Genomic DNA, 57,671 nt, shown 5'->3' with positions numbered 1-57,671 from the left:
AATATATGTTGATATTCTTTTTTTATACTAGTTATAAAAGATTCAGAAAAGTGGCTAACTTTTTCTTTGCTTTCTAAATTATCAAAAAAATCATTTATTACTTCCTCTGTAATCTTATTAATAGCAGATTTATTTATTTTTGAATTTTCTGCACCAGCATTTTCAAAAGCATTTCTTACAGAATTTTTTATTTCTGCTCTAATATCTTCAAAAATATCATATACAATAGCTGCAACTGATCCTTTTTGTGAATCGTTAGGAAAAAAATTTATATTTTGGGTAATAAACTTTATAAAATCATCACAATAATCTTTTAGCTTCGGAAATGATGAGTCACCTAATTTTTTTCTATAAACCTTGATCAATGACTCCCAAGGTACTCCTGTCAGTTGAGCATTACCATATATCATAATACCTACAGGATGGAGCTTAGATAGAGCGAAAAGTTTGTTGGCTGAGTTATAAATTTTTGTGTCATCTGATATTTTTACCGTAACTGCACTGTCTGCGGCTAAAGCAATAGCTTCTTTATTAATTATGGCTACTTCAGTTGTCATAGGTATCTATCGTTCAACGTAATTTCAATTCAGTACATATAAACTAATCAATAGAGAAATTGATCAGTATTTTGTAAGGCTAATTAACACAGCATAAACTAAGTAAGTTAGTTAGTTAGTTTAGGTTAACTTCATGAGAGAATGTACTGCCAATCCGTACCTTATAGGATTGACTTACACTTTCGCTTCTTAAAAAAGGTTAATCATGGAAAATCGTAGGTAACTACAACTTGTCAAAGTGGTATTATATATCACAGCCTCTCTAATGAATCAAGTCTTCAAGACTCTTGCCAGATCAACAGAACTCACAAGACTGATGCAGGATGTGAGTAAAAACCTTATTCTTGCCTAGTGGTAATTCATTAGTTATCACCACTTTCGATAGATTTTGCGTAAGTGTTGATGCTGTTTCACCGAATGAGAAAACAAATAATTTCTCATTAAATTCTCTGCTGAATATTTTAATCAACCTTAAGGTGAAACACTACTCAATGTCGAGATAGAGGGTGATTAAACCAAAACTTTTAGAAACGAGTGACCTCTACGTATTTGAACTTGTACAAACTGAGCGATCGCATTTCTTAGCCATACTTCTGACGCTTCGCCATTGTTGCAAACAGCAGGAAACAGTGAGGACATTCGCCTTGTACCCAATCGACGGGAACGGGGAAAGGAGTTTCACAGTTAGTACACTTCGTTAACAAGCGTAAATTGTGGTGATCGCATTTCAGTTTATCCTTATACTGCCATTCAATGCGGTGACAAGGTACTTCTGCATAGCAAGCAGCACATAATCTAATTGGTCTGGGCTTCATCGTCACCCCCTTGGGTGGTAACATCTCAGCTAATCTATCCGCATTGACTCTTACCACAGATGCCAAAGCCTCCAACTCTTGTCTAGTAGGAAACGGATTAAAGTACAACTTTTCCCAACGCAAAACAACTGCACCGAGTCCAGTTAATTTACCTAACTGGTTAGAGGTTAAATAATTTTCTCGACGAAAGCGACCTAAGAAATGGCTTAAGCTTTCACCATCCAGGGGTTCTACTTCAAAAACACGAGGTTCTTCCGCACCGATTTCCATTATTCAAACCAATCCAAAACTTCAGCCAAAGTATCTTTATCAATGTTCTTCAATCCTTTTCTCAACGCTAAGATTGAAGCTCTTCTCAATACCCGATCCACCAAACCAATTTTGCCACCTGTTTTTTGATACAAAGGTAATAAAGTTTCATTCCTTATGAGATTAGATGGCAGGGGCAAACATAATACTTCTTCTTCCCAGATTTTTACTAATTCAGGAAATTTCTTCTCTGATACCAACGGTAATCTGTAACATTCGATAAATCGATCATGAATGTAAGGTTCTTTTTTAATGAGATTGTCTAAACCATCTGTGCCTACAAGAACAATTGAAATTCTCAATAGGTCATAAATTCGAGCAATTTCACTAAAAGTATTTAATTTCAGAAAATTTGCTTCATCAATAATCAGCATTTCAACCTTAGATTCCTTGAGTAGCCTTTGTACTCGCCTTCTGAGGTCAGTTAGTTTTCCTGAAGTTGCATCATATTTCAAACTTTCCAGGATCAGAACCAATAACTCGCCCGATGAGCAATCCCCTGGAACTTGCATATATAAAACAGGTACGATATCTCTTTTACCTCCTCTTTTTTGCGGCTTATTTAGTAGTCTATACACATCACAAGTAACAGATTTACCTGCTCGTGGAGGTGCAACAATTCGACCGCATTGTTTAGAAAGACGCAAACCATCTAACCAATCATGAATTTTTTGTATATGCTCTAATTCCACAACACTAGGACTAAGGAGACGTTCAATTTCTGGCTGTAATTCTTCTGGAATAGGTTCATCTCCCCATAAATTCTGTACCCATCTCTGCCAATAATCATCTTTCATTATTCTGATTGTTGCCGAAAATCAATAATGGTTTAACGCCTGAATATATTTACTAAAAGCCTGTAAATTCAATCAAATCTACTCATCATAATCTTGACGAAGTTGCTCATAGTTAAAAACTCTAGGTTTTCGAGTTACAGGTTTTGGTGTTTCTTGTAAATTTTCTAGTGGTTCTGTCTCGCTCAGATTGATGGGTTCATACACAGCATGAACTTGAGCTTGTTCTTCTTTCTTGCGTTCCTTTTGGCTCTTTTTCTTTTGCTTGATGAAAGTATCACGGTCGTGTATCTCTGCCAAAATGGATTTATTGCTGAGTGTTTTACCAACAGCGCGAACTTTTCGACTAGCCGCTTTAGCCTCTTCTAGAGATAATTGCTCAGTTTCCCAATCCAGCGCATGAGCAGCAGACAGAAACACTTCCTTGCCTTTATCTATTCGGTAAACCCAAACAGTTGTAATATCTCTAGGGTCATACCTGAGTACAATATTTTCCCCTGCGTAAGCTGCCAGGTAGTCACCACGATACATAATATTTTCAAAGCTGAGATATCCGCCTTTGTAAATGCTGCGCCGAGTCTTTTTCATCAAACAGATATCTAATTCCCGCTCCTTAACCATTTTTGGTAGGGCAGGTAGTCCCGCTTCCCATCGTTGAAACCTTGTTTGGTCTTTTGTCCGCGCATCAAGACGCTGATTGTAGTTGTCAACAATGTAGCGAACTAACAGTAGGTGCAATTCCCGTAAAGTTAAGCAAGCTTCTTCCTCTGCTGTCTTAGAACGTTCCTGAATATTGGAACCTAAATAACCATAGAAACCAGAGAGAAATTCTGTATTAATCGTACCGAAGCTACGTTCTTCAATACCACCCTCACTAGGGCGATCGCGTAAATGGCACTCAAAGCCTAATTGAAAACCAATCTGTTTTAAGTGTTCAGAGCGAAAGTCTTTACCACCATCAGTGAAAAGATTTTCGGGTACGCCATAAGTTCCCCATTCGCTAAGAAGTTTATATTCTGCACTATATTGTTTTGGCAAAATAGCATGACGTAAAGCTAGAGCGACAACTTGAGAGCTAGGTGCATCAAAGCCCACATTAATACCCATAATGCAGCGAGAATAACTGTCTGTAATTTTTGTGAACCAAGGTCTAGCCAATGGTTCACCATACTGATCAACCAACATGACATCTAACTTTGTATGGTCGCACTGCCAAACATGGTTGCTGTAACGCACATCTAATGTTTGCCCATCACGAGTTTTATGAGAGACTCGTGACCCTCGCCATCCAATATTCCTCTGTTTCTGTTTCCGCTCTTGACGCTCAATGATAGGGTTGAGAACCCTATAAACTGTCATGTGGCTAGGAAATTTCTGTAAGCCTAACTGTTCTGCTCTGACTTGGACTCTCATCGCCACCTGAGCAGGAGTCATTTTTTTGCTCCCCTTATTCCCTTCTTTAAAGGTGGAAACAATAAATTTTTGCCACTCAGGATCGATCCGATAACTACCTTTGTCATTTCTCTGAGTCTCAACAATTGCCGATAAACCGTCCTGTTGATATTTTTTGACTAGACGCTGGACTGTTCGTACAGTCTTGTCCAGTTTCTCTGCTGCTGCTCTTAACTTCTCACCATAGGTTTTGCGATCGCATGGCTCAAGTAGACCTTGGATCACATCCATTTTGAGTTTTGCCTCAGCCGATAATTCTGTGAAAATTACGTTTGTTTCTTCTAGTTCATCATCCTTAATTTCATCTACATCATCGTTGTTTTCAACAGGCAGAGATTCGTCGTCTTGCTTGACGATGGGCATGTCATCCATAGGAAAACTTGATTTATACTCAAAACAGTAATCACAATCTCGCTATTGTGCGAGAATATCCAAACTTCCTAAAGCAGTTGACCCCTCAATGGAAGCGGCAACTTTTCGGTATAAGGATGTATTATTTAGTACAATTGTACTAAATGAAATTATAATACCACTATTCGAGCTAAAAAGCGACAGCTAATTTGTTATGAAGCTAGAAAATTTTGGAAAACGTAAAATTGTAAAAGATGACTTTTATTTTGTTATTATTCAAATTGACGACAAGTAAAGTGTTAAATGAACTACTGACTGTTTACATACTAAAAAACGCTGCAAACACTTATTTAGCAACGTTTTGGATGGTTTTATGTTTGACGACATTATTTTGTTAGGACGACAAATAATTAGTTATTCGACACAAATCGTAGCCGTGCTGAATTGACAAAAATTATTCAAGGACAAGTGTAAGGCAAAGCTTGGTGGGAGTGCAGATATCCCAGTTGATTCTAGAAGATAAATATTAGTTATTTATGTGCGGTATCTAGCCAAATCTATGAACCCTCAAACTGTATATTTTTTACATCAATGGGCAAGATGATCAAGATATAGCCTTTCCTAGTCTGCTGAGGTACAAATTTATCTGCGTCCATCTTCGTCCATCTGCGGTTAATTATTCTTGCTTGTACTTCACTAGAATGAGAAACGCTATAAATTAATGGCTGAGTTGAGATTCAGCACTTAATATAAAAATATTTGCTTTGATTACCAGTTAATGTGTGATGGCAATTCCAAAAATTAAATTGGTAGAGTAATCACAAACTTTGTTCCTTGACCGGCGGTAGACAAGCAGTGGATGTTGCCATGATGTTTATCCACAATAATTTGATAGCTAATTGCTAATCCTAGTCCAGTTCCCTTACCCACAGGTTTAGTTGTAAAAGATGGTTCAAAAATTCTTGCTTGCACTTCTGGCGGCATCCCTAAAGCATTATCTTCCATACAAATTGTGACAGTTTCTTGCTGCTCATCAACAGATGTAGTAATTTTAATGGTGTATTGACAAGCTGCTATCTCTTGTTTTACAGCATTTTGATGTAAATCATCAAACGCATCAATAGCATTAGCAATAATATTCATAAAAACTTGATTGAGTTGCCCAGGATAGCAAGTAATTGGTGGTAGTTCACTGTATTGGGTGACAACTTCAATTTTCGGGCGATCGCCTTGGTCTTTGAGGCGATGCTTTAATAGCATAATAGTACTATCAAGTCCTTCGTGAATTTGAAACTTGACTTTAGAAGCAATATCAGCCCTAGCAAAAGTCCTTAAAGAAAGGCTGATATCTTTGAGACGCTCAATTCCCTGGTGCATTGATAACAGAAGTTTTGGTAAATCCTCATATAAATACTCCAAGTCAATTTCTTCGATGAGTTCTTCCACTTCTGGATCTGATTCTGGTAGCTTTTGCTGTTGTAAATCCACCAAACGAAACAAATCATTGACATATTGTTCAATATAAGAGCAGTTACCACTAATAAACCCAATTGGATTATTAATTTCATGACCAATACCTGCAACTAGTTGTCCTAAAGTGGACATTTTCTCACTTTGGATGAGTTGTAGTTGAGTTTGTTGTAGTTGTTGTAGAGAATGGGTTAATTCGGCGGTACGTTCTTGTACCCGTTGTTCTAAAGTTCTGGTGAGATGGGAGATTTTGAGGTGTAGTTTCAGTCTGGCAATCACTTCTTCCTGTTGAAAAGGCTTAGTAATATAATCAACTGCACCAATTTCTAGTCCTTTGACTTTATCTGTAGCATCAGATAAAGCCGTCATAAAAATTACTGGAATATTCTGAGTAATATTATTAGCTTTCAGCCTGCGGCAAGTTTCAAATCCGTCCAAACCTGGCATCATGACATCCAGTAAAATCAAATCAGGATGGGCGTATTCTGTTTGTTCAATTGCTGACTCGCCATCTGTTGCCATCAGTGCTTTCCAACCACATCCTTTAATCGCTTCTGATAGCACCTTGAGATTATTGGGATTATCGTCCACCAATAAAATGTGCATTGGTTTCAAAACAGCTTCAGTAATCATTGATGTGACTCCGTGGTAACAAATGTTTTCAAGAACTTACGGATTTTTGTGGTTTGGAAATTGGCAGTCATTTTACCCAAGGTAGTAGCAAAAACAGTAAATTGACTATCTTGCTTGATTAATTCGGCAATCATAGCCTCAATCGCGGGAATGTCTCCCATCATCGCCAAATGATATAGTTGTTGCAAAATCTCCTGAGATGGCAAAATCAGTTCATTATTATTGTCTGATGGCTCATTTTTAGCAGGTAACGACTGCGATATTGATTCCGCATAAATCCAGTCCACATTAAGTAGCGATCGCAGTGCATTTAATAGTTCATCAACTTGCAAAGGTTTAGGTAAAAATGCTGTTGCACCAGCCTCTAAACTTCGTTGCTGATTTTCTTCAAAAACTCTAGCACTAGAGACAATAATCGGAATCAAACTTGTTTGGGGATTTTCTTGTAATTGCACCATTAACTCAAAGCCATCCATATTTGGCATAGCTAAATCCAGCACAATCATATCCGGTTGAAGTTCAGTTGCCACCTGTAGCCCTTGTTTACCATCGGTTGCCTCTAAAGTGCGACAACCAATTTTTTGTAATAAACTACTCAAAATCGAGAGGTGGTTGCGATCATCATCAACAATCAAAATTTGTGGTATGCGTCCACGAATCCCAATGATTTTCTGATTGCTGGCATTCACCGTCAATGTATTCCAGTCATGGGAAACTGGTATTGGTACTGTGATATCAAACCAAAATAAACTACCTTCGCCTAAATTACTCTGCACTTGAATTTGACTACCCATCAATCCAGCAATTCTTTGACTGATAGCTAATCCCAAACCAGTACCTTCAGATTTCCTCCCCGCTTCACCTACTTGTTCAAAAGCCAAAAAGATTTTCTCTAATTGCTCTGGTGACATCCCAATACCTGTATCTTCTATTTGAAAGCGAATCTTCTGATCAGTGATTTCTGGATTTTCCTGGCTCTTTTGTGACAAATTTTGCTCGATCACATCGATTTTCAATGTGACGCTGCCGCTATCTGTGAATTTGATAGCATTACCCAGTAAGTTAATTAAAATTTGTCGTAGCCGCTTTTCATCGACTTGAATCACAGTCGCCAAAGAATCATCAGCTACGATGTTAAATCCAATTCCTTTTTGTTCGGCTCGAATATTACAAATCTCTGTCACGCCATGTAAAAAAGTTGCTAAATGTACATTAGTTGCTACCAATTCTAATTTACGAGCTTCAATTTTTGAGAGATCGAGAATATCATTAATCAGCATCAGTAAATGGGAACCACATTGATAGATAATGTTGACTCCTTCTCGATTTTTATCGGTCAAGTTTGGCGATAACTCTAGCACCTGAGCAAAACCCAGAATGCCATTTAATGGTGTGCGTAACTCATGACTCATGTTAGCTAAAAACTCACTTTTGGCTTCGTTAGCCGCATCAGCCGCTTGTTTGGCTTCCAGTAGTTCACGAGTGCGTTCTTCGACTTTAAACTCAAGAGTTTTAGAATAATCTAGAAGTTGAGAATTGGCAATTTCTAGTTGTCGGTTAGCTTCTTCTAACTTTTGTTGTTTATAGGCATTGGTTGTGGCAATCACACTACTAATAAAGGCAGCTAACCCTGGGGTGATGGGAATCAACAAACCCTGTAAAAATATTCCATAACCACCCACCAGAAAACCACCACTGATGCCTATTGTTGCCCAGAGAATTTTGCCACCGGGAATGTTGCGCTGGGTACGCCAACTTGCTAAACACCAGCTACCACCAGAACCAATCAAAGACCACAAAATAATCCAAAATGACGTGGTATTGCCAGAAAAACCATGTAGGTTTGCTTTACCTGTTTTTGCTCCTTGGACTATTTGATGGGCAATATTGGCATGAATCACGACTCCAGCTGTGGGTTTTTGAGCAGCAATCAAAGAGGAACTAAAAGGGGTGCTAAAGAAATCATTGGTACTAGAGGCCGTTGAGCCAATAAACACCATGCGATCGCGCATCATATTGGCGGGGATTGTTCCTGCCAACACATCCCGCATCGCCACTGTGCGAAACGACGTTTCAGCACCATGCCAGTTGAGCAGAATTTGATAACCACCCACATCAGTATCGGAATAACCTGCTTCTTGGTTTTGTAGGGGCAGATAAATTTGATTATTTAAGCGAAACTTCTGTTGCTCTGGATTTACTGGTTCTAAAGAAATTTTGTCTGCTTCCAGATACTTGAGGGCCACCATCGTAGCCAATCCGGCTTTAATTTTTCCGTCTTGTTTGGCATCAGCAGATGTGAGTAAAGCACGCCGTACATGGCGATCGCCATCTAATACCAAGTCTGCTAATCCAACTTGTTCTAGTTTTTGCAATTCTGGTGGGGGATTGACACGCTCCCCAGTAATTTTTTCCACCCCAATTAAATTAGGCATGCTGCGAAAAACCTCTACCAGTTGCTTATATCCTTTGCCTTCTGGTAAATCTCGGTAAAGATCCAAGCCAATGGCGCGGGGTTGCTGCGATCGGATTTTCTGGAGTAATTGTGCTAGTGACCAGTCTGGAATCGGCCATTTACCAACCGATTGAATATCTCGTTCATCAATTGTCACAATCACGATTTCGTCAGCTATGGTATTTTGCGAACGTTGTCGCATCCATTCATCACGAAGTTTCCACTCCGGCAAATTAAAAAGTCCCAATGACTGCCCAACAATAACTGTAAGAGCGACACTGGGAGTAATAATTAAAACGCTACGCGAGCGTTGCATCAAACCTTGGAATTTACGCCACATAATTTCGCCGGAGGCACATAACATTGATTAGGATTCGTCAGCGATGACTCCACTAACACTTGTCTGAGCAGAGCATAAGGAACAGGGAGCGAGGAGCAAGGGGGAGAATATTGACCCAATTTCCCCTAAACCCCTGCCCCCTGCCTCCCTGCTAGGTCTACACAGCATGTCGGGTTGGTGAACTACTAGTCCAGTCCCTAATTAGCTGATGCGACTAAGGGAGCAGTTGCAATATCCTTTAAGCTCACGGAAGAGAGAAGTTCTTGCCATTGCTTAACAATTGTAGGATTTTCGGGTTGGGTCGTTTGTAGCGTAGCCATTGTTGCTACACAGTCATACCACACCCCGCTTTTACCAAAGGCAACTGCCCGTTGAAGAGCATCTGACTGCTGCATTGCTGTTGTCAACTCAGCAGTTGGTTGGATACGTTCAATCCAGCCATCAACATAAGGCGTACTGGGGCTAAGTGTTCCATCCACTTTTAGCGCCAAGAACCACTGATAATTTTTACCAACAGCTAAAGCAGGTGCATCTGCTGGTAGTTTGATCGCCATGACTCCAGTTTTCCCAACCACCGGAATGGTCATTTGATATTGGGTATTACCAGCTTCATCCTTGAGGCTAAATACAGCTTCTTCGGCATTAGAAGCAGGCAGATAAACCAAAATGGTCGGGTGTGCTGAAGTTGTGGTGCCATAAAAGCTTTCAGGCAGAAGCGCAATTAAGGCGGCTGGCCCGGTTGCGGCTACAGTTCCAGGATTCAAGTAGTAAGTACCTAAACGGGAAGCTCCGCCGTATGCTTCTTGAGGGGCATTATTATCTTTTTTGGGGGTAAAGATATTCCCACGAGAAGCCCCACCTGACGCTTCTTGAGGGGCATTATTATCTTTTTTGGGGGTAAAGATATTCCCGCGAGAAGCCCCACCTGACGCTTCTTGAGGGGCATTATTATCTTTTTTGGGGGTAAAGATATTCCCGCGAGAAGCCCCACCAGTTGCTTGTCTGGGCGCACTATTACCTTGGTTTGGGGTAAAGATATTGCCACGAGAAGCTCCACCAGTTGCTTGTCTGGGCGCACTGTTACCTTTGTTGGGTACAAAGATACTGCCACGGGAAGCCCCACCGGTTGATTGTCTGGGTGCACTATTACCTTTGTTGGGTACAAAGATACTGCCACGGGAAGCCCCACCAGTGGAGTCTCTGGGCGCAGAATTTTTGACAGGCGGGGTAAATGTTACAGCATAGGCACTAGCCCATGTGCTACTAGCAATCAGAGCGATAATGCTCAATGTGCTAGTTAGATATCGTAGTTTTTTCATATTTGACCTCATCCCATTGATGCAGTAATGGAAAATACATTGAAGTCCATTGAGAGAACAATTTCTGGAAAACTGATAAACTCTGGTTAACCTGGGAACACTACTAGCATTTATATCTGAATCACTGTGAAAAAACCATAAAGCTAATGTTTTTCTTGATTCAAACAATCTAAGTAATATTACAAAATCAAGACCAGTTCCCTACCAAAACAAAGGCAGACCAAAAGAACGGATCACGGAAATCGGTTTGGCGAATCAGATTAATTTGGGCTTGCCTTAAAGCTTCAGCTTTGGTGATTTTGGGTTGTTTTAGCTGGTCATAAAAGCGAGTCATGAGCATTTGGGCAGCTTTATCTTTCACTGGCCAGAGTGTGGCAATGGTGGAACGTGCGCCAGATTTTACGGCTAAACCCGCTAATCCCAGAGCCGCGCGATCGTCACCACTGGCAGTATCACAGGCGCTCAAGACTAATAATTCGATCGCTTTGGTAGAATTACCACTACGATTTTTTAAGAGTTCAGACAGCTCTTTAACGTTGACTTCGCCATCCCATGTCAATAAAAAAGTATCTTCCAGACGAGAACTAAATTGTCCGTGGGTGGCGAGGTGAACAACATTCGCCTTACTAGATTTGACATAATCAGCGAGGGCTTCACTGGTGAATTGCTGGTTGAGCAATGTGGAAGAAGGAACTTTTTGAGAGATTTGCTTAACTTCTGATTCCACTGCTGGTAAAGCACTAAAACCAGAACGAGATTCGCTAATACCTCCGATAATGGCATCAATGCGGCTTTGTTGGAGCGATTGAGCAGCCATCAGTTGTAATCCGGGTGAGAGCGCCACAGCATACTTTTCAATCAGATATTGCTTACCGTCGTACAAAGCGGCCATGGGAATATTCCGCAACCGTCCATCTAAGACAAATACTAATGTTTTGGTATCTTTAAAGGCTTGCTCGGCTTCTGCGGGACGAATCAGCCAATCATAAATCTGTTGGGATAATTTCTCTCGCTCACTGGAGTCGGAAACTGGGTTAAGAGCCACCAGGAATTTATCTAGGGTTTCGTCAATTTCTGCTTGAGATTTAGGAGTGGCATAGTAACGCAGTGGTTTTCCTGCTTGGGAGAAAATTATACCCAGGCGATCGCTTAAAATAATCGGATAAACTACTGTTGCTGTCGGGTCAACCTTATCAATTTGCTGGGCTTTATCTAAACAAGCTTCCCGGAAAAAGTTATCTAGTTCAGCAACTTGTAATGATTCAATCAATTCTCGCGCTTGAGTTAATGCGGTCTGGCTGGGTTGGTCATCTAGCAATAAACTCACTAGTTCTCGATAAACAGGCTCAACACTTTCCCGGAAGGAAAACTGCACATCAGGATTCACCGCCACCATATCTCCGCGCAATGCCTTTAATGATTTCACGGCTTCGGTGTAAGCTGTAATTGCTTGGGGGCGGCTACCTTGTTTTCTATACAACTTCCCAACCTGCCAAGCTGATTGAGCAATCAAATCATCCGCTTGAATTTCACGGGCAATCTTCAGGGATTTATCGGCTAATTCCTGTGCTTGAGACCACTGTTTTTTACGACTGTAGAGTTCTGCCCATTCATGTAGTGCATAAGCTTGGGCGCTACTGTCCTGAATTTTTTCAGCAGATTTAACAGTGTCTGCCAATAGTTGGGCTAACTCTTGACTAGGTAAAATTCGCTCGGAATTTTCGACGCGATTCATGGTGGCAACAAAGTTAATTGCTGCACCTAAAGAACTATGACTAGGTGGTAATTCAGCCAACTGTTGACGCAATTGTGGTGCAAGGGGAATGGCGTATTCTAGTTTGTTGTAATCCACCAAGAGTTTGAAGCGAGCTAACCGCGCCTGTAAAGCTTCATTAGGGTTAGTAGCAGCTGTTTCTGCATCTTCAAAGTAATTTAAGGCGGCTTCTGGGTCTTGGAAATCAGAAGCTACTTTCCCCAAACTTGCCAGAATCGAACTTAACTGGGTTTTAGCTGCAATTTGGTTGGCTGCGGCTAAACTTTGTTCTAAGATTGACTTGCTATTACGATCGCCAATGGCATGTAAAGCTAAACCCAGCGATCGCAATCCACTGACTTTAATTTCCGAATCGGGCATAGCCGCCAACTTCTGCGCTAAAGCCTCTAACTGTTGCTTAGAACGACGGTAAAATCCTAAACTTTGTAGGGCTTGGGCTTGGTTAATTTGACTACCTAAACTGCCAATTTTGTCCCCCGCCTGCTCATAATATTTTTGGGCTTGTTGCCAAATATCTAAGGCTGTTTCTGCTTTACCAGTGCGGAGTTGTAAATTGGCTTGAGTATTCAGTATTTGCGCCCAGATAATAGCATCGGCAGTTGGTTGAGCCGTTTGCAAAATCTTTACACTTTGGGCGATAGATTTTTCTGCTGCTTCCCATTGATTGAGTTCTTGTTGTGCTAAAGACAAGTAACTTAAACTTAAGGCTTCGTTGGGGCGATCGCCTTGGTCATGGTAACTTTGTACTGCCATTTGCCATGCGTTCACTGCTTCTGTAAAGCTACCAGATTGATAAAGTTGTCGTCCTTGTTCCAGCCAATTGGTAGATTCTGTAGCCGATACATTGAGATTGAGACTAGCAACAGAATTGGTCGATACTGGTCGAGATGCTTGAGCGGGTGTGATGGTTACTGCCAAACACAAACTCATAATACTTAGACTGATATATAACCAACGACGTTGTTTGATGAGGAAATTCATAGGTAGTTATAGGTTAAAAGTAGAGAGAGAAAATTTAGGGAGTCAATGAACTCTGCAAAAGCGCACTACAGGTTAATTGCGGCTGTGTATTTGTGGGGAATGTCGCTGCGATTAACTCAACTTGGCCTTGGGCATTACGTCGCCAAGAAGTTGCTTGCACCATCACTTGTGGAAGAGGAGGTGCTTGTGCATTAATACTGCCTAGTTTGCGAAATGCAGAGATGTGGCGGACATCAGACCAAGTGCGATCGCTCCAAACTTGTTGAGTCGGATTTTGTGGTATTCCGCCCCTGCCAGTGGCAACAAAACTACTACCTTGATTGCGATCGCAAGCATTCGCTATTTGCTGCGATGGATCAGTTAAATTGGCTGGTAATTCCACTAAACCAGAATTGGGGTCAACACCAACGTTATTCACTTCCACTGTCCCATTCACCCCAAACTGTGAACTGGCAGTAATATCATTTTCTGGTGTCAATTGCGAACGATATTCTAAACCGATAATTCCCTGAGTGGTAATTTGAATATTACCGCCACGACCTTGAATTGCATTGGCAATAATATCGCTATTTTCTAACCCCACAATTATGGGTGCATTAATATTGATATTGCCTCCAGTAGAATTACCACTGGCATTAGCACTAATTTTGCTACCATGCCTTAGTAACAACACCTCATCTACTTGTAGTTGAATATTCCCCTGACTGCCGCCATTCACTTCTGAACGTAGACTAGCGCCATTATCCAAGAAAATCTGCCGAGCATTGAGATTGAGATTCCCGGCATCGCCTGTGCCTATATTGCTGACAGTGATTTGAGCATTATCACGTACACGTACTGTATCAGCTTGAATATTTACCGAACCTGCGGCAAAGTTAGTTGTTGAAGATGCGGTGATGCTACTGGGTAAAATCTGACCATTACTTAAGGGCTGAGATATACCCTGCACATCCAAATTTTTCACTTGTAAGTTAATACCGCCAGCATTTCCCTGACCTTGTGTCGAGGAAGTGATTTGACCACCATTGAATAATCGTAAGTTCTCTGCTGTTAAGTCAATAGTGCCACCTAGACCAACTACATTTTTACCGACGGAAGTATTGATGCCAGTCACTAAACCGCTAAAGGTTTCAATAACTGGGTCGCTGATGGTCACATCTGTAGCTTGGATAGTGATATTGCCAGCAGTACCATTTCCCGCTAAGGTGCTGCGAATTGAACCACCATTACTCACCGTTAATCTGCCAGTCTCAATGTCAATATTTCCGGCTTGACCTACTCCTGATGGCTGGACAGAAGTTGTCACTCCAGAAGCTAGGGAATTTTGACTTTTGGTTCCACCTGCAATTTCAAAACTCTCGGTTGCTCGAATATAAATATTTCCGGTTTTACCTGTAGCGGTTAATCGACCACCAAATAAATCAGAACTAATTAATCCACCATCAACTGTACGTAGTCGATTTGTTTCTATCGTGATGTTGCCACCGATATTATTTGTTCCGCTAGAAACAGTGTTAATGTCAGTAGACGAGATCATATTCCTATTAGGAATAGTATTAGTACCTATCAACTCTATATCGGTAGTATGGATATAAATATCACCTGTTCTAGAGTTGTTACCCCTAGTTGTAGATTGAAGCGATGCGCCATTAGTAATGCGTAAGCGTCCTGTTTTAATTACCACATCTCCTGCACGACCAGTACTTGAGGCACCAATAGAAGTGCCAAGGGAAGTCCTGGGTCTTCCTGAAGTAGATGCTCCCAATATTTCAACAAAATCTGTGGTGTTAACAATAATTCCTTTACCTTGACCACCGGAAGTACTAGATTGAATATTTGACCCATCTTGTAAAGTCAACCCCCGCCCACGAATATTGATAGCACCACCATTAGTTCCATTAGTGTTAATCGATGAGGCTGTTTGCAAAGTAATCGTACCCCAATCAGGTGTATTAGCTATGCTTGTTAATTGCCAGCCTGCTTGATTGTCAATTTTGATATCGGCATTTCGCACCGCCCATAACTCCACACGCCCATCGGGAACCCTCAGTCTGGCTTCTGTCAGATTAATTTGACTCCCAACTAACGCCAAAGTTTGGTTAGTCGGAACTTGTAATTGTCCTTGTACTTGGATAGCGCCGGCGTTAGTCCCCAGTTGTAAACCAACAGGTACGCTCATAGTTAACACAGGAGTTTGAGCGATGTCAGTGCTGAACTCTTTCCCATCCGCAAATGTAATAGTGTTGGCTGTTGTCCCAATAAAGGAACCAGCAATACTCAAACGGGCATTTTTACCAAAGATAATCCCGGCGGGGTTGAGTAAGAATAAATTGGCATTAGCGTTGATGGTTCCATCAATGTAGGAAATACTATTGCCAGTAACACGACTAAAAATGTTTTGAATACCGGAAGTAGTTTTGAAGAATACAGAAACGTTACTAGGTATGGAGAATTGGCTGAAGCTATGAAACAAATTATTACCAACAGCAGTGCCGTTTTTGATCTCAATCTCAATAGGGTTGCTGTCATCAATATGGGTTTTGAGAGTGCCATCAGGCTTTACTTGCGCCAGAGTAGGACGGTTGCACAATAAGATAACTCCTAATGGCAAGAGCGTCGAACTCAAAAGTACTTGATTCACCAAACCCATGAAAACTCCCTTGATAAACTAGTCGCAGTCTGTACTCTATGTTTAGTATTCCCACAATGACCTAGTTTTTAACTCCACTAGCAAAAAAAGGGAATGGGGAGTAGGGAGTAAGGAGTAAGGAGTATTTACTAGGACTTACGCAAGAACTCTCTCAAGCTCTTATGACTTAGTTTCCTAGCCTGCGGGTAGCCGAAGAGCAGTTTACTTTTTTTCATAATTTCGTCTAAGAGGATGTTTGAAAAGTCTAAATTATTACTCACCGGGCGATTGGAAATCGCGGCTACAAAGACGAAACCTACCTACATGGGTTTAAAAACCTTGATTTTGTGTAGTCCATGTAGGCGGTCACTGAGCTTGTCGAAGCGTGGACTTTGCTTGTGTAGTAGCGAATTCTATTCGCCCAATACTTTTCTCATTACTCATTACTCAAAGAAGTACAAAATCAACAGCCAACTTCTACACAGCTACTTCCTGCTCGCAACCTATCACCTACCATTAAATTTCCCTGTGTAAGTTAATGATGGGCGTTCAATCTCAGATTGCCAAATTGGTGGTTTATCCAGATAAATCAACCATTTGCCATCGGCGGCAGATTTATACAGCCATTTATTACCTGAGCAGATATTTGATGGCATTTCTGATAGCTCTCTGGGTAAGGCTTTTCCTTGATGGATAGCTGCTTTTACCTGTAAGACTTTTTGTAGCATTTCTGATTCCAACATCAGATCATGTGCCTTCAAAATCTGCTTGACATAGCTGGGACTAATTGTGGCATTTTGAGGAAAATACTGTTTTTCTAAAGCTTGTATATTCAGAGAACAAAGATTATTTTTTCTCTGTGCGATCGCGGCATAAAATTCTTGATTTATTTTAAAGTTATTCATTCCATACCAATCACGATATAACTGAGATAATTGTGTATCTTTTTCTGGAGGAATGATTTTATCTAACCCTTGCCACTGGGAAAAAGCTTCTATATTTAGTGCTTGAATCATGGCTTGGGTATAGTCTTGTTCTAGCAATCGCTGTTGCCAAACTACAGGTAGATTATCGATTTTCTCCAGTACGCGGAGTTGCGATCGCCTAATAATTATATTCACCAGTTGACCAATCAAAGACGGTTCATCTTTTAATGATTCACTGAGTTTCCAAGATGCTTCTAGCGATTTCAGCATCTCTTGGTTATTTCCTTGCTGTTGCTTATCTAAAATATCAATGATTAATAAACGTTGTAAATTCACTACCCCGATATAGCTAGGACTAGGAGCCTGAAAATCTCCTTCTTTAATCCACTTGTAATCTATACCCCAGCGTGGTACTTCATTATTTAATAGTAAGTTACGAATAGTAGCGATCGCAGTTTTATTTTTATTGACATAACTACGTAATTTCTTATCTAAGTTATGATTCAATACCTGTGATTTATCATTAAACTGTTTTTGCAACAAGTCCGCAACATCCACAAAAGCTAAGACTTTGTTTTCGGGTACTTTAAACTCTTGGCTAGGTACAGTTAAAAGATTAAATCCTAATTGCCAAGCTGCTATCTCTTGAATTTTTCTGGCTGGGCTGTTTGCTTTTACAGAAAAACTATCAAACACCCCAGACATTTCTGATTTGATTGCTTTTTTTTCTGCTAACAGAGAAGGTTTGGCTGCTTGTAAAACAGGTGTGATTTTCTTAAAAAAATTATCTACAATTGGATTAAAGCTAACTTCTTCAGTCATCACTGACAAAATATCATACTCATTAATTTCTAAAGCTCCTAATGCTAGATAATATTTTTGTAGAGCATCGAGATATTTACCTTCTTTGGCTAGTTGATCAGCAGTTTGTAAAATCTGTGTCTTTCGAGGTTGATTAATTTCGATAATTTTAGCCTGATAAGTTTTAAAGTTTTCTAGTTCTTGGTTGAGAGTGGTCGTTTCTTCTGGACTCAGACTGACTGGGGTAAAATTTTGAGGACAATCTAGGAAATTATTTAAGGGCAGATTTTTTAATTTTTCTAAATTTAGAGAGGCTTTTTCCGGCAGTTCACAAATAATTGCTTTGGGCTGTTCTATTTGAGATTGATTACGTCTAACTATCCCCAGATAACTTTTTTGTGCTTGACTAGGCAGCAATGCAATACTAATAATTCCATTTTGGAGATTATTGATTGGCAATAATTTAATTTTTAAATCTTGATTTGAGATAAATTTATTTACAGAAAAACCAAAAAGCTGATCAATATCATCTGTAAAGCCTTGATTCTGGGAATAATATTGCTGTTGTAGAGAATTAAGCAGACTCACGATGAATCTCTGCTCTTTTTCTTTTTCTAGCTGTTCAAATGTTTGATTTTCCCTATCACTCAGTTCTAATTTTCTAAACCCAGAGGGACATTCAATGCCTTGATTCTTGGGGAATTTAGTTGGTAATTTAGGAGTTATTAATTGATTTTTCTCACTTTCACACAGAGTTGAGAGTGTAAGATATTCATTTCCATCTGTTATGGTAAACATAACAAAGTTAACATAAGTCCGAGAGTTATTTTTCTGGGGTGATAATACAGTCATGGCAACTTTTTTAGCTTTTTTATCAGTAAATATTTGCCATTTATAACCGGGTATACTAGTTTCAAAATTGCTATCTAGTCCTAATTGTTTAATTTGAGTGGCAAAAACTTGCTGTTCTAGAAAATATGCTTGTTGGGCGCGACCTACTGAACCTAAACGGAATAAGATTTGCTTTTTCAGGTCTAATTCTTGAGCAGATATTTGTTGATTTTGTTTGTCAGTAACAGTATTAGCTATAACCTTTGATGTTGTAGTAAAACAAAAAATGAAACTGAGACTAGATAATAAACCAAGTACAGATAATTTCATTGGTGTTATGTGTTTATTTAGTTAACAATAATTAATTATTAATACTAAATTGAATATAGATAGTTTGTGTTTAAACTTCTAAATCTAAAATTCTCATACCAATTCTATGAGAAGCTGCAATTTATAAATCCTGTAGAAAATTTGTATACAAAATTTTTACAACAAGCGATTAATTACATCTTCATAAAGAAACGATATAACTTAGTATTATCACCTGTTATAGATTGTTTTAACGACAAACTACATCCCTAGCATTACTTAAAATGAGGGAGTAAGGGTGTGAGGGTGTAATACTATTTCACTTTAAAAATGATACCGATATGCAAGCAGCGCCTCGACTTCTCCTGACGGAGACGCTGCGCGAACGCTTGGCGAACAGAAGCATAGATACAAAGGAAGTAATTTATATCAGTAATTTCGTGAATTGGTATAAGGACTAGCTAAAGCGATCGCTAAATGATAATTCAGAGTTTCTGTGAGTAAATAAATGGCAGGTAGTTCGGCAATATTATGTTATCGGGAAATTCCAGCACAAGTTAATGATGGTTGCATTTGATTGGGAGAGTTATCTGCAACGAGTTCAATTTTGCCTTGGGCGTTACGTCGCCAGCCAGTTGCTTGGAAAAGCACTGCTTGGGGTTTTGGCATTTTTGCTTGTACTGGTTGTTTGGTGTTGAATGCAGAGATATCACGAGTATCTGACCAGGTGCGATCGCTACTCAATTCCTCTGTGGGGTTTTGCGGTATACCACCCCTTCCTGTAGCAACAAAACTACTACCACTCGTATCTGCACAACCACTAGCAATTTGCTGGGATGAGTCGATGAGATTTGCGGGTAATTCTACTAACCCAGAATTGGGATCAACGCCAATATTATTAATTTCTACATTGCCATTAATATTAAACTGAGAACTGGCGGTAATATCATTTGTGGTGTCAACTCTTGGAGTGAGAGTATCACGAAATTCTAGACCGATAATACCTTGAGTAGTGATGTCGATATTGCCACCATTTCCTTGCACTGCATTGGCAAGGATATCGCTGTTTTCTAAGCCCAAAATAATAGGAGCATTGATGGTGAGGTTGCCACCATTACCCTTACCCTTAGCTTCTGTAGAAATGTAACTGTTATTGCGTAAAATTAAGTCAGATTTGAGATTTAAGTTAATACTACCACCTTCCCCAGAAGCAGTATTAGCAATTACTTGACCCTGGTTTTTGAGTCGTAGGGAATTCGCATTTATACTTAAAACTCCTCCATTTCCCGAACCTTCATTATTCACTCTCACTCTTGCTCCATTCTCTATTTGCAATGTAGGAGTGTTAATGGTTATACTGCCAGCATTTCCACTAGGGCGATCGGGAATTCTCAATGTTTGACGCAAAAGTGTAGGAAGAATTGGAGCAGATGCGTTAATACTGCTATTTAGTTCACCGTTTGGACTTCTACCCCTGATTTCTACTGATTTAGCGGCATTAATGGTTATTGTGCCACCAGCACCAATATTTAAGGTTGCAGTACTAACAGTGCCTCCATTTTCTATAATCAGTTTGGATGTATTGATGTTCAAAGAACCACCATTACCTTGTCCAAATACAACCGAGCCAATATTGGTAGGAGATAAATTTCTTGACTCTATACCTTTAAGTTCTATAGTTCCAGAAACATTCACATTTATGTTTCCACTATCCCCCTTTGCCAGATTGACACTATTAATTACGCCACCGTTGGTAATGGTTATATTCGATGCAATGATGTTCATATTGCCCGATTTTCCAGAGCTATAGGTAGTTGTGGCAATTCCACTATAAATATTCGGAGTTAGCAATGCTGTACGATTAATTTGAATATCTCTAGCAATATTTACATTAATATTACCCCCAGAGTTGGGGCTAAAGTTTTGTGTCAGCAGCAGACCTCCGTCATTGAGGCGTAAATCTCCGGCAGAAACATCAATATCCGCACCTTTTCCTTGGCCTAGATTTTCAGATGTCAAGCGACTAGACATAACTCCTGTCACAATTCCTAAATCTGGTGCTGTCCTGACATCTCCAGAAAGGTCTAATACACCTGTTGCACGAACGCGAATAGTATTAGGTGCTTGGCTGCCCACAGTTTGAATCAAAGCCGCAGAACCATCTTGCAGACTAATATTTTTCCCTTGTAGTTGAATTCCACGACTGGTTAAACCACTGGCATCGACTAAAGACCGATTTGCAAATTGGATGTCTCCGAAACTCTCAACACTTGTATAGTTTAATTGCAGATTTGAAGATGTAGAATTAAGATTAACTGTACCTGCTTGGACTGCACCTAATTCAATTCTGCCATTTTCCGCAGTTAGAACACCACCTGATAAATTGATATTTTGTCCAATTAATGCGATCGCATTTCCTGATTTCACCTCTAAGGTCGATTTGTTATTACTCCTAATTACAGGGGTACGCACTCCTCCTGTTAATTGATGTCCATTACCCTGCACTTGAATATTTCCTGAATCCTTACCCATCTGCAACCCCATAGGTACAGTCATTGTCAGCAAAGGTTTATCCACACCTTGGACAGCACTAAATTCTGTCCCATCAGCAAATTTGATACTATTGGCTGTTGTCCCTATAAAAGAACCACCAATATTTAAGCTGGCATTTTTACCAAAAATCATCCCGGCTGGGTTGAGTAAGAATAAGTTAGCACTACCATTGGCATTTATGGCACCATCTATATTGGAAATATTACCACCAGTCACTCGACTAAAAATGTTTTGAATATCAGTGTCATTATTAAATGATGCCGAACCGCCACTAGGTATAGAAAATTGGCTGAAGCTATGAAATAGATTCTTGCCTACACGAGTACCATCTTTGATAGCGTAACTATTATTACTAGCTTCAACAACCGTTTTGAGAGTGTTGTCAGAAGTTACTTGTGCGTGAACACCATTGTTGTAAACAGCAGATATGCAAATGACACCCAGAACACTCAACCCAGCAAAATTTACTTTCATTAGTTTAGTTCTTGTTTAGATTAAATATATATTGTTCCCATTTGGGTAATCTTTGTAACAATAATTATTTTTCGGCTACAGCAGCACAAGTTAAGGCTGCTGGTATATGCGGAGGTGATTTGGCTGCAAAAAGCTCAATTTTACCTTGGGCGTTACGTCGCCAACTAGTTGCTTGCACAAGGATTTCGGGAGATTTTGGTATTTGCGCTTGTATTCGTTGTTTGGTGTTGAATGCAGAGATATCACGGACATCAGACCAAGTGCGATCGCTCCTCAATTCCTCTGTCGGATTTTGCGGCACACCACCCCTTCCTGTAGCAACAAAACTACTACCACTCGTATCAGCACAACCACTAGCAATTTGCTGGGATGAGTCGATGAGATTGGTTGGTAATTCTACTAACCCAGAATTGGGATCAACGCCAATATTATTAATTTCTACTGTGCCATTAATATTAAACTGAGAACTGGCGGTAATATCATTCGTGGTGTCAACTCTTGGGGTGAGAGTATCACGAAATTCTAGACCGATAATACCTTGAGTAGTGATGTCGATATTGCCACCATTTCCTTGCACTGCATTGGCAATGATATCGCTGTTTTCTAACCCCAAAATGATAGGAGCATTAATAGTGAGGTTACCACCATTACCCTTACCTTTAGCTTCTGTAGAGATAAAACTGTTGTTTCGTAGCAACAAGTCAGATTTGAGATTTAAATTGATGTTACCACCTTCTCCAGAAGCAGTATTAGCAATTACTTGACCCCGATTGTTGAGTCGCAAAGAATTGGCATTTATATTTAAAATTCCCCCATTTCCTAATCCTTCATTATTAACAGTAACTCTTGCTCCATTATTTATTTGCAATGTAGGAGTATTAATAGTTAAACTGCCAGCATTTCCACTAGGGAGTACGGGAAGTCCAAGTGCTAGACGAAAAGCTGTCGGGGAAATTGGAGCAGATGCGCTAATATTGCTTGGTCGTTCACCATTTGGACTACTACCCCTGACTTCTATTGATTTTGAAGCATTAATAGTTATTTTGCCACCAGCACCACTATTGAAGGTTGAAGTAGTAACACTTGCTCCATTCTCGACAATTAGTTTGGATGTATTAATATTCAAAGAACCACCATTACCTCTGCCAAATACAGTTGAGCCAATATTGCTAGAAGATAAATTTCTTGACTCTACGCCTTTGAGTTCTATAGTTCCAGAAACCTTCAAATTGATGTTGCCACTATCCCCTTGTGCAAGATTGTTAGTATTAATTAAGCCGCCATCTGTGATTTTTATATTCGATGCAGTAATATTCATATTTCCCGATGGACTAGAGCCAAAGGTAGTTGTGGCAATTCCACTGGCAATACCTGGATTGAGCAGTGCTGTGCGATTAATTTGAATGTCTCTGACAATATTTACATTAATATTACCCCCAGAGTTCAAGCCATAGGTTCTTGTCACCACAAGACTTCCGTCATTGAGGCGTAAATCTCCGGCAGAAACATCAATATCCGCACCCTTTCCTTGAACTAGATTTTCAGTCATCAAGCGACTAGAAATAACCCCTGTCACAGATCCTAAATCCGGTGCTGTCCTGACATCTCCAGAAAGTTCTAAAACACCTGTAGCACGAACACGAAGACTATTAGGTGCTTGGCTTCCCCGCGTTTGAATCAAGACGGCAGAACCATCTTGCAGATTAATATTTTTCCCTTGTAATTGAATTCCAAGACTGGTTAAACCACTGGCATCTACTAAAGACCGATTTGCAAATTGGATGTCTCCAAAACTCTCAATACTTGTGTAGTCTAATTGCAGATTTGAAGATGTAGAGTTAATATTCACTGTACCTGCTGGGACTGCACCTAATTCAATTCTGCCATTTTCCGCAGTTAAAACTCCACCTGATAAATTGATATTTTGTCCAATTAATGCGATCACATTTCCTGGCTTAACCCCTAAAGTTGATTCGGTATTGTTCCGAATGATGGGAGTAAATAGTCCTCCGGTTAGTTGATGTCCCTTTCCTTGTAATTGAATGTTTCCCGAATTCTGCCCCATTTGCAGTCCGATGGGTACACTCATCGTCAAGAGGGGTGTTGTTGAATTGACAGCACTAAACTCTGTCCCCTCAACGAACTTAATACTATTCGCCGTTGTCCCCACAAAGGAACCACCAATATTTAAGCTGGCATTTTTCCCAAAAATAATCCCGGCTGGGTTGAGTAAGAATAAGTTAGCACTACCACTAGCATTAATTCGACCATCAATATTGGAAATATTACCACCAGTCACCCGACTAAAAATGTTTTGAATGCCAGAAGTAGTATTGAAAGTGGCAGAACCGCCTGTGGGGATAGAGAATTGTTGAAAGCTATGAAATAAATTATTGCCAATAACCCTACCGCCATTAATGGTATAGTTATTCATACCAGACACATCAGTATTAAGAGTTCCATCTTGTATAACTTGTGCCTGAGCATGACTGTTACCCATAGCCAAGATGTAGACTGCACCAATTAAGCCTAAGTTAGCAAGATTTAATTTCATCAGCTTGTGTTAATTATCTACTTGCTGTCTAGTTTTCCCAAGATGTATTGATTAATTGGGCTATCTATGTAATTTTATGGTGAGATTTTTTCAGATTTTGTTAACAGCAGAACAAGTTAATGAGGGTGATAAATTCACAGAAGATTTATCGGCAATTAACTCAATTTTACCTTGGGCGTTAAGTCGCCAGCCAGTTGCTTGCACAAGGATTTCGGGAGATTTTGGTATTTGCGCTTGTATTCGTTGTTTGGTGTTGAATGCAGAGATATCACGAGTATCTGACCAAGTGCGATCGCTACTCAACCCTTGTATCGGATTTTGTGGTATCCCACCCCTACCAATGGCGACAAAACTACTACCAATATTAGCAGTACAACCATTAGCAATTTGTTGGGATGGGTCAGTCAGGTTCGCGGGTAATGTAACTAAACCAGAATTGGGGTCAACACCAACATTATCAATATCAACTGTACCATTCACCCCAAACTGTGAACTGGCAGTAATATCATTTTCTGGTGTCAGTTGCAAACGGTATTCTAAACCAATAATTCCCTGAGTGGTGATGTTAATATTGCCGCCTTTACCCTGAACAGCATTAGCCGTAATATCGCTGTTTTCTAAACCGACAATTATGGGTACATTAATGCTGATATTGCCACCTGTAGCTGTACCTGTGGCACTAGTATTAATTTTACTACCATAACGCATCAATAGAACATCAGCCACTAGACTAATATTACCTTGATCGCCAGCAGAAACTTCTGCAAGGAGACTGCCTCCTTCCTTCAGTTTGATCTGATTGGCATTGACTAACAAGTTACCTGAATTACCACCACCTGTATTACTGACGGAAATTTGCCCATCATCAAGAACATTGAGCCGATCTGCCACTAGGTTAATTGAACCAGCATTAAAGTTGGTAGTAGAAGTTGCTGAGATGCTACTGGGTAAAATCTGACCATTGCTTAAAGGTTGAGAAATACCCTGTACGTCAATATTTTTAACCTGCAAGTTGATATTACCAGCCGCACCCTTGCCATTTGTGGAGGAGGTAATTTGTCCACCATTGAAAACGCGCAAACTATCTGCGGTCAGGCGAATGTTGCCTCCCTGACCTATAGAATTCTGCCCTATTGCTACAGTGATGCCACTGGAGATGTTATTCACAATATCAAGCACAGGATCGCTAACTTGCACATCGGTGGCTTGAATAGTAATATTTCCGGCTATACCGCTACTCGCCTGTGCAGAGATTGGACTTCCTGAAATCGCACTAGAAATTTTTCCACCGTTAGCAAGGGCGAGTTGCCTGGTGTTAATCGTAATATTGCCCCCTTGTCCCTCTGCTGACATCTCCAGCGCACTGAGTACAGCACTCGTAACACCGCCAGGAGTTTTACCCCGAATATCTAAACTCTCAGTTGCCGTGATCAAAATATCCCCAGTCTTACCCGTTGTCGGATTGGGAAAACCGAACAGGCTAGTACTGATGCGTGCGCCGTCTAGCACTCGTACCCGTTCAGCGTTCACCGTAATTGTGCCACTGGTATTCTGTTGCCCGCCCGAAACTAGGGTTGTAATGGCGCTGATAGTAGGGAATCCTGAGATTGGGTTTGTAAATGGACTATAGCCGCTAACATCTACATCGGTAGCACGAATTGTAATGTTACCTGTTTTAGCATTGTCAATAGACGCAGAAGTCAAGAAGTTAACACCAAAGTTGAAGGAGTTGATCCATGCCCCATTAGCAAGGCGTAATCGTGGAGTATCTACCGTGATATTTCCAGATGTCGCTCTACTGCCAGTCACACTGGTACTTAACCCTGGCAACGCATAATTAGCGGGATGGGAGATACCCATTAAATCCACGAATTCGGTGGTCTTGACAGTAATACCCTGTCCTTGCCCATTCGCTCTAGTAGAGGATTCTATATTTGAGCCATCTTGCAAGGTTAACCCACGTCCCCGGATATTGATTGCCCCTCCCATGTCCCCACTGGTGTTGATATAGGAAGACTGTTGCAGAGTAATTTTGCCCCAGGTTGGTGATGTTGATAAACTCGCTAATTGCCAGTTGCCAGAGGTGGGTATATTCACTGTGCCATTTTTTATTGCCCATAATTCCACATGACCATCTGGTGCAGAGATACTGGCACTCTTGATATCGATTTGTCCCCCAATCATCGCCAGAGTTTGATTTGCTGCCATCGACAATGTTGGCATCCGAAATAAGAAATTGTTGGCAGGTGTACCTTGCACTTCGATTGCTCCGGCATTACGTCCCATTTGCAAGCCTACAGGTACATTCATCGTCAATAATGGTGTCCCCGTCGGATTCACTGCACTAAATTCAACCCCATCAGCAAATTTAATACTATTGGCAGTCGTAGCTACAAAGGAACCACCAATATTTAAGCTGGCATTTTTGCTAAAAATAATCCCGGCTGGGTTGAGTAAGAATAAGTTGGCGTTACCATTGGCTTTAATTAAACCATCAATGTGGGAAACATTGCCGCCTGTTACCCGACTAAATATATTTTGGATGTCTGCGGTATTGCTAAAGACTGCGGAACCATTGCTAGGCACTGAGAATTGGCTAAAGCTATGAAATAAATTGTTGCCGACACGAGTGCCGTTGGTAATTGCGTAATTCTTACCACTAATACTTACAGTCGTGTTAAGAGTCTCATCAGGAGTGACTTGTGCATTAACACCACGATCGCAAACAGTAGAGATGCAGATTGCACCAAGAAGGGCAAACCCAACAAAATTTAATTTCATGAAACAATATCTTAATCTTATATTTGATTATGTATATATAGTTCCCTTGTCAGTAGCTTATATAACATTTAATTTGTCAAGTTAATTAATTTTGAGGTGTAGCAGCACAGGTTAATGCTGTTTGTACCTGAGTGGGAGATTGATTGGCAATTAATTCAATTTTGCCTTGAGCGTTACGTCGCCAGCCAGTTGCTTGGACAAGAACTGCTTGGGGTTTTGGCATTTTTGCTTGTACTGGTTGTTTGGTGTTGAATGCAGAGATATCACGGACATCAGACCAAGTGCGATCGCTACTCAATTCCTCTGTGGGGTTTTGCGGTATGCCACCCCTTCCTGTAGCAACAAAACTACTATTACTAGTATCAGCACACCCTGTAGCAATTTTTTGAGATGGATCGCTGAAATTTACTGGTAATTCTATTAAACCCGAATTGGGGTCAACACCAACATTATTCACTTCCACCGTACCATTTACCCCAAATTGTGAACTAGCAGTGATATCGCTTTCTGCTGTCACTTGGGGACTATATTTTAATCCGAAAACTCCGTGAGTTGTAATGGCAATGTTCCCACCTCTGCCTTGCACCGCATTAGCTACAATATCACTGTTTTCTAAAGCAAAAATAATTGGTGCGTTAATCGTAATATTACCGCCATTACCTACACTACCTGATGTGGCGTTGATGGCACTATTATGGCGCATCAATAAAGTATTAGCATTGACAATGATATTACCACCTTCGCCAACTTGTGTAGTTGCAGTAATAGCACCCTGAGTATCTAACATCACAAAGTTAGCATCAATCCCAACTTTTCCTGCATTACCTGTACCATCATTCCTGACATTCACTAATCCACCATCAGCCACCCGCAACTGCTGGGTTGTAATATGCACATCTCCACTATTCCCAGTCAACACTCTTGAGGAACCAGCTTGCTGCACAGTTGATGAACCGATAAAACTTGGAATTAAGAAAGATTGTGCTGGCTTACCAGCAACTTCCACTGACTCGGAAGCATTGAGAATGACATTGCCAGCATTGCCACTAGCATAAGAAGAAGCTTCAACTCTTGCCCCATGATGAACCGACAATTTAGCTGTATTCACAGTTAAGTTACCAGAATTACCCGCACCCAAAGTTGAAGAACTCAAGGAACTAGGCGCAAAACTAGTTGAAGCAGTTTCAAAACCAGAGACGTGGATAGATTCGGCGGCGTTGACTGTCAAATTTCCCGCCGCACCCGTGAAAATTGTGGAAGTTGTCACCACAGCACCATCTAAAATCACTAATTTATTTGTAGAAACATTGACATTTCCACCTTTCCCAGAAAAAAAAGTCAAACCAGAAATGCCACTACGATTACTTGGTCTTTTGCCTACACCTGCTACTTGAATTGTTCCAGAGGCATTGACCGTAATATTACCTCCGCCTACAGAAGTACCAGAATTATTTGTCAAAATTATGCCGCCATTATTGGCAATCAAATCTTTAGTAAATATTTCAATATTGGCTACCATCCCAGTACCAAAAGCACTTGCTCTAATTGCACTGGTCGTATTGCCACTAGTATTATCACCAGTGACTGTAAGTAATTCCGATGTATGAACCGAAATCTTACCTGGTTTATTGACATTGGTATTATTCTGCACCGACACACGAGAACCACCACTCAAGGTTAAACTCGCACCCCAGATGTTAATTTCGCCATTTCCACCTGTAGAAAGTAAAGATTGCTGAGATAGAGTAATGTCCCGAAAATTCTGCACATCTTGATAACCAAGGCTCCAGCCTAGATTATTAGAAGTGAGGCTGACAGTTCCACCATCAACAGCACCGAGTTCAATTCTTCCTTGAGGAGTGGAAAGAGTACGGCCACTTATTGAAACATCTCCGCCAACTAATGCTAAGGTTTTGTTTGTCGGGACTTGCAGTGGGATTGTAGAAGCTTGAACTTGGATTGCGGCTGGATTCTGCCCCATCTGTAAACCAATGGGTACACTCATGGTTAACACAGGAGAAATTGTTGCGTTGGTGCTAAACTCATTGCCATCTGCAAATTTGATGCTATTTGCTGTTGTGCCGATAAACGAACCACCTACATTTAAACGAGCTTTGTCCCCAAAGATAATTCCTGCCGGGTTGAGCAAAAACAGATTCACACCGCTATTAGTTTTGATGGAACCGTTAATGTAGGAAACATCACCACCAGTCACCCGGCTAAAAATGTTTTGGATGCCAGAAGTAGTATTGAAAGTGGCAGAACCGCCTGTAGGGATAGAGAATTGCTGAAAGCTATGAAATAAATTATTGCCAACAGCCGTACCGCCAGTGATGTTGTAACTATTACTTCCAGACCCAGGAGACACAGCAGTGCCGAGAGTACCATCAGGTTTGACTTCTGCCTGAGCATGACTGTTACCCATAGCCAAGATGTAGACTGCACCAATTAAGCCTAAGTTAGCAAGATTTAATTTCATCAGCTTGTTTTAATTATCTACTTGCTGTCTAGTCTTCCCAAGATGTATTGATTAATTGGGCTATCTATGTAATTTTATGGTGAGGTTTTTTCAGCTTTTATTAACACCAGCACAAGTTAATGAGGGTGATAAATTCACAGAAGATTTATCAGCAATTAACTCAATTTTGCCTTGGGCATTGGGTCGCCAGCTAGTACAACAAGGCAAAAGTAAAAAGTAAGAATAACTATACCACAAGCCTTTTAGCAATTTCTTATGGTCTGTTGATTTCCGCCGACCTGTACTAGTTGCTTGGACAAGTGTTTCTGGTGATTTAGAAATTTGGGTTTGTACTGGTTTTGTGGTGTGGAATGCAGAGATATCACGGGTATCTGCCCAAGTGCGTAGACGCAGAGGGTCTTATCGCTAGACATCGCTCCTCAGCTTCACCCCTGAGAAATCCGGGTACTGCTATTGTTTTTCGTTCAATCTGGCTTTTGCTGCTGCTCTGACAACTCGATTTGCATCTTGCAAGAGAAATTGGAGAATTTCTATGGTGACTTGCGGATGTTGGCTAATCACATAACGTTCATACCAAGGAAATGAACGTAATTTTTGTAAATTTTGAGCTAAATATTCAATAGGTGCGGCGGGATGTTGGAGAAGTGCCAAACGAAATGGTATTGTATCCAGGGTATAAAACCTGGGTTCAATAAAATTAGCTAGATATTTACTCGCAATTATAGGAGAGATTTGAATTAATCTTTTAACTGCCGCTATAAAAACTTTATGCTCTTTCCGCTTATGACCACGAGAATAAACAATATATTCATAATGGTCATATTGATAATTATTAGCCAAATTTTCTAGTATATGAATCGGAGTATTGATATTATTAGCAACAGCTAGTTGTACAAGTTTATTTTTGTCTTGGGCGAGTTTTTCTAAGCAATTTTTACTTTTGGGACTGCTATAGGCTTCTATGATCCGAGGATTTTTGGCAACGGCTTCGCGGATCAGTACTGATTTATGCTTGGCTAGTTCAGCTAATTTTGGCAGTGGCGTATGCTCATCAATCGCTTCGTTGTATTGAAGGATAAAATTACTTGTATTTGCAAACTTTTCTTGGTAAATTTTTAAAGCATATTGACGAACTTCTGGATGTGTATCGTATAATGATTTCTCGATAAACTCTGATGATGTATTGGGATTTTGTAACATCAATAAACGTAATCGATATTCTTTAAATTTGGTTATTCTCTCGCAAACTACATCAGATATATGGGGATGAGAAGCTACTGCTGCATATACATCTACACTACGAATATCTAAAATTTCTAATAAGAGTTCTGAAGATAGCTCAGGATTACAAACCACCTGTTGACAAATATTCCGTACTGCTTCCCAATAAATATCAACTGGTGTAATTTTCAGCAGTTCTAATAATTGAGGAATTGGAGTCATTGCACTTGTGGCTAGTGCATATTGTTCTTGTTGATGTATTTCTTCAATTTGAGTTCCTTCATAGCTATATGGTTCGCTAAAAAGTCTCCAGTGTAGATAAATATTATGAGGTTTTGTCTGAGGAAAGTGTAACTGTAATTGCTGTTGTAATTCTTGTGGAAGAGCAGGATTATAGGCAAGCTTTTGCAGTATACGAATATCTTGGCTTTGATAAAGAAGCAGTAAAATCTCTAATGGAGTATGCGGATTTTTAGCTACATTAGCTTGAACAGATATATTGCGATCGCCTGATAATCTTGCCAAACATTCTGGCGGTGTTTGGCTATTTAAAGCCACTGCTTGACGAACACGAACGCTCTTATCTTGGGTTAGTCTTTGAAGTATATCTAAATCAGCACTAGGATGACCAGCAACACATTCTCGAATTCTCCAATCAGAGGATTGCGCTAACGATTTTAAGTCACTTAATTCTAAATTGGGATGTTTTGCAACTCGCCATCTAATCAATGACCATTTACTTTGACAAAGTTCCCGCAACTTTTCTACTTGTGTATGGGGATGGGTGGCTAAAAATCTTTCTTGAAAAAAATCATTAACGATTGACCTTGGTAAACTAGGATTTAGCATAGTAGCTTCCCTTATTACCCGACTACGATGATCGGCAAGTTCAATTAAACATTCAAGAGGTGTGTTTTTATTTTTAGCAACTTCAATCAGAGTGGTAATTTTAAATTTTTTATTTAAGAATTGACGTAAATATGCGGGTGGAGTATCGCTAGATTTAGCGATGGCTACTTGCACATATTCTGAAGTTTGCTTGAGTTGCAAATCAGGTGTAATTCCCAATTGCCACAAAATAAATTGATAATAATGTCCTTTAGAATGGTTAATGCTATTGCATCCAACTGCGGCAAAGTTAGAAAAGCTCGCTTCGACAATATGTGGTAATTTATTTTCTGCATATTCTTGCCAGCCTGAATCCATTTCTCCGGCAATATTGACGTGCATTTTGATTAATTCATGAATAAACGCATCGCCAGAGGGATTTTCTGCGGCTAATTCTAATACTTGTTTACTAACTTGAGGATTCTGCACAATTCCCACTAAATGATAATGATATCCAGAAATGGCGAATCTGTGTAACCATTCTTGAGGGGCATCGTCACAAGCTAATATTGCCTGTAGGGATGAACCGGGAATTACTGATTCTGGATTTTCTAAATCTAGTGTCGGGAAAATAGGATTGTGAAGAAAATCTTGGGGAAATTCTTCTGCCAAGAGAAATAAAGTATAAGTTGGAGTATGCGGATTTCTAGCTACAGCTTGACGGACTTTTATATCTTTATGTCTTGCCAATTCTGTTAATAATTCTGGTGTCGTATTCAGATTATTAGCAACAGCAATTTCTGATTGATCACTGACTTGCATCAATTCCACCACTCATCCTTTGATAGACTAATATCCTGTTCACTATTGAGAAATAGCTTTACAGGTTAATTGTGTTGGTACAGGAATAGAAGATTTATTGGCAACTAGTTCAATTGTACCATCGAGACGACGATGTACACCTGTTGCTTGGACAAGAGTTTCTGGTGATTTTGATATTTGGGCTTGTGCTGGTTTTGTGGTGTGGAATGCAGATATATCACGGACATCAGACCAAGTGCGATCGCTCCTAATATCCTGTGTCGGATTTTGTGGTATTCCACCCCGTCCTGTGGCGACAAAACTACTACCACTTGTATCAGCACATCCAGTAGCAATTTGTTGGGATGTATCGGTAATATTCGCGGGGAGTTCAACTAAACCCGAATTGGGATCAACACCAACATTATTAATTTCTACTGTGCCATTCACCCCAAACTTTGAACTGGCAGTAATATCATTTTCACTGGTCAGTTGTGAACGATATTCTAAACCGATAATTCCCTGAGTGGTAATGTCAATATTACCGCCTTTACCTTGGAAAGCATTAGCAACAATATCACTATTTTCTAATCCGACGATGACAGGAGCATTAATGGTAATATTGCCACCGTTGCCATTACCGCCTGCTTCTGTTGTGATTGTACTACCATCACGAAGCAAGAGAAAGTCTGCAACATCTAAATTGATGTCGCCACCTTGCCCAGAGGCAGTAGTCGCTCGAATACGACCGTTCTCCAAAAAAATTTGCTCTGCTTGAATGCTTAACTGTCCCGCATTACCTGTTCCAGAGTTTGTCAGGTTGATGTAAGCACCATCGCGGACTTTGAGGCTGTTGGTTGTAATATTCAATCTACCTGCATTACCCGTAGGAGCATCTGGTAAACCATAAAATTGTCTGGCAGTCTCATTGAGAATGGGCGCACTGGCAGCAATGGAAGAACTGAAGATATTTTGCCCCCCTATTAAAATATCATTTGCCTGGATAATTAATGCCCCTGCATTGCCTGTGGCTTGGGTGCTGGTGTTGATTGATGCACCATTTTGGATAACTAATTGATTGGTTTGAATCGTCACATTACCTGCTTCCCCATTGCCTAATGTCATACTGCCGATCAAAGTTGGAGCTTGAGTGAACTGATTGATGCCAGTGATGATCAGGCGTTCTGCCACATTCACACTGACATTGCCACTATTTCCTAAATTATTTGATTGTTTAGCATCGCCAAATATGCCAAACACTGGTAAGCTGCTCGCCGACAACACAGTTCCAGCCTGCATTGTCAAATTTGGAGTAGTAACAGACACATTACCCCCATGCCCAGAACCTGTAGTAAAGCTACCGATACCACTAGCCACTGTTGGTAAGATTGGGTGTACACCTACCATGTCTATGGATTGCTGTGCTACTACTGTGACATCACCCGCATTACCGCTACCCGTCCCAGGTATTCTCGCCAACCGGATAGCAGAGGTAAAAATATCCCCTCCATCTGAAAGCTGTAATTTTCCTATAGAGACATGGATATTGCCGCTATTACCAGTCCCTGATGTATAAGCATTAATTCCACTAGGAGTAAAACTGATCGGATGAGCTGCGATCGCTGTCATATCTTCTGCTACCTTGACGGAAATATCACCCCCATGCCCAGTTGCACTAGGAAAGACAACCGTTGTAATTACGCCACTTTCTTGCAGATGCAATTGACGCGCCACTACATTCACATCTCCTCCATCTCCTGATGCGTAAGTTTGACTAGCAATACGGCTACTGCTACTTCCTGTTGGTAATAAAGGAGATTTGACAGCAACAGTCCCACTAATAGCAACTGTATCTGCTCCTACCTCTACCTTCCCTGCTGCTCCCCTACCCAGGCTCAAGGTTTCAATCGCTGCACCATCTTTTAAAGTCAACTGTCCGGCTTGAATCTTGACTGCTCCCCCATTTCCCGTTGCTGTCTGCGCCACCTGATTGACAATCCAAGCACTGGGAGCTTGAGCATTGGCATTGATTCCACCCAAAAACAGCGATCGCTCTGCATTCACGGTAATATTACTACCCTGTCCACTACCTGTATTTGCACTAGCAATTTGTGATTGGTCGAGGCGAATGTCTCTCCCTACTACCTGAATTCCGCCAAACGGATTACCTACAGGATTGGGATTCCATAAGGAAGAGCGTTGTGTAAAGTGAATATCGCGGAAATCTTGCACTTGTGCATAATCTAGCTGTAATCCTGTGGGTGTGGATATTAAATTAACTGTCCCACTCCCGACTGCACCGATTTCAATGCGACCAACTGGTGCAGTAATTACACCCCCTGTCAAGTTAATATCTCCACCAACTAAGGCAATGGTTTTGGTCGGACTGCCAATTATGCCTAAATTATTGGTCGGGACAATCCCATCATTGGCTTTTCCATTGACTTGAATTGGTTGTGCATTACTACCCATTTGCAACCCAATAGGTACACTCATTTTTAACAATGGTGTATTACTGGGATTCGTGGCACTAAATTCTACGCCATCGGCAAATTTAATACTATTTGCTGTTGTCGCTACAAATGAACCGCCAATATTTAAGCTGGCATTTTGCCCAAAAATAATCCCGGCTGGGTTGAGTAAAAATAAATTGGCACTATACTGGGCGCGGATTTCACCATCAATGTTGGAAATCTGACCACCAGTCACTCGACTAAAAATATTTTGAATATCAATGTCATTATTAAATGATGCAGAACCATTTGTCGGGATAGAGAATTGACTAAAGCTATGAAATAAATTGTTGCCTACACGAGTGCCATCCTTGATGGTGTAACTATTGCCACTACTTTCTACAAGTGTTTTGAGGGTGCTATCGGGAGTTACTTGTGCGTGAACACTATTGTTGTAAACAGCAAATAAGCTGATTATACTTAGCACACCAAACCCGACAAAAGTTAATTTCATTGATCCAGTTCTTGTTTTTATTATGTGTTTATAGTTCCCAATCCAGTCAATTTTGTAACGGTAATTAGTTTTGAGGTACAGATGCACAGGTTAAGGCGCGTTGTATCTGCGAGGAAGATTTAGCGGCAATTAATTCAATTTTGCCTTGGGCATTACGTCGCCAAGAGGTAGCTTGGACAAGAGGCTGTGGTGGTTTTGGTATTTGGGCTTGTGCAGGTTGTGTTTTGTGAAATGCAGAGATATCACGAGTATCAGACCAAGTGCGATCGCCCCAAATCTGCTGTGTGGGATTTTGCGGTATTCCACCCCTACCTGTAGCGACAAAACTACTTCCACTATTAGTAGAACAACCATCAGCAATTTGCTGCGACGGATCATTCACATTTGCGGGTAGTTGATTTAAACCAGAATTGGGATTGACGTTGGGTGCGGTGATCTGCACAGTCCCATTCACACCAAACTCGGAACTGGCTGTAATATCGTTGTCGGCCGTTAGTTGGTTACGGTATTCTAAACCGATAATGCTGTTAGTCGTAATGTTAATATTCCCACCACGACCACGCACAGCGTTAGCAATAATATCACTATTACCAGTGGCGATGACAAACGGCGCATTGATACTAATGTTACCACCGTCGCCTGTATCGCCTGCTTCAGCATTCAGGAGACTGCGATCGCGCATCAGCAAAAAATCAGACAGATTTAACACTAAGTTACCACCATCACTAGCAACAGTAGAGGTGCTGATTTGAGCATTTTCCTTAAGAATAAGCGATCGCCCGGTAATCTCCACCGTCCCACCATTACCTGTTCCGGTGCTGCGACTGGTAATTTGTGCGCCAGTTTGCAAGTTAATGCGATCGCCTGCGGTAATATTTAAGTTACCCGCTTTTCCTGATTGGGATGAGGCGGTGGAAACAGTAGCATTGTCAATTAAATCTAAAGTTCCAGTGTTAAATTTCACCGTACCACTGTCACCACTACCCGAAGATTGACTACTAATGGTGCTTTGATTGAGTGCGATCGCCTGAGACTTAACATCAATTGCACCAGCATTCCCCATCCCTGTGGTGTTGCTAGAGATCATACTTTGATTGCTGAGTTGCAAAGTACCTGTATTCAGGGCAATCTCCCCACCTTTACCGCTACCACTGGTATTGGCTGAAATTGTACTATTGTCAAGTTCTATGGTGTTAGGCACATTAAATATAATATCTCCCGCATTGCCAGTGGCAGAGGTTGAAGAGTTAACAGAACTACCATTGAGGAAGGAGAGGCGATTTGTGGTGACATTGACATCTCCAGCTTGTCCAGTACTGTTTGTAGTGGTGAAAATTTGACTATTATTCAATGTCGTTAAACCTGGACTGGTGAGCGTGACATTTCCGGCGGAGTCGCTGCCGTTAGTATCGCTTTCAATCAGGGTGTTGGTCAGGGTAAGATTACCGACACTACTAATGCTGACATCGCCCGATCTCCCTGTGCCATTAGCTGGAATGCTGATTGTAGCTATGAGTGGGATTTCGAGGGTGAGTGGTCTACTCGTTTGGATCGCCAGATCATCGATCGCCAAATCTCCCCGTCCCCAAATAGACACCGCCCCCGCCGCCGCAGTAGAAGATGTTGTTAATATTGTCAGTCCAGATATCTGGTTTTGAGCATCTAATGTTACAAAACCAGAATTGTTTGCCGTTCCTTGGGGCGCAATGCTCAAACTATACAAGTTACTACCGTTACCAAGAATATCTCCGTTTTTTGCTCTCAGGACAATATCACCACCCTTACCGCTATTCCCTAAAACTGAGTAGGACAATGAGTTTACATTACTCTGGTTAAAGATATTGCCATTGGTTGTAGTCAGGGCAATATTGCCGCCATTGCCACTATTCCCGAAGTTGGAGTTGGAGTAAGAGTAAAAAAAGTTCTGCCAGTTCTGGTTGAAGATGTTGCCATTGGTTGCAGTCAGGGTGATATCACCGCCATTACCGCTATTCCCGAAGTTTGAGTTAGAAAAAGATATCAAAACGCCTTTGCTAATGAGGTTGCCATTGGTTACAGTCAGGTTAATATCGCCGCTATTGCCACTATTCCCTGAAATTGAGTAGGCAAAAGATGCCAACCAGCCGTTGTTAATGAGGTTGCCATTGTTTACAGTCAGGTTAATATCACCGCCATTCCCACTATTATTCACCCCAAATGTTGATGAATATACTAAGCCATTGATAAAAAGATTACCGTTAGTGGTAGTCAGGGCAATATCGCCGCTATTTCCACTATCCCCAAAATACGAAAAAGACGAGGAATCTAAGTTTCCCGTGACAATATCCCCAGAGGCAGTTAAGTTAATTAAACCACCATCTCCCCCTGTTGTATTTGATGTCTGGATACTGCTCACCCTAATACTTCCCGGTGGCAAACCTGCCACTGTCCCCGTCGTGAAGCCTAATTGCGGCAAATTAGATGTCGGTACTGATGCCACTCCTGCCCGTAAAATCGCCGCAGGTTGTGTTGTGAGTATCAGATAATCTGGGTCGGTGCTGGGAACGCTCACATCAGGGCCGGTAATCACAATATTACCCCCCTCAATGCTTCCTGTCGCCTCCACCTTTAATGCTACCCCTGTGTAGTCACCAAACACCACATCCCCATTAGCATAAATTATCGGGTCAAACAAACTCACAAACTTCCCTGGAGTCCCTGCTAAAGTTTGAAATGAGAGATTGCCACCACTCAGGAAATGTGCATCCCCAGAAATATTCCCGTTGCTGATTAAACTCAGATTCCCCCCACTTTGAAGGGCGGCTACTGGATGATTCAATGCCAGGATATCAATGTTTTGATTTCCTTGAATTGTTAAGTTTCTGCCTGCTTGGGCAAGAAATGGAGTTGTGGCATTATCTCTAATTTTCACAGTATCTTGCGCTTTGAGGCTTAAATCTCTCCCTGCTACCAGTTCTCCTTGTAAGTCCAGGCTACCCGCTTCTAATGTTAAATCTTGTCCGGTGGTGAGATGACTCTCTACGCGAATCGGTGCGGCATTCTGCCCCATCTGTAACCCGATTGGTACACTCATTTTTAACAATGGTGTATTACTGGGGTTGGTGGCACTAAATTCTACGCCATCGGCAAATTTAATACTATTTGCTGTAGTTCCGACAAAGGAACCACCAATCTGCAATTTGGCATCTTTCCCAAAAATAATCCCCGCAGGGTTGAGTAAGAATAAGTTGGCGTTACCATTTGCTTGAATTAAACCATCAATGCGGGAAACATTGCCGCCTGTTACCCGACTAAATATGTTTTGGATGTCTGCATCATTGTTAAAAACTGCGGAACCATTGTTGGGAACGGAGAATTGGCTGAAGCTATGAAATAAATTATTGCCGACACGAGTGCCGTTAGTAATGGTGTAATTATTGCTACTACTCACAGCCGTGTTAAGAGTCCCATCAGGAGTGACTTGTGCATTAACACCACAAGCGCAAACGGTAGAGATGCCGAGCGCACCAACAACGGCAAACCCAATAAAGGCTAATTTCATGAGAAGATATTTTAATCTTGTATTTTATTCTGTATAAATTCTTCCCTTTTTTGTAGCTTATCTAACATTGAGCCTGTCATGTGAATTAATTTTGAGGTATTGCTGCACAGGTTAAGGCTGTCTGTATCTGACTAGGAGATTTATCAGCAATTAATTCAATTTTGCCTTGGGTGTTACGTCGCCAGCCAGTCGCTTGCACAAGGGTTTCTGGTGATTTTGGCATTTGGGCTTGTACTGATTGTGTTTTATGGAATGCAGATATATCGCGGACATCAGACCAGGTGCGATCGCTCGTAATATCCTGTGTGGGATTTTTGGGTACACCACCCCTACCGGTAGCCACAAAACTACTACCAGTATTGCCAATACAACCACTAGCAATTTGTTGGGATGGATCGGTGAAATTATTTGGTAATTCTACTAAACCAGAATTGGGATCAACACCAACATTATCAATCTGCACAGTGCCATTAACATTGAATTGGGAACTAGCGGTAATATCATTGCTCAACACTTCTCTCGGATTCAGCAGATTCCGATACTTCAACCCAATCATTGCCTCAGTGGTGATGTGAATATTACCACCCCTGCCCTCGACTGCATTGGCAATAATGTCACTGTTTTCTAACCCGATAATATTGGGAGCATTAATTTTAATGTTACCCCCATTACCGCCTGCCTCTGCACTGATGTAACTACCATGACGCATCAATAAAACATCACGCACTTGCAAGTTAATATTACCGCCTTCACCTGCCTTAGCTTCCGATCGCAGTTTGCTTGCTTGATCCAACTTGAGATAATTAGCTTGGATCAGCATATTACCAGCATTTCCCGTACCTTTGCCACTCACTACAATTTCGCCGCGATCGCTCAGACTCAAATTCTTCGTGGTCAGATTTACTGAACCCGCAACACCAGGGCTTGTGGAAGAAGCATACAAGCCACTGGGGCCAGTCGCATCCAACGAGTAAAGTAGTTGCCCACTCGGCACTTGACTGACACCTGCAATATTCACAGAATTGGCTTGAATAGCAATATTTCCGGCAGTACCGTAGGTTTCAGTTGAAGTAGAAATTCGACCTCCGTCGATTAAGTTGATTTGACCAACATTAAAAGTAATGTTGCCACCTTGTCCCTGACCTAAACTAATCAGTTTTTCAGTAGCGAAATCATAGTTACCATTTGTTGAGGCAAAAAATCGGCTGGCGACTCCCGTTGAAGAACTACCAGCCACCGTTACTTCATCAGCATTCACAATAATATTGCCCGATGCACCTTCACCATAAGTACCAGTCCGAATGCCAGGGCCATTTAAGACTTCGAGTTTACCGACATTGAGAATGATATCTCCACCTTTGCCTGTGGCATATTCACGGTTACTTGTACTCATCCCGGTTAAAAATGCCGGTTCACCTGTGGCAGTTTCACCAGTCACACTTAAATTCTGGGCTGTAACAATAATATTGCCCCCATCACCAGTACCTCTGGCGGTAGCACGTAATTCAGCCCCATCTCGAATGTTGACTTGTGCAGCATTAATGGAGACATTACCACCCCGACCTTGAGAATTATTCATGGTATTAGATGCTAAGGTACTCACACTAAATCGCTGTTTTGTTGGTGTATAGATTGCTTCCCCGATTAAATTGACAGTTGCAGCTTTAACTGTGATGTTGCCTGAATCGCCAATTCCATAGGCACGGGTGTTAATTTGTGCGCCATTTAAAACATTGAGAGTTGGCGTTTCAATGGTCACATCCCCACCCCTTCCCTTAGCTGTTGGTTGGGAGTAAGCTGCAATTGCAGTGTTAGCCAGGGCTGGCTGACCAATTAGTTCTAGGGATTCCGAAGCTTTGATGAGAATGCCTTGTCCTGAACTTGTGCCTAAAGTGTGGGAAGTAATAGTAGAAGAGCCAGACAAAGTGATTTTCTGCCCTTGGAGAGCGATCGCACCACCTTGTTTTCCACTAGTATCAACCTTGGCTGCGTTCCTCAAGTTAATATTTTGGAACTGATTTACACGATTAAAATCTAAGCCAAATCCAGCCGTATTTGCCGACAGTCCCACAAAATTATTTGCCGCAACGCTACCTAATTCAACTCTGCCATCACTCGCAGTAATTGTACTCTGATCAAAATTTAAGTTACTGCCTACTAGCGCAAACGTATTTTTCGCGGGAACTGCTAATTTTGCCCGATAAACGTTAATCGCACCAGAATTGCTGCCCATTTGCAAACCAATTGGGACATTCATCGTCAATAAGGGTGTGGTCATCGGATTGACGGTAAATTCATTGCCATCAGCAAATTTGATACTATTTGCAGTTGTGCCAATAAAAGAACCACCCACCTTTAACTGAGCTTTGTCCCCAAAGATAATCCCGGCTGGGTTAAGCAAAAACAGATTCACACCGCTATTAGTTTTGATAGAACCGTTAATGTAGGAAACATCACCACCAGTCACCCGGCTAAAAATGTTTTGGATGCCAGAAGTAGTATTGAAAGTGGCAGAACCGCCTGTAGGAATAGAGAATTGTTGAAAGCTATGAAATAAATTCTTGCCAATAACAGTACCACCATTAATGGTATAGTTATTCATGCCAGACACATCAGTGTTAAGAGTTCCATCTTGTATAACTTCTGCCTGAGCATGACTGTTACCCATAGCCAAGATGTAGACTGCGCCAACTAAGCTTAAGTGAACAAAATTTAGTTTCATCAGCCAAACTTGTAATGATCTGCTTGCTGTCTAGTCTTCCCTAGAGGAAGTGAGTAATTTGCTTGGCCGTGTAATTTTGTAGTGAAATTTTTTCAGCTTTTATTAACAGCAGAACAAGTTAATGAGGGTGATAAATTCACAGAAGATTTATCAGCAATTAACTCTATTTTTCCTTGGGCATTACGTCGCCAGGATGTAGCTTGGACAAGTATTTCTGGTGATTTTGGTTTTTGGGCTTGTGCTGGTTTTGTCTGGTGGAATGCAGATATATTGCGGGTGTCTGACCAAGTGCGATCGCTCCAAACTTCCTGTGTGGGGTTTTGCATTATGCCACCTCTACCTGTAGCGACAAAACTACTACCATTGGTATTAGAACAACCACTAGCAATTTGTTGCGATTGCTCTGTGAAATTTCCAGGCAGTTCAACTAAACCGGAATTTGGATCAACACCAACATTGTTAATTTCCACTGTACCATTCACCCCAAATTGCGAACTGGCAGTAATATCATTTTCTAGGGTCAATTGCGGACGATATGCTAAACCGATAATTCCTTGAGTAGTGATGTTAATATTGCCACCCCGACCTTGAACTGCATTGGCAATAATATCACTATCTTCTAAGCCCACGATGATTGGAGAATTAATTGTGATACTGCCACCATCACCTGTACCTCCTGCTGTCGCAATAATCTTGCTACCGTGGCGCAAAAGCAACACATCAGATTGCAGATTAATGCTTCCGCCTCTTCCTGAATTGGTGTTAGCCAAAATTTTGCCAGCATTATCTAGCTTGATCATCTCTGCATTAATGTAGAGATTTCCGGCATTACCAACTCCTTGATGATTGACTCGCACCAATCCCCCATCTGTAATTTCTAAGATTGGTGTATTAATAATCAGATCCCCTGAATTACCTGTAGGCAAAGCAGATAGTCCGAAAGCTTTTTGAAAGCTTAAAGGTAGAACCGTTGCACTCGCACCAATCTGACCTGATTTACCCGATGCGGCACTCACACCACTCACAAGAATCTTCTCTGAAGCATTAATTTGTAAAGTTCCAGCATTGCCTTGACCAAGGGTAGTAGCCCCAATACCTGCGCCTTGAGATACTTTTAGCCTGGGTGTATTGATAGTGACATTCCCTGCATTCCCCCTATTAAAGCTAACAGTTCCCAGCAAAGTGGCACTGAAACTGATGGGAGTTTCACCAGACAAATCAATAGACTCAGAAGCAGTGACAAATAAGTTTCCGGTTGAGCCACGACCGAAACTAGCACCTGTAATCGAACCGCCATCTTGGGCTTGCAATTGCCGTGTTGTGACTTGAATATCACCAGCCCTTCCCACTCCACGAGTTTCTGACATAATCCCACTCCGATTGGTTGCAGGTTTTAAAGGTGAAAACCCAATCAGTTGTATAGAATCTGCCTCTACGAAAATATTTCCTGCCCTTCCAGAACCGTATGTATGAGCGTTAATTCTTCCCCCATCTTGAAGTAGTAATTTTGGTGCAGTAATCGTCACATTACCACCAGCACCAGTGATGCTATTCGTCACCAATAGGCTTTGGCTAAATCCAAAATTACCAACTCCTCGAAGTTCTAGAGACTCACTGGCATTGACTATAATATCGCCAGAACCTTGATTTCCTTGGTTGGTGAGCAGAATTACAGAACCTTCCTTCACACTAATATTTCTGCCTTGTAATTGAATCGAACCGCCAGATGTACCACTGGTGTTAGCAAGAGCTTGATCTGAAAAGCGAATATCTCCGAACTTCTGCACATTGCTATAGTCAAAATTCCAGCCGAGAGATGATGAACTGAGATTAACTGTTCCAGCAGCACTGCCAAGTTCTAAATGTCCAGAAGGGGCGCTCACAATGCCACCATCTAAGTCAATCTCTCCTCCTATAAGTGCTAGAGTTTTACCAGAAACCTGCAAACCAATGGGTGTTGTTCCCATCTGAGGTGGTGTATTTCCTTCTATCAAACGATGTCCGGTATTTTGGACAGTAATTTTTCCAGGATTCTGCCCTATCTGTAAGCCGATGGGGACACTCATGGTTAATACAGGGGATTGAGTTATGTCGGTATTAAACACCTTACCATCAGCAAATTTAATACTATGGGCTGTAGTTCCGACAAATGAACCACCAATACTTAAACTGGCATTCTTCCCAAAAATAATCCCCGCAGGATTGAGTAAGAATAAGTTGGCACTACCATTAGCACTGATAGCGCCATCTATGTTGGAAACATTACCACCAGTCACCCGACTAAAAATATTTTGAATATCAGTAGCATTATCAAATGATGCTGAACTACCTGTAGGTAGGGAAAATTCGCGGAAGCTATGAAATAAATTGTTACCAACACGAGTGCCATCAGTTATGCTGTAATTATTACTACCGATCACATCAGTGTTGAGTGTGTTGTCAGGAGTTACTTGGGCGTGAACATAACTGTTGTCAAAAGCACAGATACAGATCGCGCCAAGAACAGCAAACCAGACAAAAGTTAATTTCATTAATCCAGTTTTTGTTTTTACTACGTATCTATAGTTCCCAATTCAGTAAATTGTGTAACGGTAATTAATTTTCGGCTACAGCAGTACAGGTTAAGGCTGGTGATATCTGCGAAGAAGATTTAACTGCCACTAACTCAATTTTTCCTTGGGCGTTACGTCGCCAGCCAGTTGCTTGGACAAGGGTTTTTGGGGATTTAGGGATTTGTGCTTGTGCTGGTTTTGTGGTGTGGAATGCAGAGATGTCACGAGTGTCTGACCAAGTGCGATCGCTTCTCAATTCCTGTGTCGGATTCTGCGGTATCCCGCCTCGTCCTGTAGCCACAAAACTACTGCCATTTGTATTAGAACAACCACTGGCAATTTGTTGTGATGTATCAGTGACATTTGCTGGTAATTCTACTAAACCAGAATTGGGATCAACACCAATGTTGTTAATTTCCACTGTGCCATTGACATTAAACTGGGAACTAGCAGTGATATCATTTGTTTGGTCTGTGCGGGGAGTCAGGGTATTGCGGTATTCTAGACCAATAATCCCTTGGGTTGTAATGCTAATATTCCCACCACGACCTTGAACAGCATTGGCGATGATGTCGCTGTTTTCCAAGCCCACAATTACTGGTGAGTGAATTGACAAGTTCCCACCATTCCCTGTAATCGCAGCAGTAGCAGAAATAAAGCTACCATGCCGCATTAACAGATAATCTTGCAAATTTAATCCGACATTTCCTCCATTTCCAGAGGCGGTTGATGCAGTGATACTACTTTGGTTATCTAGAAAAATCGAGTTGGCATTAATCTGCAAATCCCCTGCCTTACCGAGTCCTTCGTTTCGCACACTGGTATATGCCCCATCGGCGATCCGTAATGAAGGTGTGTTAATAGTGAGAGAACCTGCGTCACCTTTGGGAAAGGGAGGGAATCCATAGACAGCTTGAGTGATGGGATCGGCTATCTCCGCGTTAGAAACGATGCGGCTCGATAGTACTGAACCTTTAGCCTTACCCTGAATATTCACGTATTCAGAAGCGTTAATTACAACATTACCAGCCGAACCTGTAGTCACGGTAGTAGACCCTAAAAATCCCCCATCCCGAACCACTAACCTGGATGTTTTGATTAACGTATCATCGGCATTACCAGAACCTACCGTTGATGAACCTATGGTAGTTGGTGAAAGTGTGATAGAGTTGTTGCCCACAATTTCGATTAAGTCTTTTGCATTAATTTGCACTATCCCACTTTTTCCTGCACCTGCGGTGACAGAGAAAATAGCTCCATCCAAAAGCTTGACGTTGCCAGATGAGACTGTAAGATTGCCTGCATGGGTAGAACTTAACGTGTATGTTGCCAAACTAGACTTGTTACCATTGCTGGGGGCAAAACCATCTAAAACGATTGAGTCTGCAATATTGGCTGTAATCTTGCCACCAGAACCTTGATTAAATATCCTGGTAGCGATTTGTCCACCATTTTGGATGGATAGCTGTTTGGCAGAGATGGTTATATCACCTATTTGACCCGTTCCTAAATTGTCACTTTGGATAATACTTCCAATACTGCCATCGGTAACATTCCCCGTGAGATTCAGGGACTCAGTGGCCTTGACTGTAATTCCCCTAGAAATTTGTGCGCCTAAGTTTTGCAGTAAAATAGCAGAGCCATCGCTCAAGTTTATATTTCGCCCTTGGAGTTGAATCGAGCCATTGCTACCACTAGCATCAAGCAGTGATTGGTTTGTCAGGTGGATATCGTTGAATTGCGCCACGGCTGAATAATCTCCCTCCCAACCTGTAATAGTGGGTTTGAGTTTGACTTGACCTTCGCTCACACTCCCTACTTCTAGATGTCCACCTCCATTAGTGCTAACAATTCCACCGGAGAAATTAACTGCGCTACCGATCAGCATCAGTGTATTGCCTGTCTCCACTTGTAACCCAATAGAATTATTGCTGCGATCTGCGGGACTGAAAATGCCAGTGGTTAAGCGATGTCCGCTATTCTGCACACTAATCTCCCCTGAGTTTTTCCCCATCTGCAAACCCACAGGTACACTCATAGTCAGTAAAGGAGTACCCGAAGCATTCACAGCACTGAACTCTACACCATCAGCAAATTTGATACTGTTGGCAGTCGTCGCCACAAAGGAACCACCAATATTTAACGAAGCTTTCTCCCCAAAGATAATCCCGTTGGGATTCATTAAAAATAAACTGACGGGGTTACTGCTATTGAGCGTGCTAATCATCCCATTAATATGAGAAATATTACCACCCGTTACACGGCTAAATATCGTTGTAATATCTGGAGTATTCTTTAAATCAAAAGTGGCTGTTTTACCTGTTTCTACAGAAAAATTACTAAAACTGTGGAATAAATTATTACCTTTACTTGTGCCATCGGTAATAGTATAGTCATTGCCATTAATGCTGACACTGGTATGAGTTGTGTTATCTTGTATGACCTGAGCCAAGGTTGGTGTTGATAGACCTGATGTTGCGATCGCCGTTGTGAATGCAGCTAAAAGCCACTGTTGGTAGTACCTTGTCTTTCCATAGGTTAATCTCATACCCAATACCTAAACTTTGTTGCCTGACCATATACTTCCCGTGACAGTATAATTAATAACTAAACTTAATTTTTCTTAACAGCAGCGAGAATGACTATCTAGCAAAGAATTTGGTATTACAATGGCTATTTTTTTGAAGTGTAAGGAGAACTATTTTTAACATTAAAATGCGGACATACGGAATGATTACTGAGGATATGGACATTAGATATATAGGACTCATATTTGATTTGGGAAAAAAATCAGCACACCCAGAGCAGGCTTCTTTCCTACTCCCTACTCCCCATTCCCTACTCCCTGCTTACACAACTAGATTCAGGAATCAAACCGTATTCCTATAGTAGGGGATAGGTAATATGTGACAGTTTACAAAGTACCTTGAAAAATCTGATTAGCAGTTAGTTGTAAATTTGGAAAAGTGAGAGATAAAATCCGTTCGGAATTTCTAAATTGAGTAACTTGATATTCTTCGTCAACTAAATGGTAAATAGAAATTGTTGGTTGTTTAGGATTACCAATAAATTTTTTAGCTCCCAAAGCAGCATAATCGACAATCCAATATTCGGGAATTTTCATGGCTTCATAGTTCCCTAACTTAGTATAGTAATCATCTTCCCAGTTTGTACTCACAACCTCAATAATCAAAGGAATAGATTCACTGTGCATGACGGTCGATTCTTTGTCCCATAGTTCCTCATTATGAAGATTAGCATCATTAATCAAAACCACATCTGGCGAGTAACCAGATGATTTTCTTGGTGGTTTGACTAATGCTGTCTTAGGGATAAAGTATGGTAATTTTAAGCGTTTATATTCAACAGTGATTTCTCCTGCTAAAAAACCCGTAACTTTTTCATGTTTTCCACTTGGTTGAGGCATTTCTACGACTATTCCATCATGTAGTTCGTAACGTTTTCCGGTGTTTTCCGGCAGCCATGCCACAAATTGTTCAAAGGTTAATAGTTTGGGTAAAACTTGAGCCATGACAAAACCTCCGCTTGTTTTGACTTTAGCATTCTGAGCAACCAAAGTGATTAGTTGGCTACGGCAGCACAGGTTAAATCCGGTTGTGTATAGCCACTGTGAATAGCAACTAACTCAATTTTGCCTTGGGCGTTACGTCGCCAGCCAGTTGCTTGCACAAGTGTTTCTGGTGATTTTGATATTTGGGTTTGTGCTGGTTTTGTGGTGTGGAATGCAGAGATGTCACGAGTGTCTGACCAAGTGCGATCGCTCCTAATTTCCTGCGTGGGATTCTGCGGTATTCCACCCCGTCCTGTGGCGACAAAACTACTCTCTGTATTCCCAAAACAACCACTAGCAATCTTTTGCGACGAATCAGTAAAGTTTCCTGGTAATTCCACTAAACCCGAATTGGGGTCAACACCAACGTTATTAATTTTGACTGTGCCATTGACACTAAATGCAGAACTAGCTGTAATATCATTGGTCAAATCTGTTCTAGGGGTGAGGGTATTGCGATATTCCAGCCCGATAATGCCTTGAGTTGTGATGTTAATATTGCCTCCACGACCTCCGACTGCATTAGCAATAATATCGCTATTTTCTAATCCCACAATAATTGGAGAATTGATGGTGATATTGCCACCGTTTCCCAAGCCTCCTGCTGTGGTTGAAATTTGACTACCCTGACGTAATAATAGAGCTTTCTGAATATCAAGGTTGATATTACCGCCATTCCCTGATGTTGTTAAGGCACTAATTCTGGAGCTATTCTTCAACGTCACAAGATCCGCAGTGATTTCTAGTTGTCCCCCTTGGCCTGTTTGGCGGTTTTCTACAGAAATGACAGCACCTTTATCTATGTTTAATGTCGAGGTGTTGATAAATATAGATCCGGCACTACCAGTTGCTGTTTCAGGAAGTCCCAAAATTCGTCGGAGTATAGCTGGTGCAGCAGTAACACTAGAAGTGATCTGAGTATTAATAAAATTACCATTAGCAATACTCAAGTCTAGCTGTTGAGAATTTGTAATCTCAATAGAATCTTCGGCATTAATGATGATTTTACCAGCATCACCACTAGAAAAAGCCGTAGTAATAATAGCACCACCATCGTTGAGTCGGAGTTTAGGTGTATTGACGATGGTGGTACCACCATCCCCTGCACCAAAAGAAGTTGAGACGATCGCACTATTAGATACAGAAGACGTTCCAGCCAAATCAATTAGGTCGGTTGCAGTCACACTTACTTGACCCGCATTACCAGATCCTAAAGTTGTAGAGGTAATTTGTGCGCCACCTCGAACAGTCAGTTTGCCGGTTGAGAGGGTAAGTGAACCAGCGTTACCCTGACTATAGGTTGTAGTGGCAAATGCACTCAGGCTAGAGGGGTCGAATGGGGAAGTCCCTGTGAGTTGAACAGAGAGCGGAGCATTAATGCTGACTTTACCACTAGAGGCAGCACTGAAAGTGTGGGCAGCGACAATCCCACCATTTTGCAGCATGATTTGAGGTGCAGAAATATTGATGTCACCACCTTTACCCAAGCCCAAAGCTTGAGTTGCAATTTGGCTGGGGAGAATAGACGTAGCGCCAGTAATTAAGAGAGATTCACTACCAATGATTTGAATTTTTCCACCAGGTTGCTGACCAAAATTCTGTCCAGCAATCACTGAACCATCTTGCAATGTAATGTTTGCACCATTTAACTGCACAGAGCCTGCACTGATACCACTCACATTCACTAGTGAGCCAGATCGGAGTTGAATATCCCCAAATTTTGTAGTTGGAGTCATGCTCACAGTTGCAAGTTGATTGTTTTCTCCTAGCAACCATTCTCCATTGCTTAATGCCCCTAATTCAACTTTGCCAGAGTCAGCTATCAGTAAACCACCATCTAGAGTGACGTTACCCCCAACTAAAGAGAGTGTATTGCCAGATTTTACCTGTAACCCTGTAGTTGGGGTTGTGATGTTAAGTAGGGAAATTCCGATACGTTTGACATTATTACTATTGCCTGAACCTTCAACCCGAATATCTCCTGAACTTCCCCCCATTTGTAAACCGATGGGTACACTCATTGTCAGCAAAGGTGTACCCGCATCTTGTACAGCATTAAATTCTGTTCCATCAGCAAATTTAATGCTATTTGCTGTCGTTCCCACAAATGAACCACCAATATTCAATTTAGCATTTTGTCCAAAGATAATCCCGGCGGGGTTGATTAAAAATAAGTTGGCATTACCCTGGGTGATGATTTCACCATCAATGTGAGAAATATTACCACCAGTCACCCGACTAAAAATGTTTTGAATATCAGTAGCATTGTCAAATGATGCAGAACTGCCTTTAGGTAGGGAGAATTGACTAAAGCTATGAAATAAATTATTGCCGACACGAGTACCATTGGTGATATTGTAACTATTACTTCCACTTACAGAAGTATTGAGAGTATTATCGTGTATGACTTGCGCGTCAACACTGCTGTTGCAAACGGTAGATAAGCAAATTGCACCAATGAAGCACAGACCAGCAAAACTTACTTTCATTTACTTAGCCGTAATTTTTGACTCTGTGTTTATTCTGCCCAATAGATGTTTTTTTTAGTTCAGTAGTTTTGTAATTTTATTGTGATTTTTACTTAGTTTTTATAAAAACTAGCACAAGTTAATGATGATTTCCCGGAAGTAAGAGATTGATTAGCAACAAGCTCAATTTTGCCTTGGGCGTTACGTCGCCAGCCAGTTGCTTGCACAAGTGTTTCTGGTGATTTTGATATTTGGGCTTGTGCTGGTTTTGTGGTGTGGAATGCAGAGATGTCGCGCACATCCGACCAAGGGCGATCGCTCCTGATTTCCTGCGTCGGATTTTGCGGTATCCCACCTCTACCTGTGGCGACAAAACTACTATCAGTATTACCAGAACAACTACTGGCTATTTGCTGAGATGGATCAGTAAAATTCGCTGGTAATGTAACTAAACCAGAATTGGGATCAACACCAATGTTATTAATTTCCACTGTGCCATTGACGTTAAATTCAGAACTAGCAGTAATGTCATTGGTCAGGTCAACTCTTGGAGCCAGGGTATTACGGAACTCTAGACCAATAATTCCTTGAGTTGTAATAGCAATATTGCCACCCTTTCCTTGTACGGCATTGGCAATAATATCACTATTTTCTAATCCCACCAGGATGGGTGCATTAACACTAATATTACCCCCATTTCCATTACCTTGGGCTGTTGCAGTAATTTGGCTACTCTCACGCAGTAGTAACAAATTTCCAACTTCTAAGTTGATATTACCGCCATTGCCAGATGCTGTCTTGGCATCGATTACCGCTTGATGTTTTAATTGGATAGTATTGGCAGTGATATTGATACTCCCACCATTGCCACTACCTTGATTGGTCACACTCAAAGTTCCACCATCCTTTAATGATAGGTAGGGTGTTGTAATGCTCACTGTACCTGCATCAGCAGTGAGATTATTATTGGGAATGCCGAATAATTTCTGTAATGCTGGGTTTAGACGCATACTAGAGGAGGCAATGGTGCTTGGATTTGTCTGATTGCGACCACTAACTTGAATAGATTCTGTGGCATTAATCCGAATATCTCCTGCATGACCAACAAAAAACGAACTTGTAGCAATTGCTCCCCCATCCAGTAGTTTTAGCCTAGCAGTATCCAGCGTCAAGGTTTTAGCATTGCCAATGTTGAAGGTGGTTGAGCTAATTCTGGTGTTGAGGATGGAATTATTGTTGCCCTGCACAATAGTATCCTGGTTGCGAATCATCACCTCACCACTGGAACCAGTACCGCGCGATACTGAAGATAGTCCGCCACCATTGGATAATAGTAAACTATCGCCACTGACAGAGATATTACCAGCATTACCAGCACCTAATGTACTAGTGTTGATAAAACTACCATTTGAATTGAGGGGCGAGAAGCCAGTTATCTCTAGTTTTGTGGCATCGATCTGAATATTGCCAGTGGCAGATGTTCCATAAGTGATATTACTTAATATTCCTCCCTCCTGGATGCTTAATCGAGGAGTAATGACGCTGATATTCCCGCCAGTACCAGTGCCAAAGTTTTCACTCCGAATCCCACTGAATGCACCCCTCAGATCAATTCCGGCGGATGCTTGAAGATGCAAATTACCACCAGGAAGATTACCGGAATTTTTGGCTAATATCAGTGAGCGATCGCTAAATTGAATCTCTTTACCCCGAACTCGAACAGAACCGGAATTGAAACCACTGACATCCAAAAGAGATTTCTGTATGAGTTGAATGTCAGCAAAACTTTGATCATTCTCATACTTCAATGTATAGCCTAGAGTAGTGGGGACTAAACTAACTAATCCCGTACCGCCCAAACTACCTAATTCTATTTGCCCTTTTTCAGCACTCAAGGTAGCTCCATTGAAACTCAGATTACCACCCACCAGTGCCAGGGTTTTTCCTGGCTGTACTTGTAATTTGGTTGGGCTAGGAACGCGAATTACAGGAGTCTGACTATTAGTAAAATTTAAGGCATATCCTGTACCTTGAACAGTAATATCTGCGGGCATTTGTCCCATTTGCAACCCAACAGGTACACTCATCGTTAACAATGGTGTTGCCGTCGGGTTAACAGCACTAAATTCAATTCCATCAGCAAATTTAATACTATTGGCAGTTGTGGCTATAAATGAACCACCAATATTTAAGCTGGCATCTTTCCCAAAAAGAATCCCGGCTGGGTTGAGTAAAAATAAATTGGCACTATGCTGGGCGTGGATTTCACCATTAATGTTGGAAATATTACCACCAGTCACCCGACTAAAAATATTTTGAATATCAGTAGCATTTTGAAATGATGCAGAATCACCTCTAGGGATAGAGAATTGACTAAAGCTATGAAATAAATTGTTACCGACACGCTCGCCGTTGGTGATGGTGTAAAGATTACTTCCATTTATAGAATTAGTGGAAGTTACAGAAGTATTGAGGGTATTATCTTGAATTACCTGGGCGTGAACACCATTGTTGTCAACAGCAGATAAGCAGATTACACTCAACACAGCAAACCCAACAAAAGTTAATTTCATTAATCCAGTTCTGGTTTTTATTATGTGTCTATAGTTCCCCATCTAGTAAATTTTGTAACAGTAATTAATTTTGAGGTGTAGCAGCACAGGTTAAGGTTGGTGGTATCTGCGGAGGTGATTTAGCGGCAATTAATTCAATTTTGCCGTGAGCGTTACGTCGCCAGCCAGTTGCTTGGACAAGTGTTGCGGGTGATTTTGGTGTTTGGACTGGTGATGTTTTTTTGGTATTGAATGCAGAGATGTCGCGGATATCTAACCAAGTGCGATCGCTCCAAACTTGCTGCATCGGATTTTGTGGCACACCACCCCTTCCTGTGGCGACAAAACTACTACCAGTATTGGCATCACAACCACTGGCAATTTGTTTTGATGAATCTGTAATATTTTCTGGTAATTCTACTAAACCAGAGTTGGGATCAACACCAAATTGATGAACATCTACTGTTCCGTTTAAGCCAAATTGCGAACTAGCAGTAATGTCACTTTCACTAGTGAGTTCGTTACGGTATTTCAAACCAAAAATTCCTTGAGTGGTAATGCTAATATTTCCCCCATTGCCTTGAACTGCATTGGCAACAATATCACTGTTTTCTAAGCCAAGAATCACGTCCGAGTTAATCGTTATATTGCCCCCATTACCAATACCACCTGCATTAGTCACAATTGAACTACCATGACGCAAAACTAGATCGTTGGAATTAATCAAAATATTCCCGCCTTCACCTTGAACTGTAGCGGCTGTAATGCTACCACCATTGTCCAGTCGGATAGAATTTGCATTAATTTCTAGTTGTCCCGCATCTCCAATCCCTTGATGATCAACTCCTACAATTGCCTGATTTGTGATTTGTAAGAGGTTGGTGTTGAGGGTGAGTTTACCGATATCACCTGTAATCACATCCGGTAATCCAAATAATTGCCGAATTGGTGGTGCAAGTAATTCTGCCCTCACACCAACGCGGCTAGGAAGACCAGAAATACTACCCACCCCACTCACCTCAACTTTGTCTGAGGCATTAATCACTAAATCACCAGCATTTCCTTGATTGACAGTCGAGACAACTATCCCTCCGCCATCTCGTACCCTCAGTTGAGAAGTTGTGATAGTTAATGAACCTGAATTGCCTTCGTCGAATGTGCCTACTACGATGACACTATCAGCCAAGTTTTGTGAATTTTCTCCGGCTACTTCGATAAAATCAGCTGCATTAATGGTGATGTCCCCTCCTATACCATTTGACCAAGGCGAACTACCAATGACAGCGCCATCTAAAACTTGCAATTTTTTGGTAAGTACTTGAATATCGCCACTTTTCCCAGAACCTCTAGTGATGGTATTCAAGGAACTAGCAAATCCGCTTACTGGTGATATTCCAGTTATTTGAATTAAATCCTGAGTTTCTACAAAAATATTACTTCCCGAACCTTCAGCAAAATTAATGCCATGCAGAGATCCGCCATTTTGAAGGAATACTTGCGAAGCTGAAACTATAATATTACCTCCACTGCCGCCACTGAAATTATCAGCACGCAATAGACTTTGGGGAAATCCTATAGTGCCGATTCCTCGAAGCGTTAAAGCTCCACTCGCATTAATATTGATATTGCCTGAATTGCCACTTCCTTCATTTACTAATAAAGCAGCAGAAGCATCATTCAAACTAATATTTTGTCCGACGAACCCAATAGAACCCGCAGGAGTACCACTTGCATCTGCTAGAGATTGATGAGATAGCTGAATATCACCAAATTGCTGAATATTACTATAGTCAAACCTCCAAATTGGAGAGGCGATGTTTAAATTAACTATCCCATTACTGGCGCTCCCAAGTTCAATATGTCCTGATGGTGCATTTAAAACTCCCCCATCTAAGGCAATTTCTCCCCCGATTAATGCCAAATTATTCCCATTAACATTTAACCCTTCAGGATTGTTGCTGCGATCTGGAGAAGAGACTAAGGGGTGAATCGGAAATGCCAACTGATGCCCAGTGTTCTGGACAGTAATTGCACCAGGGTTGCTTCCCATCTGCAAACCCACAGGTACACTCATAGTCAGCAAAGGAGTACCCGAAGCATTCACAGCACTGAATTCTATGCCATCAGCAAATTTGATACTGTTGGCAGTCGTCGCCACAAAGGAACCACTAATATTTAACGAAGCTTTCTCCCCAAAGATAATCCCGTTGGGATTCATCAAAAATAAACTGACGGGGTTACTGCTATTGAGCGTGCTAATCATCCCATTAATATGAGAAATATTTCCACCCGTTACACGGCTAAATATCGTTGTAATATCTGGAGTATTCTTTAAATCAAAGGTGGCGGTTTTACCTGTTTCTACAGAAAAGTTACTAAAACTGTGGAATAAATTATTACCTTTATTTATGCCATCGGTAATAGTATAGTCATTGCCATTAATGCTGACACTGGTATGAGTTGTGTTATCTTGTATGACCTGAGCCAAGGTTGGTGTTGATAGACCTGATGTTGCGATCGCCGTTGTGAATGCAGCTAAAAGCCACTGTTGATAGTGGCTTGTACTTCCATAGATTAATCTCATACCCAAAACCTAAACTTTGTCGCATGAATCTATACTTCCCATGACAGTATAATTAATAACTAAACTTAATTTTTCTTAACAGCAGTGATAATGACTATCTAGCAAAGAATTTGGTATTACAATGGCTATTTTTTTGAAGTGTAAGGAGAACTATTTTTAACATTAAAATGCGGACATACGGGATGATTACTGAGAATTTGGACTTGAGCCATGACAAAACCTCCGCTTGTTTTGACTTTAGCATTCTGAGCAACCAAAGTGATTAGTTGGCTACGGCAGCACAAGTTAAATCCGGTTGTGTATAGCCACTGTGAATAGCAACTAACTCAATTTTGCCTTGGGCGTTACGTCGCCAGCCAGTTGCTTGCACAAGTGTTGTGGGTGATTTTGGTGTTTGGGCTTGTGCTGGTTTTGTGGTGTGGAATGCAGAGATGTCACGAGTGTCTGACCAAGTGCGATCGCTACTCAATTCCTCTGTGGGATTTTGCGGCACACCACCCCTTCCTGTAGCAACAAAACTACTACCAGTATTCGCAAAACAACCACTGGCAATTTGTTGAGAAGGATCAGTGAAATTTGCTGGTAATTCTACTAAACCAGAATTGGGATCAATGCCAATATTGTTAATTTCTACTGTCCCATTCACCCCAAACTCAGAACTGGCGGTGATATCATTTTCTGGTGTCAGTTGGGAACGGTATTCTAAACCAATAATTCCCTGAGTAGTGATGTTAATATTACCGCCTTTACCTCGCACAGCATTGGCAGTGATATCGCTGTTTTCTAAGCCGATAATAGTGGGTGAATTAATGGTGATATTACCGCCATTACCATTACCGCCTGCGGTGGCAGAAATCAAGCTATTATGACGCATCAGCAAATAATTTTGTAAGTTTAATTTGATATCCCCCCCATTACCAGAGGCAGTGGATGCAGTGATGTTGCCTTGTTTATCTAGAAAAATAGAGTTGGCATTAATCTGCAAATCCCCAGATATACCAGGCCCATCGTTTCTAACAGTGATGTATGCCCCATCTGTGATAATTAATGATGGTGTGTTAATGATTAAGGAACCTGCATCACCTGTAGGAATTGGAGGAAGTCCAAAGAAAGCTTGAGTGATTGGATCGAGAGTTTCTGCCGTGGAAACGATACGACTAGGCGTAATTGATCCTGCACCTCTACCTTCAATATTTACGAATTCAGAAGCATTAATTGTTACACTACCAGATGAACCTGTCGCAACTGTACTAGAACCTAAAAATCCACCGTCTCGAATCACTAATCTGGATGTGTTAACAAAGGTGTTATTGGCATTTCCAGGGCCGAGAGTTGTTGAAGTCAAAGCACTCGGTGACAAGATCATCGAGTTGTTACCAGCAATTTCGATTAAGTCTGCTGCATTAACTCTTACCGTTCCAGCCTGTCCAAGTCCTATGGTTGTAGAGGATAATCCAGCACCATTGAGAAGCCTGAGATTGTCAGTTGAAACTGTAAGATTACCTGCATTAGCGGAGTTAACTGTGGTTGTTGTGATTGAGGATAATCTGATTGGATTGCTAGGGGCAAAGCCACTGATGTCAATTGAACCTGCTACATTGGCTGTAATATTGCCCCCAGATGCTTGGGTAAACATCCGAGTCGAGATTAGTCCACCATTTTGGATCGATAATTGCCCCGCAGATAGAGTAATATCACCCGCTTGAGCAGTTCCTAAATTGTCAATTTGGATAGCACTCCCTATGCTTCCATCGGTGACATTACCGATAAGATTCAAAGACTCCATAGCCCTGATTTTAATACCCTCAGAGGCTGTTGCACCAAAATTTTGGATTACAATAGCAGAACCATCACTCAAGTTGATATTTCGCCCTTGTAATTGAATCGAGCCATTGCTACCACTGGCATCAAGCAGCGATTGGTTTGCAAGGTGGATATCGTTGAATTTTTGTACTGCTGAATAATCTCCCTCCCATCCTGTAATAGTAGGTTTGAGTTTGATTTGACCCTCACTCACACTCCCGATTTCTAGATGTCCACCTCCAGTAACTGCCAAAATCCCACCAGAGAAATTCATCTCATTAGCGATTAGTGCTAAGGTATTGCCTGTCTTAACTTGTAAACCCGTAGGATTCTGAGTGCGATCTAAAGGTGTAAAAACCCCACTTGTGATCCGATGTCCTAAATCCTCGACAGTAATCCCCTGGGAATTTTGACCCATCTGCAAACCAATGGGTACATTCATTGTTAATAATGGGTTAGTGGCAGGATCTACAG

The 57,671-nt window shown here is 41.2% G+C and carries 25 protein-coding genes and 1 pseudogene (2 of these 26 cut by a window edge); all 26 read right to left on the bottom strand.

Annotation, left to right across the window (positions count from 1 at the left end):
* Positions 1-557 carry the beginning of a hypothetical protein gene (locus tag H6G28_RS15670; protein WP_190671984.1) on the bottom strand. The gene continues 754 nt to the left of window position 1, outside the view, so the window shows 557 of its 1,311 coding nt (coding positions 1-557); the start codon lies at positions 555-557; its stop codon lies off the left edge, out of view.
* Positions 558-1,138: 581 nt separating this feature from the next.
* Entirely contained in the window at positions 1,139-1,642 is a 504-nt protein-coding gene (locus H6G28_RS15665; protein WP_190671980.1) for a TniQ family protein, read from the bottom strand.
* Entirely contained in the window at positions 1,642-2,478 is an 837-nt protein-coding gene (locus H6G28_RS15660; protein WP_190671978.1) for a TniB family NTP-binding protein, read from the bottom strand. The genes H6G28_RS15665 and H6G28_RS15660 overlap by 1 nt, the downstream gene beginning before the upstream one ends.
* 78 nt (positions 2,479-2,556) lie before the next feature.
* Positions 2,557-4,299, bottom strand: a complete 1,743-nt coding sequence (locus H6G28_RS15655; protein WP_190671974.1) for a TnsB C-terminal domain-containing protein — start codon at positions 4,297-4,299, stop codon at positions 2,557-2,559.
* A 780-nt stretch (positions 4,300-5,079) separates the two neighbouring features.
* On the bottom strand, positions 5,080-6,381 hold the full coding sequence (locus tag H6G28_RS15650; RefSeq protein ID WP_190671972.1) for a hybrid sensor histidine kinase/response regulator: 1,302 nt from the start codon (positions 6,379-6,381) through the stop codon (positions 5,080-5,082).
* Entirely contained in the window at positions 6,378-9,176 is a 2,799-nt protein-coding gene (locus H6G28_RS15645) for a CHASE2 domain-containing protein (RefSeq protein ID WP_190671970.1), read from the bottom strand. Before H6G28_RS15645 ends, H6G28_RS15650 begins: the two co-directional genes overlap by 4 nt.
* A gap of 197 nt (positions 9,177-9,373) precedes the next feature.
* Positions 9,374-10,495 (bottom strand): DUF928 domain-containing protein, encoded by a 1,122-nt coding sequence (locus tag H6G28_RS15640; protein ID WP_199332859.1) that lies wholly within the window; start codon positions 10,493-10,495, stop codon positions 9,374-9,376.
* Positions 10,496-10,682: 187 nt separating this feature from the next.
* Positions 10,683-13,250 (bottom strand): CHAT domain-containing protein, encoded by a 2,568-nt coding sequence (locus tag H6G28_RS15635; RefSeq protein WP_190671967.1) that lies wholly within the window; start codon positions 13,248-13,250, stop codon positions 10,683-10,685.
* 34 nt (positions 13,251-13,284) lie between these two features.
* A complete protein-coding gene (locus tag H6G28_RS15630) occupies positions 13,285-15,900 on the bottom strand; it encodes a two-partner secretion domain-containing protein (RefSeq protein WP_190671964.1) in 2,616 nt (871 codons plus the stop codon).
* Positions 15,901-16,385: 485 nt separating this feature from the next.
* Positions 16,386-18,767 carry a type IV pilin-like G/H family protein gene (locus tag H6G28_RS15625; protein ID WP_190671961.1) on the bottom strand — a complete coding sequence of 794 codons (2,382 nt, stop codon included), beginning with the start codon at positions 18,765-18,767 and terminating at the stop codon, positions 16,386-16,388.
* A 513-nt stretch (positions 18,768-19,280) separates the two neighbouring features.
* A complete protein-coding gene (locus H6G28_RS15620) occupies positions 19,281-21,773 on the bottom strand; it encodes a two-partner secretion domain-containing protein (protein ID WP_190671958.1) in 2,493 nt (830 codons plus the stop codon).
* Between the two features lie 64 nt (positions 21,774-21,837).
* Positions 21,838-24,327 carry a two-partner secretion domain-containing protein gene (locus H6G28_RS15615; protein WP_190671954.1) on the bottom strand — a complete coding sequence of 830 codons (2,490 nt, stop codon included), beginning with the start codon at positions 24,325-24,327 and terminating at the stop codon, positions 21,838-21,840.
* A 90-nt stretch (positions 24,328-24,417) separates the two neighbouring features.
* Positions 24,418-27,108 carry a two-partner secretion domain-containing protein gene (locus H6G28_RS15610; protein WP_190589320.1) on the bottom strand — a complete coding sequence of 897 codons (2,691 nt, stop codon included), beginning with the start codon at positions 27,106-27,108 and terminating at the stop codon, positions 24,418-24,420.
* 85 nt (positions 27,109-27,193) lie between these two features.
* On the bottom strand, positions 27,194-29,587 hold the full coding sequence (locus H6G28_RS15605; protein WP_190671951.1) for a two-partner secretion domain-containing protein: 2,394 nt from the start codon (positions 29,585-29,587) through the stop codon (positions 27,194-27,196).
* A gap of 90 nt (positions 29,588-29,677) precedes the next feature.
* A pseudogene (locus H6G28_RS37795) lies at positions 29,678-29,971 on the bottom strand (hypothetical protein); the annotation flags it as partial.
* 66 nt (positions 29,972-30,037) lie between these two features.
* Entirely contained in the window at positions 30,038-32,458 is a 2,421-nt protein-coding gene (locus H6G28_RS15595; protein WP_242054594.1) for a hypothetical protein, read from the bottom strand.
* A 42-nt stretch (positions 32,459-32,500) separates the two neighbouring features.
* Positions 32,501-35,404 (bottom strand): two-partner secretion domain-containing protein, encoded by a 2,904-nt coding sequence (locus tag H6G28_RS36865; protein WP_242054592.1) that lies wholly within the window; start codon positions 35,402-35,404, stop codon positions 32,501-32,503.
* 64 nt (positions 35,405-35,468) lie between these two features.
* Positions 35,469-38,945, bottom strand: coding sequence for a two-partner secretion domain-containing protein (locus H6G28_RS15585; RefSeq protein WP_190671940.1), 3,477 nt, complete (start codon positions 38,943-38,945; stop codon positions 35,469-35,471).
* A gap of 85 nt (positions 38,946-39,030) precedes the next feature.
* Positions 39,031-41,667 (bottom strand): two-partner secretion domain-containing protein, encoded by a 2,637-nt coding sequence (locus tag H6G28_RS15580; RefSeq protein WP_190671937.1) that lies wholly within the window; start codon positions 41,665-41,667, stop codon positions 39,031-39,033.
* Between the two features lie 92 nt (positions 41,668-41,759).
* Positions 41,760-44,198: a two-partner secretion domain-containing protein gene (locus tag H6G28_RS15575; protein ID WP_190592889.1), complete on the bottom strand. Its 2,439-nt coding sequence runs from the start codon at positions 44,196-44,198 to the stop codon at positions 41,760-41,762.
* 64 nt (positions 44,199-44,262) lie between these two features.
* Positions 44,263-46,767: a two-partner secretion domain-containing protein gene (locus tag H6G28_RS15570; RefSeq protein WP_190671934.1), complete on the bottom strand. Its 2,505-nt coding sequence runs from the start codon at positions 46,765-46,767 to the stop codon at positions 44,263-44,265.
* Between the two features lie 366 nt (positions 46,768-47,133).
* Complete coding sequence (locus H6G28_RS15565; protein WP_190671932.1) at positions 47,134-47,751, bottom strand: Uma2 family endonuclease; 618 nt, start codon at positions 47,749-47,751, stop codon at positions 47,134-47,136.
* Between the two features lie 50 nt (positions 47,752-47,801).
* Positions 47,802-50,279, bottom strand: a complete 2,478-nt coding sequence (locus tag H6G28_RS15560) for a two-partner secretion domain-containing protein (RefSeq protein WP_190671929.1) — start codon at positions 50,277-50,279, stop codon at positions 47,802-47,804.
* A 92-nt stretch (positions 50,280-50,371) separates the two neighbouring features.
* The gene (locus H6G28_RS15555) at positions 50,372-52,831 is read right to left on the bottom strand and encodes a beta strand repeat-containing protein (RefSeq protein WP_190671926.1); all 2,460 of its coding nucleotides are present in this window, start codon (positions 52,829-52,831) and stop codon (positions 50,372-50,374) included.
* A gap of 64 nt (positions 52,832-52,895) precedes the next feature.
* Positions 52,896-55,394, bottom strand: a complete 2,499-nt coding sequence (locus H6G28_RS15550) for a beta strand repeat-containing protein (RefSeq protein ID WP_190671923.1) — start codon at positions 55,392-55,394, stop codon at positions 52,896-52,898.
* 262 nt (positions 55,395-55,656) lie between these two features.
* Positions 55,657-57,671, bottom strand: partial view of a beta strand repeat-containing protein gene (locus H6G28_RS15545; RefSeq protein ID WP_190671920.1) — the 3' portion only. Its footprint extends 430 nt past the window's final position; the window shows 2,015 of its 2,445 coding nt (coding positions 431-2,445); the start codon falls outside the window, past its right edge; it ends in the stop codon at positions 55,657-55,659.

Origin of the sequence: Nostoc sp. FACHB-190, assembly GCF_014696905.1 — a bacterium.
In the GTDB taxonomy this organism is placed as follows: domain Bacteria; phylum Cyanobacteriota; class Cyanobacteriia; order Cyanobacteriales; family Nostocaceae; genus Nostoc_B.
The sequence above is the reverse complement of the archived record's forward strand: the minus strand, read 5'-3'. Positions and strand labels throughout refer to the sequence as shown.

Bases quoted from the DNA above. Each gene is read 5' to 3' on its own strand.
- H6G28_RS15585 (WP_190671940.1), bottom strand. From the start codon at position 38,945: ATGAAATTAGCCTTTATTGGGTTTGCCGTTGTTGGTGCGCTCGGCATC.
- H6G28_RS15595 (WP_242054594.1), bottom strand. From the start codon at position 32,458: ATGCAAGTCAGTGATCAATCAGAAATTGCTGTTGCTAATAATCTGAAT.
- H6G28_RS15560 (WP_190671929.1), bottom strand. From the start codon at position 50,279: ATGAAAGTAAGTTTTGCTGGTCTGTGCTTCATTGGTGCAATTTGCTTA.
- H6G28_RS15605 (WP_190671951.1), bottom strand. From the start codon at position 29,587: ATGAAATTAAATCTTGCTAACTTAGGCTTAATTGGTGCAGTCTACATC.
- H6G28_RS15655 (WP_190671974.1), bottom strand. From the start codon at position 4,299: ATGGATGACATGCCCATCGTCAAGCAAGACGACGAATCTCTGCCTGTT.
- H6G28_RS15580 (WP_190671937.1), bottom strand. From the start codon at position 41,667: ATGAAACTAAATTTTGTTCACTTAAGCTTAGTTGGCGCAGTCTACATC.
- H6G28_RS15650 (WP_190671972.1), bottom strand. From the start codon at position 6,381: ATGATTACTGAAGCTGTTTTGAAACCAATGCACATTTTATTGGTGGAC.
- H6G28_RS15645 (WP_190671970.1), bottom strand. From the start codon at position 9,176: ATGTGGCGTAAATTCCAAGGTTTGATGCAACGCTCGCGTAGCGTTTTA.
- H6G28_RS15625 (WP_190671961.1), bottom strand. From the start codon at position 18,767: ATGAAATTATCTGTACTTGGTTTATTATCTAGTCTCAGTTTCATTTTT.
- H6G28_RS15610 (WP_190589320.1), bottom strand. From the start codon at position 27,108: ATGAAATTAAATTTTGTTGGGTTTGCCCTTCTTGGTGCAATCTGCATC.
- H6G28_RS15570 (WP_190671934.1), bottom strand. From the start codon at position 46,767: ATGAGATTAACCTATGGAAAGACAAGGTACTACCAACAGTGGCTTTTA.
- H6G28_RS15665 (WP_190671980.1), bottom strand. From the start codon at position 1,642: ATGGAAATCGGTGCGGAAGAACCTCGTGTTTTTGAAGTAGAACCCCTG.
- H6G28_RS15620 (WP_190671958.1), bottom strand. From the start codon at position 21,773: ATGAAAGTAAATTTTGCTGGGTTGAGTGTTCTGGGTGTCATTTGCATA.
- H6G28_RS15635 (WP_190671967.1), bottom strand. From the start codon at position 13,250: ATGAATTTCCTCATCAAACAACGTCGTTGGTTATATATCAGTCTAAGT.
- H6G28_RS15640 (WP_199332859.1), bottom strand. From the start codon at position 10,495: ATGAAAAAACTACGATATCTAACTAGCACATTGAGCATTATCGCTCTG.
- H6G28_RS15565 (WP_190671932.1), bottom strand. From the start codon at position 47,751: ATGGCTCAAGTTTTACCCAAACTATTAACCTTTGAACAATTTGTGGCA.
- H6G28_RS15555 (WP_190671926.1), bottom strand. From the start codon at position 52,831: ATGAAATTAACTTTTGTTGGGTTTGCTGTGTTGAGTGTAATCTGCTTA.
- H6G28_RS15550 (WP_190671923.1), bottom strand. From the start codon at position 55,394: ATGAGATTAATCTATGGAAGTACAAGCCACTATCAACAGTGGCTTTTA.
- H6G28_RS36865 (WP_242054592.1), bottom strand. From the start codon at position 35,404: ATGAAATTAACTTTTGTCGGGTTTGGTGTGCTAAGTATAATCAGCTTA.
- H6G28_RS15615 (WP_190671954.1), bottom strand. From the start codon at position 24,327: ATGAAATTAAATCTTGCTAACTTAGGCTTAATTGGTGCAGTCTACATC.
- H6G28_RS15660 (WP_190671978.1), bottom strand. From the start codon at position 2,478: ATGAAAGATGATTATTGGCAGAGATGGGTACAGAATTTATGGGGAGAT.
- H6G28_RS15575 (WP_190592889.1), bottom strand. From the start codon at position 44,198: ATGAAATTAACTTTTGTCTGGTTTGCTGTTCTTGGCGCGATCTGTATC.
- H6G28_RS15630 (WP_190671964.1), bottom strand. From the start codon at position 15,900: ATGGGTTTGGTGAATCAAGTACTTTTGAGTTCGACGCTCTTGCCATTA.